This is a genomic window from Mycobacterium sp. C31M, assembly GCF_053345865.1.
The window spans coordinates 56,704-112,583 of the sequence record NZ_JBKFAX010000018.1; the positions used below are offsets into that span (position 1 = coordinate 56,704).

A 55,880-nucleotide genomic window follows, 5' to 3' on the forward strand; every position below is an offset into this window, starting at 1 on the left:
CTGCCCTGGGACAAGCACATCGCCGCGGGCACCGAGATTCAACTAGACCTGCTCGGCAAGACCTTCCAGCGGCGGATCCTGGAACTCGCCGCCGCACTGTCCGACGACTTCGACCGGCTCGAACGGCGTTGACCACGACGGCAGCTCCGGCCGGGGCGAGCAGTACCTCATCGGCGACCCCGGGCCGGCCGTCCACCACCCGGGTCACCATCCTGACCGGCCGCCGGATGACCGATCTGGTGCTGCCGGCATCGGCGCCTATCGAGACCTACATCGACGAAACCGTTTCGGTGCTGTCCGAGCTGCTCGATGACTCGCCGGCAGATGTGTTGGCGGGCTTCGATTTCAAGGCGCAGGGGGTATGGGCGTTCGCTCGTCCCGGTGCGCCGCCGATGACGGCGGGCGAATCACTCGACGACGCGGGTGTCGTCGACGGCGCGCTGCTGACCCTGGTCTCGGTGAGCCGGACCGAACGGTATCGCCCGCTGGTCGAGGACGTGATCGACGCCATCGCGGTGCTCGACGAATCCCCGGAGTTCGACCGCACGGCGCTGAACCGGTTCGTCGGCCTGGCGATCCCGTTGGTCTCGACGATCGCGACCGGGGTCGCCCTGGTGGCCTGGACGCAGTCGGGCAAGCACTGGTGGTGGGCGATCGCGCTGGCCGTGCTGGGGCTCGGGCTGTTGACCGGTGGGCTGGTGTCCCGCTCGCGCTACGGCAACCTCGACATGTCCGAAAGCCTGCTGGTGGCTGCACTTCCGGTGTTGGCCGGTGCGGCGGCGCTGGCTGTCCCGCTACCCCGTGAGGCCGATGGCCTCGGTGCGCCGCAGGTGGCCGGGGCGGCCGCCGTCGCCTTGCTGTACACCCTGGCGACCCGTGGCGGTCCGCGAAAGCGGGCCAGCGTGGCGGCCTTCGGTGCGGTGCTGACGATCGCGATCACCGGGGCAGCCATCGCCTTCGGATACGGCGGACAGGAGTGGGTGCCCGCCGGTGCCATCGCCTTCGGTCTGATCGTGGTGACCAACGCGGCCAAGCTGACCGTGGCGGTAGCGCGTATCGCGTTGCCGCCCATTCCCGCGCCCGGCGAGGCCGTCGCCAATGACGAACTGCTCGATCCCGTTTCGCGACCGGATATTGCTGATGAGGAGACACCAACCTGGCAGGCGATCATCGCCTCGGTGCCGGACTCCGCGGCGCGGCTCACCGAACGCAGCGAGCTCTCCAAACAGCTGCTGATCGGTTTCCTCACCGCCGGCGCGGCGATCCTGGCTACCGGTGCGATCACCGTGGTGGTGCAGGGGCACTTCTTCATCCACAGTATGATCGTGGCGGGACTGGTCACCGTCATCTGCGGATTCCGCTCGCGGCTGTACGCCGAACGGTGGTGTGCCTGGGCTCTGATGACGGTGACGGTCGCGGTGCCGACCGGCGTGACTGTGCGACTGTGCCTGTGGTACCCGGACAGCGCCTGGCTGGTGCTGGCGGTGTACCTGTTGATCGCCTTCGTCGCGCTGATCACGGTGGCCGCCACCGATAACGTCAACCGGCTCTCGCCGGTGACCAAGCGGATCTTCGAACTGCTCGACGGTGCCTCGATCGCCGCGGTGATCCCGCTGCTGTTGTGGATCGCCGGCGTCTATGACCTGCTCCGCAACCTGCGGTTCTAACCTCTGAGCGCTCGCTGCGCGCTGCGATATTTCGGTGTGTGGCGCAGAGTCCTACGCTGAAGCACATGAGCGCTCGACGTGAAGTGAACCAGCGCGATCTCGGCCTGCGCGCCAAGGAGATCTTGGACGCGGTCGAACGTGGTCAGGCCTTCACCGTGACTCGGGACGGGCGTGCGATCGGGCGAGCTGGTGCCGTTGCGGGGGAGGAGGCGATCCTCGTGCCGAATTCGCACGAGGATCGCAGTTGGCACCGTTGGTCGATATCAGCGCATTTCGGGCCGCACAGGACGAGGCATTCGACTGTGAGCGACCCATGTGGCCGCTGAGATAGACTGCGGCGCCCCGGTACCAGCTGAAGTGACTGCGCCGTGTCGCCGAACTAGCTCTCGGTAATCTCGGCCACCGCGTCGTTGAGCCGATCGCGGTCGGCGGCAACGGATTCGGCGGCAACCTCGGTGGCGTTGCGTAACGCCTCGTTGAGCCGTTCCTCCACCGTGTGGGCCCCGAGTCGCAGCACACCGTCGGCGAGGTAGACGTCGACCAGTCGTTGATGCCCGTTCAGCGTGACCTCGACCGTGTCTGATTCGTCGGAGGCGGTGAAGGACTCGTTGGCCATCTTGTGTAGCTGCGCGTCCATCAATTCCTGCAACCGACCGGCCTGGCGGAGCACCGCGGCCACCTCCGGATGCATCTCCTCGCTCACTTGGACTCCTTGTCCGGAGCGTCTTTACGGCGCCGGTTCCCGATCACGGGTTCGGTGTACGGCCGGTCCTCGGTATAGAGCTCTTCGTCGGGGGCGAACCGGGGGTCGCGGCGTTTCTGCTGACCCTGTTGAGCGCCACCGCCGTGCCCCATGCCGCCCATTCCGCCGCCCATACCCATTCCGCCGCCCATGGCCGAAGCCGGAATGGCGCCGGCGTTGCCGCCGGCACGCGCGCCGCCCCCGGGCGCGGGGGCGACCGTCTCGGCACCGACGCTGGGCTGCAACGGCATCGACGGCACTCCGCCGCCACCGCCACCTCCCGAACCCCCACCCGAGCCACCACCACCGACCCCGGCCGGTGACACACCGGGATCGTCCAGCCCGAGATCGTCGAGACCGCCGGGCATTCCACCGTCGGGCATACCGGGCAGCCCGCCGCCGGGAAGGCCACCGCCCGAGGGGGATCCGCCGGACTTTCCGCCCCCGGCGGGTGAGCCGCCGCCGGCCGGAGAGCCGCCGCCGGAAGGTGCGCCGCTGCCGGAGGGTGAGCCGCCGGTGGGTGCGCCGGACTGTTGGCCGCTCTGCGGCGCAGCCGTTTGGGGTGACATCGTGGGCTGGGCTTCACCGGGTGCGCCGCCACCGCCACCGCTCCCGGGATCGCTCCCGGTGGTCGGCGTCGGAGGCTGCGGCGGAGGAGGTTCTACCTCACCCTCGGTCTTCTTGTTCTTACCGCGGTCCCAACCGGTTTCCAACGCCTTCCGGATGGGCGGTGTCGGTGGTTTGACCGGCGTGATGGCTGCCGCCGCGGCGTACTCGGCAAGCACCTCTTCGGATTTCGCCTGCAGCTTCTGGTACTCGGCCAGCAGCAGTGCCATCTGGTTGGCATCGGTGGCCATGCTCATCTGTGCCTCGATGGCCTTGACCTCGGCGACCGTCGGGTGCGATGCGACGGCCATGCGGTGGATGCGAGCGAGTTCCTTCGCGTGGTCCGACATCTCGACTGCGGACCGGGCCATCTCCTGCAGCCAGTCCTTGTGCTGCCGCAGTGCAGTACCGGCAGCTTCGGCGGCGGAACCGTCCCAGTCGACACCGGCGAGGTTGAATTCGTCGGCGCGCGCGGCCAGTTGGCCGGCGTAGCTGCCCCAGTTCGAGGCGAAGGTGTCGAGCGTGGCCGCCTGGTCGGGTTGCGCGATCTGCTCGGCGGCAGTGCCCACGTCCAGGTACCCGGGCGGCGCCGGGCACGCGGCTATCGGCATCCGGGGAGCCGATGTCGGTACATCCATCGGCGGCACCGGCATCTCGGCGATATCGCGGACGGTGCCGTCGATGGCCTCGGCTCCGGCGGCATCGGTCTTCTCGTAGAGCGCGGCCGCCCCCGTCATCGTCATCGACAGCAGCTTGGCTTCTTCCTGCCCGGCCTCGATGAACGCCTTCATGCCTTCACCCTCGGCGCTGACCTGTGCGACGGCGACGCCCGCCAATCCGAGACCACACGGCGGCCGGGGGTTCCCCGGCGTGGCAGGGAGCGGTACGTCCAGTGTGGCCGCCTTGCTGCGCAGGTCTGCCGGTTCGACTCTCATCGGCGGTGTCACGAGACCCCCTCCAATGCCATCTGGTAGCGACTCTCCTCGCGCGGGTTGATCAGCCGGATCGGAAGCTGACTGTGCCGCGGTGTCTCGATGAAATTGCTGCGCAGCACAACTCGACCGACACCCTGGTGCGGACCGAGATAGGTCGTCGAATTGGGCCAGGACACCTTGGCGACCTGCCCGACGCGCCCGTTGACGAATCCGGCGAACTCGCCGAACTGGGGGCCCAGTGTCACCACCCCGCCGGCGGCGGCGGACCGGATGACGAACTGGGTGAACAGACGGGCATCACCGAGGTTGATGCTGACGTCCACATCGTCGAACGGCATGTACACCGGGTAGCGGTCGGCGGTCTCACCGATCAGCACGCCTGCCGAACCGATGGGCAGCTCGTAATGCCGATCGGTCACCGGGCTCTCCCCCAGCAGTGCAGCCCGCTGCCCGCCGAACAGGCAGGAAAAGCCGCGCGGTGTCGAAGGATTCGCCAAGGTGGTCAGTAGCACGGTCGCCGTCGGCGGCTGCCCGGGCCGGATGCGTACCCGGGTGATGGTGTGATCGGCGCGGGCCGACCACCAGACATCGGGGCCCCCCGGTGCCACATAGGCGACGGTGAAGCTGCTGCGGCCCTTGATGGTCGACCAGGATTCGCGCTCGAAGCTGATCTCGGTGGCCCGGTCGAAATCGTCGAAGCTGCGGCTGCAGCGTGCGTCGATGCCGTTGCCGGCCAACTGATCTGCGATGCGGGTGGCCGAGGACACCAGGTACCGGGCCAGGCCGGACACCCCGGTGTCGCGACGCAGCGCGGGCCGGCGGGTCGACTCGGGATCGGCGCGCAGAACGATCCAGGTGCGCCGGTTGGCCGGTACCGGATACGGGCCGACCACCTGGTCGTAGAGAGCCACCAGGTTGGCGGGTGCGGTCTTACCGACCCGATAACCGGCGGACACCACATCGGCTTCCAGTTCCGGGCAATGTGCCTCGATCAATTTCTCGACGAAGCGGGTGTCGACGATATCGTCGGTGAACGCCTCACCGTCGACCAGCACGGTCGGGGTGAACGGGCGCGGGATGAGCTCGATCAGCGCGATGAGGTGGTCATCCTGCCACCGCACCGCCACGTGGTCGCCGGGTTGTACGGTGGCGCCGACGGCGGGTTCGGATGGGGCGGGCGGTGGGGTCGCCAGCCGGCGCCGCCAGGAGAACAGTGCCGCGATCCAGCCGGTGAACCGGCGGCCGCGCACCGTGAGTGTGGTGGCGATGGCCAGCAGCACGCTCAGTGTGATGCCCAGCCACAGCAGGTCCAGCGTGCCGAACACTCCGATGAGGGCGGGGATCAACACCGCGCTCAGGAGCAGATGCCCGGTGGTGAACCGGAACCCGAACTGGCCCAGGAATTCCTTCATCGGCGCCTCACTGCACGCCGGGCGATCGCGCCGATACCGAGCACCAGGGCCAGGCCGACCCCGGTCAGCACGACGATGGTGATCGGTCCGCGGTCCGGCGGCACCACCACCACGGGAGGGGGCAACTGTTTGACGCGGTACGGCGCGGCCTCTGGCCCCGGCGGTACATCCCAGGTCAGCGCGGCAACCGGATCGATGACACCGGCGCCGACGTAGTTGTCGACACCGCCACCGGGATGTCGGGCCGTCGCGGTGATCCGGTGCATGAGCTGCGCGGCGGTCAGCTCGGGGAAACGTTGTTTGAGCAATGCGGCCAGCCCCGAGACATACGCGGCGGCAAAGGATGTCCCGGCGATCGGGATAGGCCCGTCGGCACCGGACAGGGCGTTCGCCGGGTTGCCGTCATAACCCAGCGCCGTGATGTTCTCGGCCGGCGCGGCGGCGTCCACCCATGGTCCCGACATCGAGAAGGTGCTGGGCTGGCCCGTCTGCCCGATACCGCCGACGGTCAGCACCAGGGGCGAGTACCAGGCCGGTGACACGATGGTCTGCACCTGCCGCCAGCCGCGCGGATCGTCGGGCTCGTCGGCCTCCGGCGGCGGGTTCTGGGTGCAGTCTTGGCCGGTATTGCCCGCGGCGACGATGACGACGGCGCCCTTGATGTTGACTGCGAAGTTGATCGCAGCCCCGACTGTGGCTTCGTCAATGGGGCGGGTCGCCTTGTAACAGGCTGCCTCGCTGATGTTGATGACCTGGGCGCCCAGGTTGGCGGCGTGCACGATGGAACGGGCCAGGCTGCGCAGTGAGCCCGCCGTCTGCGTGGTGTTCGGGTTGTTCGGGTCCTGCCGGGCACCGACCGGCTGGAAGTTGTCCGACGTCTGCCGCAGCGACAGGATTCGGGCCTCGGGCGCCACGCCGACGAACGAATCGGTGGGCGCCGGGCGGCCGGCGATGATGGCGGCGGTCAGCGTGCCGTGCGAGTCGCAGTCCGACATCCCGTTGCCGGCCTTGTCGACGAAGTCGCCACCGGGCTCGGCCGGGACCCGCGGCGAGCCGTTCACACCGGTGTCGATGACCGCCACAGTTATGCCCGCGCCGGTTGCGAATTTCTGCGCGTCGGCCAGCCGCAGGTAGTCACTCGCCCACGGACGATCGGTGAAATTCGAGTTCGGGAAGACGATCGGCGCCGAGCACTGGCGACGTTGCTCGGTGGGCTGATCGGGGCCCGTCTCGTCCGGTGGAACAGCGGCCGCGTCGATGACCGGTGGTTCGATGGCTGCGGCCGGCGGAGCCGTCAGCAGTACCAGTGCCAGCGTGCCCAGCAGCGCACCGATGCGTCGCACGGTCTGTTCACTCCCCTTTGCAATCCCCGGTTGCCGGATGTGCTGGCACATCCCGCAGCAAAGCGAAGGCCGCCGTTCGGCGACGCATCGTGTCACGTCAGCCTAGGTCGGCCTTCGTCAGAGCAAGTTTACGGGGGTGTAGGCGGGGTGCGTTCCGCTTTCTTGCGGCCGCCTCAGGCGTCGAGATCCTGGGTCACCAGATCGGCGATGGTGGCCAATACCTCGGCGTTCTCGGAGGTGACCGTCACCTGGGCGCCGTTGCCCGCACCCAGGGTCATGATCATCAGTGCCGAGCCGGCATCCACGGGTTCGCCACCGTCGAGCGACAGGGTCACCTCGGCCCCGGAGTTCACGACGGCCTCGGCGATGATCGCGGCGGGGCGGGCGTGCAGGCCGATGGCGGAGCCGACGGTGACGGTCTTCTCGGGCATGTGTGCTTCTCCTTCTTGTGGGTTACTTGCGGATGGGTATTGCGTTCAGGCGGCGACGGTTTGCCGGGGCTTGATGAACTGTTTGGCGGCGATCACCGCGACGGCCGCCGCGATGGTGCCGACCACCAGGGCGACCAGGAACCAGAGCAGGTTGCCGATCGCGAAGAACACGAAGATGCCGCCGTGCGGGGCACGCAGGGTGACGTCGAATGCCATGACCAACGCGCCGGTGATGGCACCGCCGAACATCATCGACGGGATGACCCGCAGCGGGTCGGCCGCCGCGAATGGGATGGCACCCTCGGAGATGAACGCGGCGCCCAGCAGCCAGGCCGCGCGGCCGTTCTCCTTCTCCGGCTCACTGAACAGGCCGGGCCGGACGGTGGTGGCCAGCGCCATGGCCAGCGGCGGGACCATACCGGCCGCCATCACGGTCGCCATCACCTCGAAGGAGGCCGTGGTCGCGGCAGCCAGGCCGGCGGTGGCGAAGGCATAGGCCGCCTTGTTGACCGGTCCGCCGAGGTCGAAGCACATCATCAGGCCCAGGATGATGCCGAGCAGGATGGCCGAGGTGCCGGTCAGACCGTTGAGCCAGTCGGTGAGGCCGGTGTTGACCCAGGCGAGGGGCCGTCCGATCAGGAAGAACATGATCAGACCGACCGTCAGCGAGGCGATCAGCGGGATGATCACGACCGGCATCAGACCGCGCAGCCAGCGGGGCACATCGATGCTGCTGATCCACAATGCGGTGAAACCGGCGATGACGCCACCGACGATGCCACCGATGAAGCCGCCGCCCACGAAGACCGCCAGCGCGCCCGCGGTGAAACCCGGTGCGATACCCGGACGGTCGGCAATGGCGAAGGAGATGTAGCCGGCCAGCGCCGGTACCAGGAATCCGAATGCCAGCCCACCCAGGGTGAACAGGATGGCGCCCAGGTACTGCATCAAGCCGCCGTCGGGCAGGTTGGTCAGCGAGTTGTTCAGGGCGATGTCGTTGGCGACATCGGAGATCTCGTAACCGCCGAAGAGGAACCCCAACGCGATCAGCAGACCACCGGCCGCGACGAACGGGATCATGTAGCTCACACCGGTGAGCAGGATCTGCCGGGTCCGGGTGCCCCAACCGACATTCGAGGAGCCCTCGGCCTCTTCGGCGGGACCGCTGCCCTCGACCCGGGCGGCGCGCGGATTATCTGCCGCAGCAACGGCTTCGGCGATCATGGTGTCGGGTTCGTTGATGGCCCGTTTCACACCAGAGGCGATCACCGGCTTACCGGCGAAGCGACCGCGGTCCTTGACGCCCACGTCGGTGGCGAAGATGACGGCGTCGGCGGCGGCGATGGTGGCCGCCGGCAGTGGGGTGCTGCCGGAGGACCCCTGTGTCTCCACGATCAGGTCGACATCGGCGCGCTCGGCGGCCAGCTTGAGCGCGTCGGCCGCCATGTAGGTGTGCGCAATTCCGGTGGGGCAGGCGGTGATCGCGACGAGGCTCTTCTTGCCCACCGGCGCGGCCGGTACCGGTGCCGGGGTCGCCGGCGTTGCAGGCGCCGGGTTGACCACCCCGTCGACCAGGCCGACCAGTTCACCGGCGGTGCCTGCGGCGCGCAGTTGCTCGACGAAGTCCTTGCGGACCAGGGCGCGGGCCAGGCTGGACAGCAGTTTGAGGTGATCGGAACCGCCGGCTTCCGGTGCGGAGATGAGGAATACCAGATCGGCGGGTCCGTCCGGGGCGCCGAAATCGACGGCCGGAGACAGTCGGGCGAAGCCGATGGTCGGGGTCTCGACGTAGGGGGAGCGGCAGTGTGGGATCGCGATACCGCCGGGCAGGCCGGTGGCCGACTGGGCCTCCCGCGCCATGGCGGCGGCGATCAGGCCGTCGGTGTCGGTGGTGCGTCCCGCGCCGGCGAGCAGGCCCGCGAGGCGACCGATGACGGTCTCCTTGTCGGTGCCGGCGTCGGCGTCGAGCAACACCAGATCGGTGGTGATGACCGGGGAGGTACTGGACATGGTGGAACTTTCTCCTGGGTTCAGTGGACGGCCGAGACAGCCCGTACCGGAACGGAATCTAGGTCGATCTGGTCGGGCCCGGGAAGTGCGGAGCCGGGGAGTGCGGCGGCCGCGCTGCCATAGGCGACGGCCATCCGCAGCCGGTCGGCCGGGTCGGCCCCGGCCTGTTCGGCCCGCACGTAGCCGGCCAGCGACGAATCGCCGGCTCCGACCGTGCTGCGCGGTGTGATGGGCGGTGAGGTGGCCAGCCAACTGCCGGACGGGTCGACCAGCACCGCACCGGCCGCACCCAGGGTGACCAGGATGGTGCGGGCGCCGCGGTCGACGAGCTGCCGTGCGGCGGCCACAACCGGGCCCGGGTCGCCCTGGGCAGCAGCATCTTCCAGCTCTGCACCGGAGGCTCCGGTGAGGCCGGCGAGCTCCTCGGCGTTGGGTTTGATGACGTCGGGGGCGGTGACGTCGAACGCGGCGGCCAGCGCCGACAGCGGTGCATCGGACGTGTCGACGGCGACCCGGCAGTGCAGTGCGGCCAGCTGCGCCACGATCTCGGCATACCAGCCGGCCGGTACCCCCGGTGGCAGCGAACCGGACAACACCACCCACGACGCGGTCCGGGCGGCGTCGACGACAGCGGCGGTCAGTGCCTGTAGCGCAGCAGCGTCGAGCTCGGCACCGGGTGCGTTGAGTTTCGTTGTGGTGCCGTCATTCTCGGTCACCGTCAGATTGGTCCGCACTGCGCTCGGCACGGGCACATTGGCGAACCGCACCTCGCTGGCGCGCAGTGCGGCCAGGATCGGATCGTCATCGGCGGCCGGCAGGACTGCGACCACCTCCAGACCGGCCATTCCGAGGGCACGCGCGACGTTGACTCCCTTGCCGCCGGGTTCGTCGGTGACCGACGTGATCCGGTGCACGGCCCCGCGGGTGAGGGTCCCGGGCAGGGCCAGTGTGCGGTCGATGCTGGGGTTGGGGGTGACCGTGACGATCATGCGGTGGCTCCTGCGCAGACGATTTCGATGCCGAGGCCGGTGAGCTCGGCGCGGATGTCGGGGTCGAGTTCGGTATCGGTGATGAGGACGTCGACGCTGGACAGCGGGGCGAAGCTGTGCAGGTCCTCGCGGCCCACCTTGGACGAATCCGAGGCCACCACAACGTAGTTGGCGCACCGCACCATCGCCCGCTTGATGGCGGCCTCCTCGGAGTCTGGAGTGGACAAGCCGTGTCGGGCGGTGATGCCGTTGGTCCCGATGAAGGCGATGTCGACACGCAGCTGGTCGAGGGTCTGCAGTGCCTGCTCGCCGACACACGCCTGGGTGAGGCCGCGCACCCGGCCACCCAGCAGTTGCAGAGACACCGACCGGACGGTGGACAGTCGGTTGGCCACCGGGATCGAGTTGGTCACCACGACGAGCTCGCGGTCGGTCGGGATGACCGCCGCGATGCGGCTGGTGGTGGTGCCCGCATCGAGAAGCACGCTGCCGCCGCCGACCGGGAAGAACTCGGTGGCCGCCGCGGCAATGGCGTCCTTGTGTGAGGCGCGGGTGGCCTCGCGCTCGTCGACATCCTGCTCGACCAGATGCAGCGCCCGGGCCGGGACCGCGCCACCGTGGACGCGACGCAGCAGGCCCGCCTTGTGCAGGACGGCCAGGTCCCGGCGGACGGTCTCGGTGGTGACGTCGTAGGCGGCGGCCAGTTCGGCGACCGAGGCACGTCCCTGCTGGATCACCAGAGCGGCGATCGCATGCTGACGTTCCTCGGCGTACATGGGTCTCCGTCCGCCGGCGCCGGCCTGTGCTGAAATGTTGATATGTGTGGTTTTACGCTTGGTTCTGTTGACTTGTCAATGCTTTCTTGTAATCTGAATCACATGAGCACTTCTCCAGTGACCGATTCGCAGGTTCTGACAGGCGTTCCGGTGGTGGCCGGAGTCGCCTATGCGCCGGTGATCCGGCCCGGCGCCCGGCCCACCGCCGCCGATGTGTCCGCCGCCGATGTGGCCGAGGCGGACCGGCCTGCCGAGGTCGACCGTCTGAAGGACGCCGCGGCCACCGTCGCGGGCCGGCTGCGTGACCGCGCCGCCCACGCCACCGGCGTCGCCTCCGAGGTGTTGGCGACGACGGCGGCCCTGGCCCAGGACCGGGCCTGGCTGCTCGACGCCGAGAAGCGCATCGGGGCGGGCGCTCCTGCCCATCACGCGGCGGGCGCCGCCATCGGCAAGATCGCCGATGCGTTGGCCAAGGCCGGTGACCTGATGGCCGAGCGGGTCACCGATCTGCGCGATGTGCGCGATCGGGTGCTTGCCCAGTTGGCCGGTCTGCCCGAACCGGGCGTACCGGTCCCGGATGTGCCCTCGGTGCTGTGCGCCGAAGACCTCGCACCCGCCGATACCGCCGGGCTGGATCCGACTCTGGTGGTCGCGCTGGCCACCACCCTGGGCGGGCCCACCAGCCATACCGCGATCATCGCCCGCCAGTTGGGCATTCCGTGTGTGGTGGCCGTCGACGGCCTCGACGCGGTACCCGTCGGTGTCGCGGTGATGGTCGACGGCGCGCGCGGCACCGTGACCGTCGCCCCGGACGCCGCCGAGGCGCAGCGCGCGGTGGAGACCTCGCGCGCCGAGGCGCAGCGGGTCGCCCAGTGGAAGGGTCCGGGTGCGACCGCCGACGGGCATGCGGTGGCGGTGCTCGCCAACGTCCAGGACGGTGCAGCGGCGCAGTCGGCGCGCCAGACCCCGGCCGAGGGCGTCGGGCTGTTCCGCACCGAATTGTGTTTCCTGAACCGCGATACCGAGCCCTCGGTCGACGAACAGGCCCGGATCTACGGTGAGGTGCTGACAGCCTTCGACGGCCACAAGGTCGTCATCCGCACCCTCGACGCCGGGTCGGACAAGCCGCTGAAGTTCGCCGGCCACCCCGACGAGGCCAACCCGGCGCTCGGGGTACGCGGCGTCCGCATCTCGTTCGGTAACCCCGGTTTGATGACCCGCCAGCTGGAGTCGATCGCCGCGGCCGCCGCCGCCACCGGCAACAGCCCGTGGGTGATGGCGCCGATGATCGCGACCCCGGATGAGGCGAAAACCTTTGCCGAGGAGGCGCGTTCGTTCGGGCTGACGCCGGGCGTGATGATCGAGATCCCGGCCGCCGCGCTACTGGCCGGGCACATCCTGGAGCATGTCGACTTCCTGTCGATCGGTACCAACGATCTGGCGCAGTACACGATGGCCGCCGATCGGATGTCGGCCGAACTGGCCACGCTGACCGATCCGTGGCAGCCCGGCGTCCTGGCGCTGGTCGATATGACGGCCCGTGCTGGAGCGGCCGCGGGCAAGCCCGTAGGCGTATGTGGTGAGGCCGCTGCCGATCCGCTGTTGGCATGTGTGTTGGTCGGTATGGGTATCAGCTCGCTGTCGGCCGCGGCGACCGCGGTCCCGGGGGTGGGAGCGGCGCTGGCCGGCGTGCCGTTGGAGCAGTGCCGCGCCGCCGCCCGGGCCGTGCTGGCGACATCGAGTGCCGCCGACGCACGGGCAGCGGCGTTCGCAGCACTGAGCTGAGACGGGCTCGCCGCGAGCGTGCGTGGGGTTACACGACTCGCGGCGAGCAGGACGGGGTTACGACCGGGTGGCTAGTACCAGGCCTTTCGGCCTCCCACCGGGCGTCCGACCGCGCCGAGGATCCACAGCACGACACCGACGACTGCCAGGATGCCGCCGATCGTGTAGAGGATCGACAGGCCGGTGAAGTAGCCGATGATCAACAAGATGACGCCGAGCACAATCATGGTGAGTTCCATCCGTCGTAGGGCAGAAGCACTGACGCACGGGGGAATTGCCATAAAGGTAAAATCCCAAACCTGCCTCAGGTGCCCTTTACGTTGAGCACCTGCCGCAGGGTGTGTTCGACCTCCACCAGGTCGGCGGCATCCAGCATCACTTGATCGATGTTCTTGTAGGCATCCGGGATCTCGTCGACCCACTGTGGCCCGTGCCGATATTCGATGCCCGTCATCCGGGCGGCCAGATCCTCGGCGGTGAACCGCCGGCGTGCCTCGGTACGCGAGAATCGTCGCCCGGCACCGTGTGGGGCCGAACACAGGCTGGCCGGATTTCCCTTGCCGCGCACGATGTAGGACCTTGTGCCCATGCTGCCGGGAATGATCCCGCGCACGTCCGTGTGCGCGTCGATGGCACCCTTGCGGGTCAGCCAGACCATCCGGCCGCCGTGTTCCTCGAGCTGGGTGTAATTGTGGTGGGTGTTCACCCGTTCCACCTCGATACCGGCCGCATCGTCGTCTTCACCCATCCAGTGAGCCAACGCCTGTCGGAACCGGTCCATCATCTCGGCGCGGTTGTACAACGCAAAACGCTGCGCCCACTTGAGATCTCGCAGGTACGCATCGAACTCCGGGGTGCCTGCCGTCAAGTAGGCCAGGTCCCGGTTGGGCAGCTCTACGCCGTCGGCGGCGCACAGTTTCTGCGCCGTCTTGATATGGCGCTGGGCGATCTTGTTGCCGACGCCACGTGATCCCGAGTGCAGGAACATCCACACCCGATCGGACTCGTCGAGGCACAGTTCGATGAAGTGGTTGCCGCCGCCGAGCGAGCCCAACTGCCGCGGCCAGTTCGGTGAGTGCGACAGGCCGACACCGGGATCGCCGACTCGACGGCCCGCCGCAGCACGCTCAGGTGGCCGCCGGCGATATCGGCGGCCGTGTACACCGTGCGTGCGGCGATCATGCCGCAGCCGATGTCGACCCCGACCGCGGCCGGGATGACGGCATCGACCGTCGGGATGACGGTGCCCACCGCCGAGCCCTTGCCGAAGTGGGCGTCCGGCATCAGCGCCACATGCGGGTGCACGAACGGCATCGCGGCGGTCTGCTCCGCCTGCGCGACGGTGTTGTCGTCGATCAGCGAGGCGAAGCTCAGCAGCTTGTCGCCGCTGGTCTTCTCGATGGTCATGTCTGGAATTGTCGCGACGCTGTCGAGCGGTTTACGTTTCGGAAGGCAGCGGAATGAATCGGACCGCGGTCCGGTTAAATGAGGCATGCCTGCCATCACAGCCGACACCCTGACCCTGACCCGCATCGCCGGGCCCCATCCCGCCGACACCGACCGGCCGGTCCGGTCCATCACCACCGGTCCTCGCGGATACGAGGGCGAGGGCTTCCCCGTCGTTCGTGCCTTCGCCGGCGTCAGCACCGCCGATCTGGACCCGTTCATCCACATGGACCAGATGGGCGAGATCGAATACCAGCCGGGCGAGCCGCGCGGTACCGACTGGCATCCGCATCGCGGCTTCGAGACGGTGACCTACATGCTGGATGGTCGCTTTGCACACCAGGATTCGCATGGTGGCGGCGGACTGATCACCGACGGTGCCACCCAGTGGATGACCGCCGGTGCGGGCATCCTGCACATCGAGACCCCGCCTGCCGAACTGGTCGAGAGCGGCGGCGTCTTCCACGGCGTGCAGCTGTGGGTGAACCTGCCCCGCAAGGACAAGTTCGCCGCGCCGCGGTACCAGTCCATCGAGGGCGGCGCGGTCGAACTGCTGTCCTCCGGGGACGGTGGCGCGCTGGTCCGGGTGATCGCCGGGGACGTCGACGGCCACTCCGGCCCCGGCGCAACGCACACGCCGATCACGTTGGCGCACACGACCATTGAACCCGGGGCCCGGCTGAATCTGCCGTGGGACCGGTCGTTCAACGCGCTCGTCTACGTGCTGTCCGGGCGCGGCGCGGTCGGACCGGTGGGACATCCGATCCAGCAGGGTCAACTCGCCGTCCTCGGCCCGGGCGACCGGATTGGCATCGCCGCCGACGCCGGACAGGACGGAAACCGCCCGGCGCTGGAGGTGCTGCTGCTCGGCGGTCGGCCGATCCGTGAACCGGTGGTCCAGTACGGACCGTTCGTGATGAACTCCAAGTCCGAGGTGCTGCAGGCGTTGGAGGACTTCAACGCCGGCCGATTCGGATCGCTGCCGCCCAACGCACTGATGCCGCATCGCGCCCGTTGATCGTTTGCTGAAACTGCACGATCACGTCGACTCGCAACGGTTCGGTGGTAGTCGGGGCGGTGACGTGTGGCACAATTTCACTGTGCCGCATATAGCCAGCAGGGGTCCGGGTCGTCCGCCGGCCGCCAAGGCCGCCGAGACCCGCGAACGGATCCTGCAGGCCGCGCGTGAGGTGTTCAGCGAATTGGGTTATGACGCAGCGACTTTCCAGGCGATCGCTGTCCGCTCCGACCTCACGCGGCCGGCCATCAACCACTACTTCTCGAACAAGCGCGTGCTGTACCGGGAGGTCGTCGAGCACACCAACTCGGTGGTGGTACAAGCCGGTATGGAGCGCGCCCGGTCGGAGACCACGCTGCTGCGACGGCTCTCGGCGTTCTTCTCGATCGCCGTCCAGGCGGACACGAAGGACCGTTCGGTGGCCGCGTTCCTGGTGACCTCCGTACTGGAGGCGCAACGGCATCCGGAACTCAGTCAGGACGAGCACGATTCGCTCATCGCATCGCGCACCTTCGTGCGGTGGGCGGTCGATCAGGCCATCGAAGCGGGTGAACTGACCACCGACACCGACGTCGACACCTTGGTGGAGATGCTGGTCGCGGTGATGTGGGGGATGGGGTTCTACGCCGGCTATGTCGGCACGCATGACCAGTTGGAGGCGGTCATCGCCCAGTTGGAACTGCTGCTGGCTAACAAGTTGTGGAAGCCCGCGTCGTAACTGGGACTCCGGCCGCGGTTCATCGGCGGATAGGTGAGCTAACTAGTCGGTAGCATGGCTGCATGAGCTCACTGCGTTCCCATGACGACACCTGGGACATCGCCACCAGCGTCGGTACCACCGCGGTCATGGTGGCCGCCGCCCGGGCCGCCGAGACCGCGGCCGCCGACCCGCTGATCTCCGATCCCTACGCCCGCATCCTGGTCGACGGTGCCGGCGGCGGTCCGTGGAGCGTCATGCTCGACGATGAGTTCGTCGCCCGCGCCACCGAGATCGACCCCGAGGCGGCACTGATCTTCACCCACATGGGCAACTACCAGGCGGTCCGCACCCGGTTCTTCGACGACTACTTCGCCGCGGCCACCGCGGCGGGGATCCGGCAGATGGTCATCCTGGCCTCCGGTCTGGACTCGCGTGCCTACCGGTTGGACTGGCCGGCCGACACCACGGTCTTCGAGATCGACCAGCCGAAGGTGCTCGAATACAAGCAGGCCGAACTGACCGAACACGGTGTGCAGCCGACCGCGATCCGCCGCGAGGTGGCCATCGACCTGCGGCAGGACTGGCCGGCGGCGCTGCGTGCGGCCGGTTTCGACGACACCGCGCCCACGGCCTGGCTCGCCGAAGGCCTGTTGATGTACCTGCCCGGTGACGCGCAGGACCGGTTGTTCGAGCAGATCACCGCGCTCAGCGCGCCCGGCAGCCGGATCGCCGCCGAGACCGCGCCGGTCCAGGCCGAGGAGCGGCGTGCCCAGATGAAGGAGCGTTTCGACGCCATCCGGGAGAAGTTCGGTCTCGACGACAGCATCGATGTCGGGGAACTGATGTACAACGACCCGGCGCGGGCCGATCTGGCCGACTGGCTGGCCGGTCACGGTTGGGACAGCACCGGCCTGAAATCCGCCGATGAGATGCGCAGACTCGACCGCTGGGCGCTGCCGGACAGCCCGGATGCGCCCGACGATGACGCCTTCTCGCAGTTCGTGACCGCCACCCGGCAGTAATTCGGGCCTTACGGCGCGACCAACCAACTGGTTAGGATCAAACTTCGTCTCCTCAGGAAGGACGATCCGATGACCACGCATGCCGATGCGCCCATGTCAGCCGCCGTCACCGACATCCCGGCGGTCGTCGCCGGTCTGCGCGCCACCTATGCCACCGGCCGCACCCGCGACCTCGAATGGCGCCGCCGGCAGCTGCGCGCGCTGGAGAGTCTGCTCGTCGACAACGAGGACGCCATTGCCGCGGCCCTGAAGTCCGATCTGGGCCGCCAACCCTTCGAGGCGTGGTTGGCCGATGTGGCCAGCACGGCGTCCGAGGCGGCCGACGCCGCCAAGAACGTCGGGAGGTGGGCCAAGCGCCGGTACCGGTTGCTCGAACTCGCGCAGTTGCCCGGCATGGGCTGGGTCGAGTACGAGCCCTTCGGCACCGTGCTGGTCATCGGTGCGTGGAACTTCCCGTTCGCCCTGACCCTCGGCCCGGCCGTGGGTGCGTTGGCCGCGGGCAACACGGTCCTGCTCAAGCCCTCCGAGCTGGCGCCGGCCTCGTCGGCGTTGATGGCCGAGCTCGTGCCCAAGTACCTGGATCCGGAGGCCGTTGCCGTCATCGAGGGTGACGGAGCGGTCAGTCAGCAGCTCATCGACCAGGGCTTCGACAAGATCTGCTTCACCGGTGGCACCGAGATAGGCCGCAAGGTGTATCAGGCCGCCGCCGCGCATCTGACCCCGGTGACCTTGGAGCTGGGAGGTAAGAGTCCGGTGATCGTGGCGGCCGACGCCGATATCGACGTCGCCGCCGAGCGCATCGCCTGGACCAAGCTGATCAACTCCGGTCAGACCTGCATCGCGCCGGACTATGTGCTCGCCGACACTTCGATCCGTGACGAGCTGGTGGCCAAGGTCAAGGCCGCGGTGCAGCGGTTCGAGGCGCAGGCCACCGGCGGCAAGCGGATCGTGAACCGCCGCCACTTCGATCGGCTGGCCTCCGCCGTCGCTGCCACCGAGGGCGAGGTCGTGATCGGCGGCGGCTCGGATCCGTCGGCACTGGAGCTGGATGCCACCGTCGTGCTCGACCCGTCGCTGACCGAACCGCTGATGACCGACGAGATCTTCGGCCCCGTCCTTCCCATCGTCACGGTCCAGAACCTCGACGAGGCAATCGAATTCGTCAACGCCCGGCCCAAGCCGCTGGCTGCCTACCTGTTCACCAAGGCCAAGGCTGTCCGCGAGCGGGTCATCCGGGAGGTGCCCTCCGGCGGCATGGTGGTCAACCACCTGATCTTCCACTTCGCCACCACCCGACTGCCGTTCGGCGGGGTCGGGCCGTCCGGTATCGGCGCTTACCACGGCCGCTACGGGTTCGAGGAGTTCAGCCACCGAAAGTCGGTGCTCACCAAGCCGACTCGGCCCGATCTGGGCAAGCTCATCTACCCGCCGTACACCGACAAGGCGTGGAAGCTGGCGCGCAAACTGTTCTGAGCGGGCGCTTGGACGGACCCGAGTGGCTGGCGCTGCGGCACCCGCCGTATACAGATGTGTAAGCACAGGCCGATGTTGACCTTAGGAGAGGAATCCCATGCCCGGAGTACAGGATCGTGTTGTCGTTGTCACCGGAGCCGGTGGCGGGCTCGGTCGTGAGTACGCCCTGACGCTGGCCCGCGAGGGTGCCAGCGTCGTGGTCAACGACCTCGGCGGTGCCCGCGACGGCACCGGCGCCGGGCACAACATGGCCGATCAGGTCGTCGACGAGATCAAGGCCGCCGGCGGCCGTGCAGTGGCGAACTACGACAGCGTCGCCGAGTCCGAGGGCGCCGAGAACATCATCAAGACCGCCATCGACGAGTTCGGCAAGGTCGACGGCGTGGTCAGCAACGCGGGCATCCTACGCGACGGCACCTTCCACAAGATGACCTACGAAGCCTGGGACGCCGTGCTCAAGGTGCACCTCTACGGCGGGTACAACGTCATCCGCGCGGCCTGGCCGCACTTCCGCGACCAGAGCTTCGGCCGGGTCGTGGTGGCCACCTCCACCAGCGGTCTGTTCGGCAACTTCGGCCAGGCCAACTACGGTGCCGCCAAGCTCGGCCTGGTCGGCCTGATCAACACGCTGGCCCAGGAGGGCGCCAAGTACAACATCAAGACCAACGCCGTGGCCCCCATCGCGGCGACCCGGATGACCCAGGACATCCTGCCCCCGGAGGTCTTCGAGAAGCTCACCCCCGAGTACGTCGCGCCGGTGGTGGCCTACCTGATGACCGAGGAACTGCCGGATACCGACTCGGTGTTCATCGTCGGCGGCGGCAAGGTGCAGCGCACCGCGCTGTTCCAGAACGACGGCATCACCTTCACCGACGTTCCCTCGGTCGACGACATCGCCGCCAAGTGGGGCGAGATCACCGATCTGTCGGCAGCCCAGCAGGCCAGCTTCAAGCTCGGATGAAAGCGCTTGTCGCCCAGACCCTGACGGGCCCGGCGGGCCTGGTCTACACCGATGTTAACGATATAGCCGAGCCTGCCGGTAATGCGGTCGTCGTCGACGTCGGTGCGGCCGGGGTGTGTTTCCCTGACCTGCTGCTGACCAAGGGTGAGTATCAGCTGCGGCTGGAGCCGCCGTTCATCCCCGGCCTGGAGGTGGCCGGCACCGTGCGGTCCGCGCCGGCCGACTCGGGTTTCGCTGTGGGTCAGCGGGTTTCCGGGTTCACCATGATCGGCGGCTACGCCGAACAGGTTGCGGTGGCGACGGATTCGCTGCTGCCCACGCCCGATGGCATCGACGACGGGTCGGCGGTGTGCCTCCTGGGCAACTACACCACCATGTATTTCGCCCTGCACCGGCGCGGTGCGCTGCGTGCCGGTGAGACGGTGCTGGTGCTCGGCTCGGCCGGCGGCATCGGGGTGGCCAGCATCCAGATCGCAAAGGCCCTCGGCGCCAAGGTGATTGCCATGGTGCATCGGCCTGACGCGATGGACTTCGTGTCCGGGCTCGGTGCCGATGTGGTGCTGCCGCTCGCCGACGGCTGGCGCCAAGCCGTGCAGGAGGCCACCGGTGGCCGCGGAGTCGACATGGTCGTGGACCCGGTCGGCGGCGATCCGTTCGACGACGCCATCCGGGTGCTGGCGCCCGAGGGTCGGCTGCTGGTCATCGGATTCGCCGCCGGCGGCATCCCCAGCGTCAAGGTCAACCGGTTGCTGCTGCGCAATGTCAGCGTCGTCGGCGTGGGTTGGGGTGAGTTCGCCCGGGTGACACCGGGTGCCGGTGCCGAGATGGCGGCGGGTCTGGCCGAATTGGTCGGGGCGGGCCTGCGTCCGCCGCCGCCGGTGCGCTACCCGCTCGCCGAGGGCGCCGCGGCGCTGCAGGCCCTGGCCGACGGCAAGATTCACGGAAAGCTCGTCCTGGAGCCGTAGTGGACGGCCCCCGCGCACTGGCCTTCGACGTGTTCGGCACGGTGGTGGACTGGCGGTCCAGCATCATCGCCGATCTGCAGTCCTTCGGCAACCGCTCTGGGCTGCAACGGGATTGGGTGTCGTTCGCCGATGCGTGGCGAGCCGGCTATGCCCCGGCCATGGATAGGGTCCGCCGCGGCGAGCTGCCCTGGACCCGCATTGACGATCTGCACCGCGAGATCCTGGTCGGTCTGCTCGGCGAGGTCCCGTGCGACGAGCGGGATATCGACGAGCTGAACCGGGCCTGGCACCGGCTGATGCCCTGGCCGGATTCGGTCGCCGGACTTCACCGGCTCAAACAGCGCTTCGTGATCACCACGCTGTCCAACGGCAACGTATCGCTACTGACGAACATGGCCAAGAATGCCGGATTGCCCTGGGATTGTGTCATCTCCGCCGAGCTGTTCGGCCACTACAAACCCGACCCGCAGGCCTATCTGGGCTGTGCGCGCCTGCTCGACGTCGCCCCGCATGAGCTGATGCTGGTGGCGACCCACCCCAGCGATCTGCGGGCCGCGCGGGTGTGTGGGCTGCGCACCGGGTATGTGGTGCGACCGCTGGAACACGGTCCGGGTCATCCGCTCCCGCACACCGATGACGGCGAGTTCGACGTCGTCGCGCAGGATTTCATCGACCTGGCCCGACAGCTGGGCGCATAGACCGTAGATTTGCATCGTGAGCACCTTGGGCATCGTCCTGGTCGCGCTGGCCATCGCGGTCGGGCTGGCCGGCATCATCGTGCCGATCCTGCCCGGCGGTCTCCTGGTCATCGCGGCGATCGGGGTATGGGCCTACGTCGAGGCGTCGACGACGTCGTGGGTGACGTTCGGCATCGCGGCGGCGCTGTTCGTGGCGGCCGAGTTGATCAAGTACACCTGGCCGGTGGCGCGGATGCGCCGTGCCGACGTGCGCACCTCGGTGCTGGTGATCGGGGCGATCGCCGGTGTCGTCGGCTTCTTTGTCATCCCTGTCATCGGACTGCTGATCGGATTCGTGGCGGGGGTGTTCGCCGCCGAACTGTCGCTGCGCCGCGATCCGACCCGGGCCTGGGTGTCGACGGTGCACGCGCTCAAGGGGGTCGCGCTGTCGGTCGGTGTGGAGTTGACCGGGGCGCTGCTGGCGACCGTCACATGGGTGATCGGGGTGCTGGTCAGTTAGTCAGCTGAGCCCGCAACCGCGCCCGTTCGTCGTCACGCACCCCGGACGCCTGGAGGAATCCAGTGGGCGAACCGTAGATCTCGTCGACCTTGCGCCAGGCGGCGTCGAGGTACTCCTCGCGGACACCCAGCACGGCATCGGTCAGTCGGGCCTCGGCGAAGGTCAGCACCTCCGGAGTCTCACCCGCCTTGGCCTTGACCGACTCCATGATGCTCATCCGTAGCGGGTCGATCGCGTCATTGCTGCGCAGGAAGTCCGTCACGATCGCCTCGCGGGACACCCCTACGGCCTCCAGCACCGTGGCCACCGTGAAGCCGGTCCGGTCCTTGCCCGCGAAGCAGTGCGCGATCACGGGCCGGCCGTCGGCCAGCAGCGAGATGACCTGACGCACCGCGACCTGAGCCCCGGTCAGCGCCGGGAACTCCTCGTACACCTCGGTCATGTACCGGCGGGCGGACTCGGTGACGTCCTCACCATCGGGCGATTCCGACATGACCCGCTGAAAGGTCGCCTCGTGCGGGGCATCCTGCGCGGAGTCGTCCTCGAAGTGGAATGGCAAGTGGTGCAATGCCACCCCGGCGGGCACCTGCCCGGGCCCGCGGCGCTCAAGCTCCCGCCGGGACCGCAGATCGGCGACATCGTTGATGCCGAGGCTGAGCAGCGCCGCGCCACCCTCATCGGTGAGACGGCTCAGTTCGCTGGACCTGAACAGCAGCCCGGGCCGGATGCCGGTGGATTCGGCGACATCACGAAAGTTCCAGGCTCCAGTCAGTTCCACGTTCTCTACTGTGTCACAGCCGCAGCGAAGGCCGATTTCTCCCTGCCCAGTTCGGCGCGGGCGATGGTGCGCATGTGCACCTCGTCGGGCCCGTCGAACAGGCGCATCGCGCGGTGCCAGCCGTAGAGCCGGGCCAGCGGGAAGTCATCTGACACCCCGGCCCCGCCGTGCACCTGGATGGCGCGGTCGATGACATCGCAGGCGATCTGCGGGGCGACGGACTTGATCTGGGAGACCAAGACGTGGGCGGCCTTGTTGCCCTCCTTGTCGATGGTCCAGGCGGCTTTCTCACACAGCAGCCGTGCCTGGTCGATCTGGTTGCGGGACTTGGCGATCTGCTCACGCACCACACCCTGCTCGGCCAACGGCTTACCGAACGCGATGCGGGTCTGCACCCGGTCGATCATCAACGCCAACGCGCGCTCGGCGGCGCCAAGGGCGCGCATGCAGTGATGGATCCGACCCGGGCCGAGGCGGGCCTGAGCGATCGCGAAGCCCGAGCCCTCCTCGTGTAGCAGGTTCTCCGCGGGCACCCGGACGTTGTCGAACACGATCTCGCAGTGCCCGTGCTGGTCCTGCCACCCGAACACCGGCAGCGAGCGCTGGATGTCCACGCCGAGGGTGTCGGCGGGCACCAGGATCATCGACTGCTGGGCATGACTGGCGGCGTCGGGATTGGTGCGGCCCATCACGATGAGCAGCTTGCAGCGCGGATCAGCCGCTCCGGTGATCCACCACTTACGGCCGTTGATGACGTAGTCGCCGCCGTCACGCAGCATGGTGGTCTCGATATTGCGGGCATCGCTGGAGGCCACCGCGGGCTCGGTCATCGCGAATGCGCTGCGGATCTCGCCGGCCAACAGCGGTTCGAGCCACTGCTTGCGCTGCGCCTCGGTGGCGAACAGATGCAGCGTTTCCATGTTCCCGGTGTCCGGGGCCGCGCAGTTGACCACCTCGGGGGCGATCTCCATGCTCCAGCCGGTCAGCTCGGCCAGGGAAGCGTAGTCCAGGTTGGTCAGACCGGATTCCGAGGGCAGGAACAGATTCCACAGTCCCGCGGCCTTCGCCTTGACCTTCAGCTCCTCGACCACCGGCGGCACCGTGTGATCCTTCGGGCCCTTCTCCTCGCGATAGGCGTGGTAGGTCTCCTCGGCCGGGAACACGTTCTGGACCATGAAGTCGGAGAGACGCTTGTGGTAATCAGCGGCTTTGGCCGACATCGCGAAGTCCATGGCCGCCACGATATGCCACTAGGTTAGATAAGTGGAAGCCCGGGCGGGTCGGGGACTATCACGACGGCCGGATGCGTCAGTATCAGTCATGAGCCAGCCACGTCCGCCGCTGCCACCGTTCACCCGCGAGACCGCCGCGGTCAAGGTGCAGGCCGCCGAGGACGCCTGGAACACCCGCGACCCGCACCGGGTGAGCTTGGCCTACACGCCCGGTTCGGTATGGCGTAACCGTGACCAGCATGTGGTCGGTCGCGATCAGATCGTCGAGTTCTTGACCGCCAAATGGGAGCGGGAGCAGGATTATGTGCTGCGCAAGGGGCTGTGGTCGTTCGCCGATGATCGGATCGCGGTGCGATTCCAATACGAGTGGCATGACGCCGCCGGGCAGTGGTTCCGCAGTTACGGCAACGAGCTGTGGGAGTTCGACGCGGACGGTCTGATGGCACGCCGTGAGGCGAGCATCAACGATGTCGCTATCGAGGAGGCGCAGCGGCGGTTCTTCGGCCCCCGGACCGAGGCCGATCGCGGCAGGGATTTCCCAGTGTGGTGAGCGCCAGGCCGCCGGCCAGTACCGCCAGTGCGATGACGAGACCGGCCACCGCCGTCCACCCCGCGGCGTCGAATGCGACCCCGCCGAACCAGCCGACGGCACTGGACCCGGCGTAGTAGAACAGGTTGTAGAGCGCGGACGACTGGGCCTTGTTGGGGCCGGCACTCGCCCCGACCCACCCGGAGGCGATGGCATGCGCGCCGAAGAAACCGGCCGTGGTGATCAGCAATCCGAGCAGCACCACCACGATCTGCGCGCTCGCGGTCAACACGGTGCCGATGATCATGGTGGTGATCGAGGCCAGCAGCACCGGTTTGCGGCCGAACCGGCCGGCCTCGGCACCGGCCCGCGCCGAAGCCCAGGTGCCGGCGAGATAAGCCAGAAAGACCAGGCTGACCGCGGTCTGCGGTAGGTCGAAGGGCGCGGCGGCCAACCGGAAGCCCAGGAAGTTGTAGATCGCCACGAAACCCCCCATCAGCAGGAAACCCTGGCTGTAGAGCACCACCTGACGGGGTGAACGCAGGTTCTCCAGCAGCCGCCGACCCAGGCCGCTGATCCGGGTGGGTCGGAACCCGCGGGCCGGTGGGGCCAGCTTGACGAAGGCGAAGGCGGACAGCCCGCACAGCACCGCGACGGTCACCACACCGACGCGCCAGCCGGCGAACTCGGCGACCGGGCCGGTGACCAGTCGACCCGTCAGACCGCCGATTGTGCTGCCCGCCACATAACTTCCCGCTGCGTATGCTGCGTGCCCGGCGTCGATCTCCTCAGACAGGTAGGCGATCGCGATGGCGGGAACACCGCCCAGCATCAGCCCCTCCAGGAGGCGTCCGGCCAACAACAGTTCCGATGACGGGGCCAAGGGAACCAGCAAGCCCAGAAACGTTGCGGCCGTGATGGATAACGTCATCGCCTGGACCCGGCCGATCCGGTCGGCCAGGGCTGCCCAGGGGATGACGCCGATCGCCAGGCCGACGGTGGCCGCGGACACCAGCAGTGCCGCGTGCGCGGCGCCGGTGCCCAGATCGTCGGCGATCATCGGCAACACGGCCTGCGGGGAATACAGCTGGGCGAATGTCGCGACACCGCCGAAGAACAACGCGGCCAGCAGGCGGCGGTAGTCGGTCGAGCCACGCGAATGTCCCTGCCAATCGGCGGGATTCAGGGGCGTGGTCACTCGGTCGAGATTATGACTACCCTAAAGATGTGTCCAATGCATGGAACTAGGTGAGCTCATGCAGATTCTGCATGATGAAATCGGCCAGCCGGGCAGCCGCCGGTGGCAGCTCACGATCTGGATGCCAGGTGAGACCGAGCTGACGTTTGGCGGTCGGCTCGCTCAGTGGAATGTAGGACACACCGGTGTCGGCCCGATCGGCATGCGGCACCGGCACCACGGCCACACCGAAACCTGCGGCCACCAGGCCCTCGACCGTGGGGATCTCCATGGCCTCGAAGACCACCGCAGGGTTGATGCCGGCCTCGACGCACAGCTCATCGGTCAATTGGCGCAGCCCGAAACCGGACCGCAGCCCGACGAACGGCTCGTCGCCCGCATCCGCGAGCCGAAGGCGGCTGCGGTGGGCGAAGCGATGATCGCGCGGAACCGCCAGGCAGAGGCGTTCGACGTAAAGCACCCGCCACGGGTAACCCGCGGGCCGGGGTGAGGTGATCGCGAGGTCCATGTGCCCGCTGGCGATGCGATCGAGGATGTCGACGGTCGCGCCCTGGAACAGTTCGAACTGCACTTGCGGAACCTCGGCCCGGAACCGGCGCAGCAGGTCGGGGACGAATCCGCCGGCTTGCGAGTGCAGGAAGGCCAGCCGCACGGTGCCGGTGTCCGGGTCGCGCAGTGCGGCGATCCGTTCGGTGGCCCTGGCGATCTCGTCGATGCTGCGCCGAGCGTGTTCGAGCAGGATGGCGCCGTAGCTGTTGAGCTGCAGACGGCGGTTGACGCGGTCGAACAGCGGTGCGCCGACGCGGGCTTCCAACCGGCTCAGGGCCCGCGACAGGGTCGGCTGAATGATGCCAAGCTCGGCTGCGGCGTCGGTGACGTGTTCTGTCTCGGCCAGGACGACGAACCAGTGCAGCTCGTCGAGGTCCATGCGCCGAGTCTAAGTGGGCTGCCGTGCCGAATCTGAGCTTGATGGCGACATTCAGCGCGTGGATTTCGCCATCAACTTCAGGCTGGTGGTTACTCGGTCAGTCCGCGTGCGATGACCAACTTTTGAATCTGGTTGGTGCCTTCGAATATCTGCGTGATCTTCGCCTCGCGCATGTACCGCTCGACCCGGAAGTCGCGGGTGTAGCCGGCGCCACCGAGTACCTGCACCGCATCGGTGGTGACCTTCATGGCGGCATCGGTGGCCACCAGCTTGGCCACCGATGCCTGGCTGGAATACGGCAGTCCCAGGTCGCGCCGGCGTGCGGCATCCAGATAGGTGGCCCGCGCGCTGACCACGGCGGCGGCCATATCGGCCAACACGAAACCGAGCCCCTGGTGGTCGATGATCTTGCGGCCGAATGTCGTTCGCTCATTTGCGTATCGCACCGCCTCGTCGAGTGCGGCCTGCGCGATACCCACCGCGACCGCGGCGATGCCGAGCCGGCCGGAATCCAGCGCCGAGAAGGCGATCGACAGGCCCTGTCCCTCAGCGCCGATCAGCCGGTCGGCGTCGATGCGGGCGTTGTCGTAGAACGCCGCGGTGGTCGGCACCGCATGCAGACCCATCTTCTCCTCGGGCTTACCGAAGCTCAACCCGTCCAGACCGCCGGGCACCAGGAAGCAACTGATTCCCTTTGACCCTTCACCGGTACGCGCGAAAAGCGTGTAGAAATCCGCGACCCCGCCGTGGGTGATCCAGGCCTTGGATCCGTTGAGCAGGTAGCCGTCCCCGTCACGGACCGCGGCGCAGCGCAGCGCCGCGGCATCGGATCCGGCTTGGGGCTCGGACAGGCTGTAGGCCCCGATCTGCTCGCCGGAGAGCATGTCGGGTAGCCAGCGTGCCTTCTGCTCGTCGGTGCCGAACGCCAACAGCGGGTGCGACGAGAGGCTGTGCACGCTGACCGCGACGGCGACCGCGGCCCAGCGGGCGGCGAGTTCCTCGAGCACCTGCAGGTACACCTCGAACGGCTGTCCGCCGCCACCCCATTCCTCGGACTGCGGCAGGCTCAGAAGCCCCGCCGCACCCAACTTCGCGAAGACGCCCTCGGGGTAGGTCTCGGTTTTCTCGTGCTGATCGACGATCGGATCGAGCACCTTGTCGGCGACGTCACGGGCCAGCGCGATGAGCTCACGAGACTCTTCGGTGGGCAGGAGGCGGTCGACGGCCATGACAATCGCCTTTCAAAGTAGTACTGGGGACTCATTCAGAGTACTAGAAAATAGTACTGTGGCGTCCTCTGGAGTACCATCAGGTCATGTCGCAACCGCCCGGCGAGGGTTTCGGGACGCGTCGGCGCACTCGGATCTTCGACGATCTACTGGCACTATTCCTGGCCGAGGGATTCAGCCACCTGACCCTCGACGAGATCGCCGGCCGGCTGCATTGTTCGAAATCGACGCTCTACACGCTGGCCACCAGCAAGGACGAACTGGTGCGCCGGGTGACGGTGCATTTCTTCAAGAACGCCACGGGCGAGGTCGAAGCGGCGCTGGCGCGCACCGAGTCCGCACCCGAGAGCGTCGCGGCGTATCTGGCCGCCGTCGGCGAGGCACTGGGGGTTGCGTCCGACGTCTTCATGGCGGACCTGAACGTGTTCGCGCCGGCGCGCGAGGTCTACGAGGCCAACACCCGCGCGGCGGCCTTGCGGGTGCGCCGGCTGATCGAGCAGGGTGTCGAGGACGGCGTCTTCCGCGACGTGCACGCCTCGTTCGCCGCCGATCTGATCGCCGCGATGATGGTGCGCATCCAACAGCGCGGTGTCCGCGAGGCGACGGGCCTGAGCGACGCGGCCGCCTACGGCGAGCTGGCCACCCTGCTGACCTTCGGGCTGCGGGCCTAATCGCGCGCCGACACGACCAGCGCCGCGACCACCAGCGTTATGCCGAGCACCTCGGTCAGCGTCGGCCGCTGCAGCAGGACCACCGCGCCGACAACCGCGGCGGTAACCGGCAGCAACGCCAACAGCAGCGCGAACCGGGCGCGCCCGATCCGGGTGAGCACCACCTGATCGAGGGCATAGGGCAGCGCGGTGGACAGGATGCCGACTCCGAGGCCGAGTAACCAGGTGTGCGCCGAGGCGAACACCGCCGGATCGGCGATCAGCTGTCCGGCCAGCAGTGGCGCGGCGAGGAGTCCGGCGGCCGCCGCCATGCCGACGGCCAGTGAGTCCAGGCCCGCGCCGGCGTCGGCGACCCGCTTACCCAGCAGGATGTACCCGGCCCACATCGCAGCGGCCAACAGGGCGAACCCGATACCGACCGGATCGATATCCGGCGCCACCCCGGCCAGCAGCACCACCCCGGCCGCGACCAGGGCCACCGCCAACAGGTCCCGTGCGCGTCGCGATCCCGCCGCCGCGACGGCGACCGGACCGAGGAACTCGATGGCCACGGCGGTACCGAGCGGTATCCGTGCGATCGACTCGAAGAACGCGACGTTCATCGCCACGGTGACCACGCCGAACGCGGCCGCCACCGCGATACCGCGTCGCGTCCATGTGACCCGCCACGGTCGCCGCCACAGCACCAGCACCAAACCAGCTACGGCACAACGCAACCAGGCCACCGAGGTGGGATCGGTCGTGTCGAACAGGAAGACGCCCAGCGCGGCACCCAGATACTGCGAGATCGCGCCGGCGATGAAGAACATCGGCACCGACCACATCGGAACGCTGGACCTCGCACGCACGCCGAGACCCTATGCGTAAAAACGACGAGGCGGTCGCCCCGGGTGACCCGGTGGCGACCGCCTCGGAGGTCCGGCAGGGTTATAGGGCGGCGTTGATGGCGTCGACGCGGTCTTTGGCGTCGCCGAACAGCATCTGGGTGTTCTCCCGGAAGAACAGCGGGTTCTGCACACCCGCGTAGCCCGAGGCCATAGAGCGCTTGAACACGATGACATTGTCTGCGTTCCACACCGTGAGCACCGGCATGCCGGCGATCGGTGAGCCCGGGTCTTCGGAGGCGGCCGGGTTGACGGTGTCGTTGGCGCCGATGACGAGCACGACGGTGGTGCCGTCGAAATCGTCGTTGATCTCGTCCATTTCGAGCACGATGTCGTATGGCACCTTGGCCTCGGCGAGCAGCACGTTCATGTGCCCGGGCAGCCGTCCGGCGACGGGGTGGATACCGAAGCGCACCTCGACGCCACGTTCGCGCAGTTTGCGGGTCAGGTCGGCGACCCCGTACTGGGCCTGGGCCACGGCCATGCCGTAGCCCGGGGTGATGATCACCGAGGAGGCCGAGCCGAGCAGTTCGGCCGCGGCGTCGGCGGTGATCTCGCGGTGCTCGCCGTAGTCGACGGAATCCTTGCCCGAGGCTGCTTCCATACCGAAACCGCCGGCGATGACGGAGATGAACGAGCGGTTCATCGCCTTGCACATGATGTAGGACAGGAACGCACCGGAGGAGCCGACCAAAGCTCCGGTGATGATCAGCAGGTCATTTCCGAGCAGGAAGCCCGACGCGGCCGCGGCCCAACCGGAGTAGCTGTTGAGCATCGACACCACCACCGGCATATCGCCACCGCCGATGGAGGCGACCAGATGCCAGCCCAGCAGCAGCGCCAGCACGGTGACCACGATCAGCAGCCACAGCGCCGGGGTGATGACGAACCATACGGTCAGCGCGATGAAGACGACCAGGGCACCGACGTTGAGGAAGTTCTTGCCGGGCAGCATCATCGGCGAACTCTTCATCCGCGCCGAGAGCTTGAGGTTGGCCACGATCGATCCGGTGAAGGTGACCGCGCCGATGAACACACCGATGAACACCTCGGCGGAGTGGATACCGAGCATGCCCTCGGCGGCCATCGCCAGGGTGTCCGCGCCGTCGGGGTGGGCCTCGATGTGCAGGTAGCCGTTCCAGCCGACAAGCACCGCGGCCAGACCGACGAAGCTGTGCAGCAACGCGATCAGTTCAGGCATGCCGGTCATCTCGACGACCTTGGCGCGCCACAGGCCGATCGCCGCACCGACGGCCATCGCGGCGACCAGCAGTCCCAGGCCCAGTGGTTCGATCTCGCGGCCGATGGCCAGCACCACGGTCGCGATCAGCGCGACCGCCATCCCGGCGATGCCGAAGGTGTTACCGGCGCGCGAGGTTTCGTGTTTGGACAGGCCGGCCAGCGCGAGGATGAACAGCAGCGCCGCGACCACATACGCAGCGGTCGCCGCGGTTTCCAGTGAAAGCATGAAGGGATCCGTTCTCAGGAAGTGGACCAGAAAAGGGGAGTCGGGTGCGTCAGCTGCGCGAGAACATCGCGAGCATGCGGCGGGTCACGGCGAAACCGCCGAAGACGTTGATGGAAGCCAACAGGATCGCCACGGTGGCCAGCACCGTGATCGCCAGATCGCCGGTGCCGATCTGCAGCAGCGCACCGACGACGATGATTCCCGAGATCGCGTTGGTCACCGACATCAGCGGCGTGTGCAACGCGTGGTGCACACCGCTGATCACGTAGTAGCCGATCACGATCGCCAGCGCGAACACCACCAGGTGCACCTGCAGTGCAGCCGGCGAGATCGCGATCAATGCGAACAGCGCGGCTGCGGCACCGAACGCGATGCCCAACCGGCGCTGGGTCGACATGGGTGGCTTGGGAGCCGGCTTCTCGACCGGGGCCGCCTTGGCGGCCGCGGGGGCGGCCGAGACCTGCACCGGCGGCGGCGGCCAGGTGGTCTCGCCGTCGCGCACCACCGTCACCGAACGCTGCACCACGTCATCCCAGTCGAGGGTGAGCTGGCCGTCCTTCTCGGGGGTGACCAGCTTGAGCAGGTTGACCAGATTGGTGCCATAGAGCTGGGACGCGGTGGCGGGCAGCCGACCGGCCAGATCGGTGTAGCCGATGATCGTCACACCGTTGTCGGTGAGGATCTCCTGGTCCTTCACGGTGCCCTCGACGTTGCCGCCGTTGGAGGCGGCCATGTCCACGATGACGCTGCCCGGCTTCATCGCGGCCACCATGTCGGCGGTGATGATGCGCGGTGCGGGCCGGCCCGGAATGAGCGCGGTGGTGATGATGATGTCGACGTCGCGGGCCAGCTCGGCGTACAACTCGGCTTCGCGGGCCTTGTAGTCGTCGCCCATTTCCTTGGCGTAGCCGGTGGCCGAGACCTCGCCGGCGTTCGGGTCGACCGAGACGTACTCCCCACCGAGCGACTTGACCTGGTCGGCGACCTCAGGGCGGGGGTCGGTGGCCTTGACGATCGCGCCCAGGGAACCGGCAGCGCCGATGGCGGCCAGCCCGGCGACTCCGGCGCCGACGACGAGGACCTTGGCCGGGGGCACCTTGCCCGCGGCGGTGACCTGGCCGGTGAAGAACCGGCCGAAGGCATGTGCGGCTTCGACGACGGCGCGGTAACCGGCGATGTTGGCCATCGAGGAGAGCACGTCCAGCGACTGGGCCCGCGAGATGCGCGGCACCGCGTCCATCGCCAGCACCGTGATGGGACGGGTCGACAGCTTCTCGACCAGTTCGGGCTTGAGTGCCGGGGAGATCAGTGAGACCAGCGTGGCGCCGTCCTTGATGGCGGCGATTTCGGTGTCATCAGGGGCGTTGACCTTGAGCACCACATCGGCACCCCAGGGGGAGCCGACCTCGGCGCCGGCCTCTACGTAGGCGGCGTCCGAAAAGCTGGAAGCTACGCCGGCGCCGGACTCGACGACAACGGAATAACCCAGTTTGATGATTTGCCCGACGGTCGCCGGCGTGGCCGCAACCCGCGTCTCACCCGCGTAAGTTTCGCGCGGAATCCCGATGATCATCGGAAGAGTCTCGCATCTGTCCTCGCACAATGCGCGTGCCCCTATGGCGGTGAGCGGTCTGCTTACCGCGCTCAACGTCGAGAAACGCACGAGATTCGGTTGAATCTCGTGCGCCAGGTCACATCTCGACGGGTGTCAATCAGGCGATGACCTGGTCGAAGTACAGCGGGCAGTAGGCCGACGACGCCTCGACGACGATGGTGGCGGCCTGGTGCGCGGACAGATCGCTGTTGCTCATGATCTCGACGCTGATGTCGGTTCCGTCGCGGCCGGCGGCCAGGTAGTCGCACACCAGCAGTGCGTCGTCGATGGCGTCGAAGTCGCTGGGGTAGGAGATGCCCTCGGCGTAGACGTTGGTGAGGTAGATGTCGTCGACGTTGGCGAGCGCCGGGGCGAGCGGAGCGACGGGAAAAGCTGATGCGGTCCCGGCGGTGGTCATGGCTGCCAGGCCCAGGGCGCCCGCGGCGACGGTGGCGGCGGCGAACTTGGCGGCGATCCTGGTGGTGTCGAACATTTCCTGCTCCCGAATGACTGTGGTCCGTTCTCGCTTCCTGCGAGCTGGGAACAGCATCGGGGGACGCGCTTGGCGGATTCTTGACGAACTCTTGAAGCCCGTTCACAACCAGTCGCGGCGCCGGAACATGATGTAAAGGATGGTCACCAGCACCACGATCAGGGCGGTACTGGTGAGGAATCCGACGGTGGTCTCGATACCCGGGTACCGCACGTTCTGCCCGTAGAAGCCGGTGATGGCGGTTGGCACCGCGATGATGGCCGCCCAACTGGTCAGCTTCTTCATCACGGTGTTCAGTCGGGCGTCCTGCAGCGAAAGGTTCGTCTCGAAAACCGTCGTCACCATGTCGCGCAACGATTCCGTCCACTCCGAGGCACGCAGCACGTGGTCGTAGAGATCGGCATAGAGCGGATCCAGTTCCGGCGAGGTTTTCGCGTCGAGGCGGCGGTGCTGGATGGCGCCGACCACCTCACGCATCGGCAGGACCACCCGGCGCAGCTCAACGAGTTCCTTACGCAAACGAAATGTTCTGCGCTGCAACCCCTTACGCGGACCTCGGTCATCGAACAGCTCGTCTTCGAGATCCTCGATTCCGTCATCGAGGGTCTGCACCGCGTCGAAGTGTCCGTCGACGACGACGTCGAGCAGGGCATGCACCAGAGCGCCGACCCCGTATTGCTGGCCGCCGAGTTCGTCGAAACGCTCCGAGACGGTACCGATGTCGAAATGTGTGCCGTTCTGCACGCTGCTCACCGATGGCAGGCGCACGGTGATCAGCCCGCGCGGTAACACGAATCCCGAGATGCGGTGCTTCACCAGCGTCGAGGCAAGGTCGTCCTCGACGGCGTCACCGAGGACGTCGACGGCGTACACGGCGAAGAAGGTGTGCGTGCGGTAGACCGTGGCCTTAGTGCGTTCCATCGGCGCGACGGCGTCCTCGACGGCCCAGATGTCGAGGTGCAGTTCGGCGGCGAGTGCGGCCAGTGCCTCGTGGTCGGGGTCGTAGATATCGGCCCATACCAGCTGATCCGCCGAGGCCAGACAGTCCGAGATCGCCTCGAAGGTGAACTGTTCATCGCACGGTTCGCCGCCCCGCCACAACCGGCCCTGCACTTTGGTCACCTCGCCATCAAACACCTGCCGGACCGGCTTTCAGGGAATGGACAGGAAAGCCCCACATAATCGGGCGCACACCCCGATAAAGGAGTGAGATGTCCGATATCGAAACCGTCGTGGTCATCATCGCGGCGCTGATTGCCGTGGCGGTGGTCGTGACCTTGATCGCCACCGCACCCAAGGGTCGGAACAGGCGCCGCTGACCCGACCCGGTCTCGGTTCCGCAGCGAACGCATATCGACATGGGATGACATATCCCGTTGGCGGTGTGGCGGTCCCACCATGGTCTCCATGTCCTCTTTGGAGTTGGTGATCGAACGCGGGCAGGCGCGTTGCCCCTACTGCGTGGCCACGGCCGAATACCGCTTCATCGAGCGGGAACGCAACCTCATCCGCTACGAGGTGCACTGCCACCGTTGCGACGGGCGCTACCGGGAAAAGCTCGGTGTCGCCGTGCCGAATCTGCCCGTGCCGGCCGAACCGTGGCTGCCCGCCGAGCAGGTGGCGGCCGTCCCGGTCGGCGAGCGGTTGCGCGCGGCCCTCGTTGCCGGCCGCGACCGGACCGTCGCACTGGCCGGGACTGCGGCCGTCGCGATCAAGGCGCTGGAGGCGCCGCCCTGGCTGACCGGTGTGCTTGCGCGCGCGCAACGCCCCTGAACACAACGCCCCTGAGTTTGGGCTCGGCGAGCGGTGGGAATGCCCGTAATTAGCGGGCGCGTCGATTAGGGCGGTGCCCATCACCCCAAGGAGCCGAGATGTCCGACAGCAATACCCTCTGGATCATCATCGCGGCGGTGGTCGCCGTCATCGCGGTGGTCGGCCTGGCGCTGCTCGCCCGCAACAAGCGTCTGCACAGCCAACGCGAGGAGGCGAACCGGCTGCGCACCGAACTCGATTCCGAACGTGAGCAGGTGGCCAAACGGCAGGCGCTGGCCGACGAGACCGATGCCCGGGCGCGGGCCGCTGCTGCCGAAGCGGAGGCCAAGGCCGCCGAGGCTCGCCGATTGGCCGACCGGGCGTCCTCGCATCAGGAGACCGTGGCGGCCCATCTCGATGATCTCGACGAGCGGCGCAAGCACATCGACCGCCTCGACCCGGACGTGAAGACCGGTAAGCGCGCCGATGCCGACCGCGCCGTCGACGATCTGCCCGACCGTCAGGTCATCGCCGAGGATCCGCGCCGCGCGCACCGCTGAGACCTGCGGTTTCGCGACCGCCACCCCGTATATCGGTACGCTCGGCGGGCATGACGGACGCTCCGCTGGACGGACTGCTGGCACGCGCGGGCGGCGTCCGCGGCCTCATCTATTCGGGTCTTCCGGTCAGCGTCTACGCGGTGACCGCGGCGGTTGCCGGACGGATCCCGGCGGTGACCGCCGCGGTGAGCATCGCCGCCCTCGTCCTGCTCTGGCAGCTGGTACGCCGGGAGTCGCTGCGCCCGGCGCTGTGGGGATTCGTCGGCGTCGCGGCCTGCGCCGGGTTGGCGTTGCTCACCGGTGAGGCCAAGGACTTCTATCTGCCCGGTATCTGGATCGCCTTCATCGTCGCGACCGTGCTGACCGCCTCGATCCTGATCCGGCGACCGCTGGTCGGAGTCGTGTGGGCCTGGGTCACCGGGCGCGACGGCTCGTGGCGCCGGACCCCGCGGGTGCGGTTGGCCTTCGATCTGGTCACCGCGGTGATGGCCACGGTGTCCTGGTCGCGGTTCCTGGTGCAGAACCACCTCTACGGCAGCGACCAGGACGAACTGCTCGCGGTGGCCCGGTTGGCCATGGGCTGGCCGCTGTTCCTGGTCACCTCGACAGCCCTGGTGCTGGCCATCAGATACGCGATCAAAGCACTGCCGCGTGCCGCCGCTTAAAACTCACCCCGATTCCAGACCTTCACCGAACACCCGCGTCCCGGTAGCAATACGCGGGTGAACAAGACGCGGTCCGCCGACCCCTGCTGTTGCTGCTGAACTCGTCCGTTCAGTCCCTTACCAGCAACAGAAAGTCGGCAACCGTGTCTGTCTTCGTCGATATCGTGCCCGACGAGCCGCCCGTCGAGTCGCCCCGCTCGGCCGCCCCTCGGCAACGGCTACGTGGCCTGGCCACCAAGGCCGGCCTGCCGCTGTTGTCGGTGCTGGTCTTCTTCGCCGTCTGGCAGGCCGTCGCCTCTGCCGGCATCTGGAACCAGACCTTCGTGCCGTACCCCAGCACCGTGTGGCGGGCCTTCATCGATGTCTCCACCACACATGACGGCGCCCGCGGCTACGCCGGTTACCTGCTCTACGAGCACCTGTACATGACGCTGCGCCGGGTGCTGGCCGGTGTTGTCATCGGTGTGCTGCTCGGTGTGCTGCTGGGCCTGGTGATGGGTTCGGTCGGCTGGCTGCGCAGCGTGCTCGAGCCGTGGCTGACCTTCCTGCGGGCGCTGCCGCCGCTGGCCTACTTCTTCCTGCTGGTCATCTGGCTGGGCATCGATGAGGCCCCGAAGATCACCCTGCTGGCCTTGGCTGCACTGCCGCCGGCGGCCGTCGCCACCACCGCCGCCGTCGTCGCCGCCCCGGTCGGGCTGCAGGAGGCGGCCCGCGCACTGGGCGCCACCCGCGCCCAGGTGATCCGCGATGTGGTGGTGCCCTCGGCGCTGCCGGAGACCTTCACCGGGATCCGGCTCGCGGTCGGTATGGCGTACTCGTCGGTGGTCGCCGCCGAACTGTTCAACGGCATCCCCGGTATCGGCGGATTGGTCAAGGACGCAAGTAATTACAACAACACCCCAGTCGTGCTGGTCGGGATCTTCGCCATCGGGTTCTCGGGTCTGGTCATCGACGGATTGCTGCGGGCGCTGGAACGGCGCGCCGTCCCCTGGAGAGGAAAAATATGAAGTTCAAGTCGCTATTGGTCGCTGCGGCAAGCGTTCTCGCGTTGGCCGGCTGCGCCGTGGACAACTCCTCCGGGACCGGTGCCGACGGTGACAAGCCCACCTTGCGCATCGGCTACCAGACCTTCCCGAGCGGGGATCTGATCGTCAAGAACAACAAGTGGCTCGAAGAGGCGCTGCCGGAGTTCAACATCAAGTGGATCAAATTCGACTCCGGCGCCGACGTGAACACCGCCTTCATCGCCAAGGAACTCGATTTCGGTGCGCTGGGCTCCAGTCCCGTGGCCCGCGGTCTGTCCGAACCGCTGAACATCCCGTACAAGGTGGCCTTCGTGCTCGATGTGGCCGGTGACAACGAGGCGCTGGTGGTTCGCAACGAGGCGAATGTCAGCGATATCGCGGGCCTGCGGGGCAAGCGCATCGCCACCCCGTTCGCGTCCACCGCGCACTACAGTCTGCTGGCCGCGCTGTCGCAGAATGGGTTGTCGCCCAGCGACGTTCAGCTGATCGATCTGCAGCCGCAGGCCATCCTGGCGGCCTGGGACCGCGGTGACATCGACGCCGCGTACACCTGGCTGCCCACCCTGGATCAGCTGCGCACGACCGGCAAGGATCTGATCACCAGCCGGCAGCTGGCCTCCGACGGCAAGCCCACCCTGGATCTCGGGGTCGTCTCCGATGAGTTCGCCCAGGCGCACCCCGACGTCGTCGACACCTGGCGCGAGCAGGAAGCCCGCGCGCTCGACGTCATCGCCGACGACCCGGCGGCCGCGGCCAAGGCCATCGCCGCCGAGATCGGGCTGCCCGAATCCGATGTCGAGGGTCAGCTCAAGCAGGGGGTGTACCTGACGCCGGCCGAGGTGGCCTCGGCCGAATGGCTGGGCGCCGAGGGTGCCCCGGGCAATATCGCCACCAACCTGCAGAGCGCCTCGCAGTTCCTGGCTGAGCAGAAGCAGATCCCGGCTGCGGCCGATCTCAAGACCTTCCAGGACGCCATCTATACGAAGGGGCTGCCCGGTGTCATCACGGGAAGCTGACCCGGCCGGCGGCCTGCGGATCGCCAACGTCGCGCACCGCTATGGCCGCGGCGCCGACGAGGTGACCGCGCTGGGCCCGGTCGACCTCGATGTGGAGCCCGGTGCCTTCCTGGTGCTCGTCGGGGCGTCGGGCTGCGGTAAGAGCACCCTGCTGCGGCTGATCGCCGGTTTCGAATCGCCCAGCGAGGGCCAGGTGCAGGTCGGTGGGGCGGCACCCACACCCGGGGTCACCTCGGGTGTGGTGTTCCAGCAGCCGCGGCTGTTCCCGTGGCGCAGTGTCGGCGGGAACGTCGACCTGGCGCTCAAGTACGCGAAGGTGCCCCGTGAGCGTCGCGCCGAACGTCGTGATCAGTTGTTGGAGCGGGTCGGGCTGGAGGGCACGGCGCACCGCAAGATCTGGGAGATCAGCGGCGGCCAGCAGCAGCGGGTGGCGATCGCCCGGGCACTGGCGGCCGAGACTCCGCTGTTCCTGCTCGACGAGCCGTTCGCGGCGCTGGATGCGCTGACCCGGGAACGACTGCAGGACGATGTCCGGCAGGTGAGCGCCGAGTCGGGCCGCACCACGGTGTTCGTCACGCACAGTGCGGACGAGGCGGCGTTCCTGGGATCCCGGATCGTGGTGCTGACCCGGCGGCCCGGCAAGATCGCGCTGGACCTGTCCTCACAGCTGCCGCGGACCGGGGTCGAGGCCGATGACCTGCGTCGTTCCCCGGAGTTCCTGGCGCTCAAGAACGAGGTGGGTGAGGCGGTGAAGGCCGCCGCGGCCTGATCGGTTGGCCCGCGATTGACCGCAAACGGTCATCGATCACGGCGTGTCGGTGTACAGACACGGTCGCTCGCGGAAAGGAAAAGGCACCCGCCGCGGCGGGTGCCTTTTTCGTGGAACGTCTAGACCGGCGGGTAGGCGGGCGGCGGGTAGACACCGCGCAGGCCCCAGGCCAGCCAGCTGAAGAAGAACTCGCCCTCGTCGCTGATGTCGTAATCGGGATTAGGATCCATTGTCGCCTCCGCAGCAAGCCTGTTTCGCTGAAGTCTAATCCCTGTGGGTGATCTCAGGACAGCGAAACCTTCCCATTGCCTAGACTGGCCAACCAGTTGATTGGTTCCCGGACGCCGTCCGGTCTGCAGATAGATAGTGAGTAAGCCATGTCCACCGATTCCGCCACCACCGGCGCGTCCAACGGATCGTCGCGGCGCAACGAGCTGCTGGCCGTCGCCGCCAAGCTGTTCGCCGCCCGCGGCTACCACGGCACCCGGATGGACGACGTGGCCGACGCCGTCGGCCTGAACAAGGCGACCGTCTACCACTACTACGCCAGCAAGTCGCTGATCCTTTGGGACATCTACAAGCGCACCGCGGACTTCACCGTCGACGCGCTGCACGACGATCCGACCGCCACCGCGCGCGAGACCATCTATCACTTCACCCGACGCCTGCTGACCGGCATCGCCAATGACCTGGAGGCCGCCGCCGTCTACTTCCAGGAGGGCCCCTACATCTCGGAGTGGTTCACCGAGGAGCAGGTCACCTACATCCGCAAGGCCGAGGCCACCGTGTACGAGCACGTCCGCGACGTCATCGACCGCGGCATCGCCAGCGGCGAGTTCTACGACTGCGATTCGCATGTGCTGGCCCTGGGTTATATCGGTATGACGCTGGGCGCCTACCGCTGGTTGCGTCCGCACGGCCGGCGCACCGCCCAGGAGATCGCCGTGGAGTTCAGCACCGCCCTGCTGCGCGGGCTGATCCGCGATGAGGTGGTGCGCACCGAGGAGCCGCTCGGGGGAGCGCAGAAGTGACCGATCTGTTCGCACTCGACGGCAAGGTCGCCGTGGTGACCGGCGGAGGCCGCGGTATCGGCGTGATGATCGCCCGCGGACTGCTGCAGGCCGGCGCCGCCAAGGTCTACCTGTCCGCGCGCGAGGACGCCGTCCACGCGCTGTTCAACAATGCCGGGGCCAATTGGGGGAACCTTTCGACACCTTCCCCGAATCCGGGTTCGACCGGGTTTTCGACGTCAACGTCAAGGGCGTCTTCCTGCTGACCGGCGCACTGGTGCCGCTGCTGACCGCCGGTGCCACCAACGACGACCCGGCTCGGGGCGTCAACACCGGGCAGTGTGGACGGTTTCCACATTCCCGAACGCGGCCGCAACAACTTCTCATATGCGGCCAGCAAGGCCGCCGTGCACGCGCTCACCCAGCACCTGGCCGGAGAGCTCGCCCCACGCATGCTGGTCGATGCCATTGCGCCGGTGCTGCTTCCGTCCCGGATGACGAATGGGCATGTGACGAATGGGCATGTGTGAACTGCGTCGCACCTGGGTAACTGGGTGTACATGTGTTCACTAAATCTTCGTGACCTCACGCGTTGGAGCGCGGCGCCGGCCCGCGATGTCGCCACGGCGTCGCAGGGTGCCGGGGCGAAGATCAACATGGTCCGCGGGCTCGCGGCACGTGCCACCACCCCACTGCTGCCCGACGACTATCTCAAGCTGCTCAACCCGCTTTGGACGGCTCGCGAGTTGCGCGGCGAGATCGTCGAGGTCCGCAGGGAGACCGAGGATTCCGCCACCGTCACCATCAAGCCGGGCTGGGGTTTCACCGCCGACTACCAACCCGGCCAGTACGTGGGTATCGGACTGCGGGTCAACGGCCGCTGGCATTGGCGGTCCTACTCGCTGACCTCGGTCCCCGAACGCGACGGCAAGCTCATCTCCATCACCGTGAAGGCCACACCCGAGGGCTTCCTGTCGACCCACCTGGTCAACGGTGTGGAACCCGGAACGATTGTTCGCCTCGCGGCGCCCAAGGGGGACTTCGGATTGCCCGACCCGCCGCCGGTCAAGATGCTGCTGGTCACCGCGGGCAGTGGCATCACCCCAGTGATGGCGATGCTGCGCTCGATCGAACTTCGCGGACACACCTCGGATGTCGTGCACATCCACTCCGCACCCACCCGCGAGAACGTCATCTTCTCCGACGAACTGCACGACCTGCAGGACCGCCGGGCCGGGTACCGATTGCACCTCCAGTTGACCGATCGGATGGGACACCTCGATGTCGCCGATATCGGCGAACACGTCGCCGACTGGCAGGAGCGACCGACCTGGGCCTGTGGTCCACCGGCCATGCTCGACGAGATCGAACGGGTGTGGACCGCGGCCGGAGTCCCCGAAAATCAGCTGCACATGGAACGTTTTGTCATCGCCCGCACCGACAAGGGCGGCGAGGGCGGCACCGTCAACTTCGCCGTCTCGGACAAGACCGTCGAGGTGGACGGCGCCACCTCACTGCTGGAGGCCGGCGAGCAGGTGGGAATCCAGATGCCGTTCGGTTGCCGGATGGGCATCTGCCAAACCTGCGTGCTGCCACTGGAATCCGGTCACGTCCGGGATTTCCGCTCCGGCGAGGAGCACGGCGAGGGCGACCGCATTCAGACCTGCATCTCGGCGGTGTCCGGGAACTGCACCATCAACGTCTAGGAGGAACAGCCATGGCCATCACCGACATCAGGGCATACGCCCATCTGGCACCCGCCGACGTCGAGGAACTGGAGCGTGAGCTCGACGCCATCCGCACCGACATCGAGGAATCACGCGGTGAGTCCGACGCCCGTTACATCCGCCGCGCCATCCAGTTGCAGCGGGTGCTGGCCGTCGGCGGACGCGCGGCATTGTTCTTCAGCCGCAACAAGATCGCGTGGGCGGCGGGCACCGGCATGCTTGCCGCGGCCAAGATCATCGAGAACATGGAACTCGGACACAACATCACCCACGGGCAGTGGGACTGGATGAATGATCCGGAGATCCACTCCACCGAATGGGAGTGGGACACCACGTCGCCGACCGTGCACTGGAAGAAGTCGCACAACTACATTCACCACAAGTACACCAACGTCGTCGGCCTCGACGACGATATCGGCTACGGCATCATGCGACTGACCCGCGACGAGCCGTGGAAACGCTGGATGATCGGTAACTCGCTGTACAACTTCCTGCTGGGCACCCTCTTCGAATGGGGTGTCGCCCTGCACGGCATCGAAACCACCAAGTGGCGCAAGGGTGAGAAGACGATCGGCGAGATGCGCAAAGATCTGCGCATCATCGGCAAGAAGGTCAGCAAGCAGGTCGGCAAGGACTACATCATCTTCCCGGCGCTGTCGGGGCGGAACTGGAAGCACACCCTCGGCGCGAACGCGGTCGCCAACCTGATCCGCAACTACTGGGCCTACATGGTGATCTTCTGCGGCCACTTCCCGGACGGCGCAGAGAAATTCACCCGCGAGGAGTTCGAGCGTGAGACCCACGGCGAATGGTATCTGCGCCAGATGTTGGGCTCGGCCAACTTCCACGCCGGGCCGGTGATGGCCTTCATGAGCGGCAACCTGTGTTACCAGATCGAACACCACCTGTTCCCGGATCTGCCGAGCAACCGCTACGCCGAGATCGGGGTGCGGGTCCGCGCGCTGTGCGACAAATACGATCTGCCCTACACCACGGGTTCCCTTGTCCGGCAGTACAGTCAGTCGTTCTGGACCATCGCCAAGCTGGCCCTGCCGGATCGTTTCCTGACCGCGACCTCCGATGACGCCCCCGAGACCAACTCGGAACTGAAATTCCGGATCCGCGATGGCCTGCGAGAAACCTTCGGTATCGATCCGCGCACCGGTAAGCGGCGCGGGCTGCGTACCGCCTTGCGTGAACTCAAGCAAGCGGCGTGACGAACCGGCCCCACGCCAACATCACGAACATGGCCAGGAACACGATGTCCCCGGCCATGTAGGTCCATTCGCTGCGACGAAATCGGGTGGTGGCGGCGCCGGCCATGAACAGCGCCAGACCGCAGGCCGCCGGCGCCACCAGCGGTGGTACCAGAAGCCCCGCCGCGCCGGTCAATTTGATCACCGCGATGGCCCGCAGGTGCCCGTCACCGAAATCGTCGACCCAGTGCTGGTTGGGTGCCAGCGACCGATACCGGGCGCGCGGCATCAGCAGCAGGCTAGCTCCCCCGGCCAGATACGCCGTCGCGGCGGCACCGGCGACGATCCACAGCGTCGTGTTCATGGCAGTCTCCATTTCGTGGTTACCTCTCGGTGTCTTGACTCGTCATCTCTGTGACGGGTGCGGACGAGGAGAGGTAACCGATGACCGCGACGACGTTCGAGCTGCAGCGACCGCGACTGCTCGCGCTGGCCCATCGGATCCTGGGATCACGCACCGATGCCGAGGACGCCGTGCAGGAGGCCTGGCTGCGACTCGACCGCCAGGACACCGACACGATCGACAACGTGGCCGGCTGGCTCACCACCGTGGTCGGCAGGATCTGCATCGACATGCTGCGGGCGCGGGCCGCCGGCCCACAGGTCACGCTGACCCCGGACCTGCCGGAGCTCATCGTCACCGCAGACCCCGACACCCCCGAGGATGCGGCCGTGCTGGCGGATTCCGTCGGACTCGCCCTGCTGGTGGTGCTCGGATCGCTGACACCCGATGAACGGCTGGCGTTTGTGCTGCACGACATGTTCGCGGTGCCGTTCGCCGAGATCGGCCAGATCCTGGACCGCAGCGCCGATGCCGCCAAGATGCTGGCCAGCCGGGCCCGCCGCCGAGTGCGCGATGTGCCGATATCCGACCGGCCGCGGCGCCACGAGCAACGCGCGGTCGTCGATGCCTTCCTGACCGCAGCCCGCGACGGAGACTTCGACGCCCTGCTGCGCGTCCTGGATCCCGACCTCACCTGGCAGCGTCTCACCGCCCGCGGGATGACCGTCGGCACCGGGGCCGGACCCGTCGTCGACGCGATCCGGCGCGGTCAGGGGGCCCGGGTCACCGCCCAGCGGGTGGTGGTCAACGGCGAACCGGGAATCCTGGCCTGGGGCCCCACCGGCCGCCCGCTGTCGCTGATGGCCTGCACCGTCGACCACGGCCGGCTGGTCGGCATCCTGTCGATCGTCGACCCCACGCTGCTGGCTGGGGTCACACTGCCCGAGCCCCCGCCCGCCGACGTCTAGCCTGGCGTCATGAAGTCGACCATCCTGTCCCGGCGCGACCTGGATTTCCTGCTCTACGAATGGCTCAAGGTCGAAGAGCTGACCGCGCAGCCCCGGTTCGCCGAACACTCGCGGGAGACCTTCGACGGTGTGCTCGACCTGTGTGAACAGTTGGCGGAACGATACTTCGCCCCGCACAACAAGCTCAGCGATGCGCACGAACCGACCTTCGACGGCACCACCGTCACCGTGATCCCCGAGGTGAAGACCGCGATCGAGGCCTTCGCCAAGGCGGACCTGATGGGCATGAGCTTCGACGCCGAGCTCGGTGGTGCGCAGCTGCCGGTCACCGTCGCGCAGGCCGGGTTCGCCTGGATCTCGGCGGCCAACATCAGCACCTCCGGCTACCTGATGCTGACGATTGCCAACGCGAATCTCATTGCCGAGTTCGGTGATTCGGATCAGATCGAGGCGTACGTCAAACCGATGCTCGCGGGCCGATTCACCGGCACCATGGCGTTGTCGGAGACCCAGGCCGGTTCGTCGCTGGCCGACATCACCACCCGGGCCGAACCGCAGCCCGACGGCAATTACCGGGTGACCGGCACCAAGATGTGGATCTCCGGTGCCGAGCACGAACTCTCGGAGAACATCGTCAACCTGGTGCTGGCCAAGATCCCCGGCGGCCCGGCCGGGACCAAGGGCATCTCCTTGTTCATCGTGCCCAAGTTCACCGATGACGGTGTGCGCAACAAGGTCGCGATATCCGGCCTCAATCACAAGATGGGCCAGCGCGGTATCACCAACACGGTGCTCAACTTCGACGGTGCCACCGGCTACCTGGTCGGCGAACCGCACCGCGGGTTGACCTATATGTTCCGCATGATGAACGAGGCCCGCCTCGGGGTCGGCATGGGTGCGGTGGCACTGGGATACACCGGCTACCTGAAATCCCTGGACTATGCCCGCGAACGGCCGCAGGGCCGCCTCGTCAAAGACCCCACCACCCCGCAGGTGCCGATCATCGAGCATGCCGATGTGAAGCGGATGCTGTTGGCGCAGAAGTCCTATGTGGAAGGTGCGCTGGGGCTGGCGTTGTACTGTGCCCGGCTGACCGATCTGGGTGAGCATACGCTGCTGGACATCCTGACGCCGATCGCCAAGAGCTGGCCGTCGCAGTGGTGTCTGGAGGCCAACAACCTGGCCATCCAGGTGCTCGGCGGTTACGGCTACACCCGCGAGTACGACGTCGAGCAGCATTACCGGGACAACCGGCTCAACCCGATCCACGAGGGCACCCACGGCATTCAGAGCATGGACCTGCTCGGCCGCAAGGTCACCCAGAACGGTGGTGCCAGTCTGGCGGCCCTCACCGAGCGCATCGCGGCGACGGTGGCGGCCGCGGGTGACGGTGAGGCAGCTGTGCTGGCAGCGCAGCTCGACGCGTCCTGGCAACGTCTGCTCGAGGTGACTGGGGGTATGTTCGCCGGAGGGGACATCGCCGCCGCGATGGCCAACAGCGCCATCTATCTGGAGTGCTTCGGGCATATCGTGATCGCGTGGATCTGGCTGGAACAGTATCTGGCGACCTTTGCTGAATCGGGAGATTTCTACGAAGGTAAGCGGCAGGCCGCAGTGTTCTTCTTCCGTTATGAGTTGCCGAAAACGGCCGCGCAGCTGGATTTGCTGGACGGTCTGGATCGCACCACTCTCGACATGCAGAACAGCTGGTTTTGACATCCGTCAACAGTTAGTGCGATAGCTGGGAGGGGCGTACCATCCTGACGCAACCGTCAGAAACCGCTCTTTGATCCCTCAGGAAGTAGCTCCATGGCGATCGTAGCCACTCGTCTTCGTCCTCGTGTCGCGGTACTCGCGGCCACTGCGGCGCTCATCGCCACCGCCTGCGGCGGTGCACCGGCGCAATCCGCCACCGATACCGATACCGGCGGATGGCCGGCGGGCAACGTCGAGATGTTGGTCGGTTACGCCGCCGGTGGCTCCAGCGATGTGATCAGCCGGGCGGTGGCCCGCGGCCTCGGTGCCGTGTTGGACGCGCCGTTCCGGATCACCAACCGGGAAGGCGGCAATGGCGCGGTCGCCGCGGCCGAGCTCGCCGCCGCCCCGCCCGACGGCTCGCAGATCGCCATCCAGAACGCCTCGCTGTACGTCATCACCCCGCTGGCGGTGAACGCCGAGGACGCCCTGGACATCGCGGACTTCGATGTGGTGCACGGCATCTCGAGCGAGAACTATGTGCTGGTCGCCAACCCCGCCACCGACTTCCGGGCCATCGGGGACATGCGCGCGGCCAACCGGACGATCCGCTACGGCACCGCCGGAGTCGGCACCGGCGCACAGCTGTCGGCCGGACTGCTGATGAAGGGTGTCGGCGTGTCCTCGGAGGCGGTGCCCTACGACAGTGGCGCGCCGAACCTGGCCGCCGTGCTGGCCAACGAGGTGGACGTCGCCGTCATCCACGTCGGTGAGGCGATCGAGAACATTCGATCCGGAAAGCTGTTGCCGCTGGCGGTGTTCAGCCCCGAACGCATCAGCGTCCTGCCCGAGGTGCCGACGGCGCGCGAACACGGAATCGATGTCGTCGTCAGCCAGTACCGCTTCATGACCGTGCCGAAGGGCACACCGGCGCTGGTGACCGACAAACTCGCCGAGGGGATGAAGGCGACATTCGCCACCGAGGCGTACAAGAAGTTCAACGAGCAGAACAGCCTCACCCCGATGGAGGTCTCCGGCCAGCAGGTCGTGGCCATGCTCGCGGCGGACAAGCAGCGCTACGCCGAGATGGTCGCCACCGGCGGCATCGACCTGCACGACATCGGCTGAGGGGCCTAGTCGAATCGGATGATCTGCCGCACGGCATGACCGTCGGCCAGGGCGTCCATGCCGGCATTGATCTCGTCGAGCGTGATGGTCGAGGACACCAGGCGCTCCACCGGTAACCGGCCGGCCCGCCACAGATCCACGAAGGCCGGGATGTCGCGGGACGGCACCGCCGAACCCAGATAGCTGCCGATCAGTGAACGGCCCTCGGCCACCAACCCCAACGGCGACACCGAGATCCGGGCATCCGGCGCGGGGAGCCCGACGGTGATGGTGCGCCCACCCGGCGCCGTCAACCCGATCGCGGTCTCCAGTGCTGCCGGGTGCCCGACGGCCTCGATCACGATCTCGGCCTTGAAGTCCGCCTGCTCGGGTGTCACCGCCTCATGGGCGCCCAGCGACCGGGCCAGCGCCAGCTTGTCCGGCATCCGGTCGACGGCGATGACGCGGACACCGTCATAGGCCAGCGCGGTCAGCACCGCGGCCATCCCGACACCGCCGACCCCCACCACCGCGACGGTCTGCCCGGGCTTGGGCCGGCCGGCATTACGCACGGCACCGCCACCGGTCAGTACCGCACACCCGAGCAGCGAGGCGACCACCGCGGGAACGTCGGCGTCCACCGGCACCACCGAACGCCGGTCCACCACGGCGTGGCTCGCGAAACCGGAGACCCCGAGGTGGTGCAGGACCTGCTCATCGTGAAAGCCACCGAGACGCACGGCGCCACTGAGCAGGGTGCCCGCGCCGTTGGCGGCGCTACCAGGAATGCACGGCGCCAGACCGTCGGTAGCGCAGGCCGGACACTCTCCGCAGCGCGGCAGGAACGTCATGACCACCCGCTGACCGACGGTCAGATCCGAACTGCCGCCGACCTTCTCGACGATGCCCGCCGCCTCGTGGCCGAGCAGCATCGGCACCGGCCGCACCCGGTTGCCGTCGACCACCGACAGGTCCGAGTGACACAGGCCTGCGGCCTCGATACGCACCAGCAGCTCGCCGTCGCCGGGATCGGCGAGGTCGACCTCGGTGACGACCAGCGGACGGGAGGTCGCGTACGGGCGGGCCGCGCCGATGGTCTCCAGGACCGCACCACGGATCAACATGACTCCAGCCTGACATGCTTGCCGCCATGGAACTGTCGACCGCGGATTTCCCGCTGCATTGGCCGGTGCAGACCCGGTGGACCGACAACGACATGTTCGGCCACCTCAACAACGCGGTGTACTACCAACTGTTCGACACCGCGATCAACGCGTGGATCGGCGCCGGAACCCGGGTCGACGCGATGGCCGCACCGTGGCTGGGTGTGGTGGCCGAATCGAGCTGCCGGTACTTCGCCGAACTGAAGTTTCCTGCCGATCTGGTGGTCGGTCTGGCGGTGACCCGGCTGGGCAACTCGAGTGTCACCTACCGCACCGGGTTGTGGGCCGACGGCGGCCCGCTCGCCGCGGTCGGTTCGTGGGTGCACGTCTACGTCGACCGCGAGTCGCGTACGCCGGCGCCGATCCCGGAGGCACTACGGGCCCTGATGGCGGGCATCGTCGTCGACTGACACCGCACCGAATAAACTCGCCGGATGCCGATCGTCAGCAAGACCGTCGAGGTGTCCGCCCCCGCCGCCGCCATCATGGCGATCGTCGCGGACTTCGAGGCCTACCCGCAGTGGAACGAAGAGGTCACCGGCGCGTGGATCCTGGCCCGCTACGACGACGGACGGCCCAGTCAGCTGCGGCTGGACACCAGCATCCAGGGCATGGACGGCAGCTTCATCGAGGCGGTGTACTACCCCGCGGAGTTCCAGATCCAGACCGTCATGCAGCAGGGCACGCTGTTCTCCAAGCGCGAGCAGCTGTTCGCCATCGTCGACATGGGCCCGGTCAGCCTGCTGACCGTCGACATGGATGTCGAGGTGTCGATGCCGGGTGTGCCGTCGATGATGGTCAAGAAGGTCGCGGGGGACGCGTTGGAGCACCTTGCCGGCAATCTGAAGAAGCGGGCCGAGGAACTCGGCGCCTGACGCCGAGATCGACGTTTCGGCGCGATTCACTCGCACTTTCCGGCCCGTTTGTTCGTTTGGGCGGGTTGGGGGTCTAGGTCCACAGCCCCAGGTCGTCGAGCAGGCTGGTCAGCCGTCGCGCGCCGTCGTCGAACTGGCTGCGGGTCAGCGCCACCACCTCCGCGACGTTGCGTTCGCGCAGCGCGCCGACGAGCCGTCGGTGATTGGCCACCGCCTCCACCCCCCACTGCGGGTCCGAGGCGTAGATGTGCGGCGGTAGATAGCGCGCCGCGTTCAGCAGGAACCAGGCCAGCTTGATCCGGTTGGTGATGCGGTTGAACGCCCGGTGAAAGCGGAACTCTGCCAGCGCGATCGACTCCACGTCGCCGACCTGCACCGCGTCGGCCAGCATGTCGGTCAACCGGTCCAGCTCGTCGATATCGGCGTCGGTGACCCGCTGTGCGGCCGTGGCGGCCAGTTCGGCGGCGATGGTGCCCTGCAACCAGAAGATATCGGCGATGTCATCGCGGGTGAACGGTGACACCACATGCCCGCGATTGGGCTCCAGCTGCACCATGCCCTCGCCGCGCAGCGTGCGCAGCGCCTCGCGCACCGGGGTGATGCTGACCCCGAGCTGGGCGGCCGTCTCGTCGAGCCGGACGAAGGCGCCGGGCCGCAGCGTCCCGGACATGATCGCCACGCGCAGGTAGCCGGCCACCTCATCGGAGAGTTGCTCACGGCGGCGGGCCGGCCCCAGTTTGGCGGGTGCGTTCATGCGGGCGGGCGACATCCTTACTGGGCGGGGTTGTTCACGAGGGCGCTGTCGTCATAGTGTGACCCCGACGACACACGATTTGATCAAATATAAACCCTGATCGGTTTCGAACACCAAGCAAACGTGCCGGCACCCCTCGATCGAAAGAGTCTCGCCTTGACCGTCCAGACCGCCCCGTCCCGCACCGAACAGCCCTACCTGGCCCGGCAGCAGAACTGGACGAATCAACTGTCCCGGCACGCCCTGATGCAACCGGGCAAGACCGCGCTGCGTTTCCTCGGCCAGACCACCACCTGGGCCGAGCTCGATGCGCGGGTCGACGCGCTGGCCGGCGCCCTGCAGCGACGCGGTGTCGAGGCGGGGGACCGCGTCCTGATCCTGATGCTCAACCGTCCCGAGTTCATCGAGTCCTTCCTGGCGGCCAACCGGCTCGGGGCGATCGCGGTCCCGGTGAACTTCCGGATGACCCCACCCGAGATCGCCTTCCTGGTCAGCGACTGCGCGGCCCGCGTGGTCGTCACCGAGGCCGTGCTGGCGCCGGTGGCCACCGCGGCGCGCGACCTGGACCGGGCGAGCGAAGCGACGGGAAATGGAACCGCCACGCTGACCACCGTGATCGTCGCCGGCGGCGGCACCGAGGACGGGGTGCTGGGCTACGACGACCTGCTCGCCGAGCAGAACCCGACGCCGGCCCCGGTCGACATCCCCAACGACTCGCCCGCGCTGATCATGTACACCTCGGGCACCACCGGTCGGCCCAAGGGCGCGGTGCTCACCCACACCAACATCAGTGGGCAGGCGCAGACCTTCCTGTTCACCAACGGCGCCGACCTCAACCACGATGTCGGCTTCATCGGTGTCCCGCTGTTCCACATCGCGGGGATCGGCAACATGATCCCGGGGCTGCTGCTGGGCCGGCCGACCGTTGTCTACCCGCTCGGCGCCTTCGAACCGGGTGCGCTGCTCGACGTGTTGGAGGCCGAGTCGGTCACCGGCATCTTCCTGGTCCCCGCGCAGTGGCAGGCCGTCTGCGCCGCCCAGAAAGCCCAGCCGCGCAAGTTGGTGCTGCGCGTCTTGTCCTGGGGGGCGGCGCCGGCATCGGACACGTTGCTGAAGGACATGGCGCAGACCTTCCCGGGCGCCAACATCCTGGCCGCGTTCGGGCAGACCGAGATGTCGCCGGTCACCTGTATGTTGTTGGGCGAGGACGCAATTCGCAAGCTCGGCTCGGTCGGCAAGGTCATCCCGACGGTATCGGCGCGGATCGTCGACGAGGATATGAACGATGTCCCGATCGGCGACGTCGGCGAGATCGTGTACCGCGCGCCGACGCTGATGTCGGGCTACTGGAACAACCCGAAAGCCACCGCCGAATCGTTTGCCGGTGGCTGGTTCCACTCCGGCGATCTGGTGCGCCAGGACGACGAGGGTTACATCTGGGTCGTCGACCGTAAGAAGGACATGATCATCTCCGGCGGCGAGAACATCTACTGCGCCGAGGTGGAGAACGTTCTGGCTGCTCACCCGTCCATTGCCGAGGTCGCGGTGATCGGGCGCCCGCACGAGAAATGGGGCGAGGTGCCCGTCGCGGTCGTCGCCCTCGCGGCGGCCGGGTTGACGCTGGCCGAACTCGACGAGTTCCTCACCGAACGGTTGGCTCGGTACAAGCACCCGAAGGCGCTCGAAGTGGTCGACGCGCTGCCCCGGAACCCCTCTGGCAAAGTGCTCAAGACCGAGCTTCGAAGCATCTTCGGCGCCTGAGCGAACATTGACGCGGGCGAAAGTTTAACTGGGGCAACGGTTTCTTTCACAGATCCCGACGTGCCGCCGCCCGGACCGGATTTGCTGACAGTTGCGATATGAATAAATCAGATGCCACACCCCGCTGGTCACGGATCGGGTACAGTCCTGTGGTCCGAGTTACTACCCACCGGTAGGTAGGGCAGGATCACACGCAACGGAGACGGGGCTCCGGACCAGAAGAGGAGGGGGCGTGCGACAGCTGAGTCTGCTGCGCGAGGAACTCGTCTCGGAGGTGCGCCTGTGACTGCGGGCAACGGTCTGGTCGACTACGTCAAGGACCAACTGGACAAACCGCTGACAATGGTCGGCGGTTTCTTCAAGATGTGTGTCCTGACCGGAAAGGCACTGCTCACGCGGCCGTTCCAGTGGAAGGAATTCATCCTTCAGAGTTGGTTCCTGATCCGGGTGGCGTTCCTGCCCACGCTCGCCGTCTCCATTCCGCTGACCGTGCTCATCATCTTCACCCTCAACATCCTGCTCGCCGAGTTCGGCGCCGCCGACGTCTCCGGGGCGGGCGCGGCGCTCGGCGCGGTCACCCAGCTCGGCCCGCTGGTGACGGTGCTCGTGGTCGCCGGTGCGGGTTCGACCGCCATCTGCGCCGACCTGGGCGCACGCACCGTCCGCGAAGAGATCGACGCCATGGAAGTGCTCGGCATCGATCCCATCGAGCGACTGGTGGCGCCGCGCGTCGTCGCGGCCACGTTCGTCGCCTTCCTGCTCAATGGTGCGGTGATCACCATCGGTCTGGTCGGCGGCTACTTCTTCGGCGTCTACATCCAGAACGTCAACGCCGGCGCCTACGTGTCGACGCTGACACTGCTCACCGGTTTCCCCGAGGTCATGATCTCGGTCATCAAGGCCACCCTGTTCGGCCTCATCGCCGGGCTGGTCGGCTGCTACCGCGGACTCACCGTCGCCGGTGGTTCCAAGGGTGTGGGCACCGCGGTCAACGAGACGCTGGTGCTCTGCGTCGTCGCGCTGTTCGCCGTGAACGTGGTGCTGACCACCATCGGTGTCCGCTTCGGAACGGGAGGCTGAGATCAGTACAGCTGCAGTTCTGCGGACCCGGTTCCCGCGGGCCTTCGACCGCACCCGCGGTTATGCGGGCGCGCCGGGCCGGTTCCTGGACAGCATCGGCCACGTCGCCTGGTTCGTCGTGCAGGCCGTCGGGCATCTGCCGCACGCCTTCCGGTACTACCGCCGCGAATCGCTGCGGCTGGTCGCCGAGATCGGCATGGGCACCGGCGCGATGGCCGTCATCGGCGGCACCGTGGCGATCATCGGTTTCGTCACGCTGTCGGCCGGCTCGCTGATCGCCATCCAGGGTTTCGCCTCGCTGGGCAACATCGGCGTCGAGGCTTTCACCGGATTCTTCGCCGCCCTGGCCAACATTCGCGTCGTCGCACCGGTGGTAACCGGACAGGCGATGGCCGCCACCGTCGGGGCCGGCGCCACCGCCGAACTCGGCGCCATGCGCATCAGCGAGGAGATCGACGCCCTTGAGGTGATGGGCATCAAGTCCATTTCGTATCTGGTGTCCACCCGGCTGATGGCCGGCGCCATCGTGATCGTCCCGCTGTATGCGATGGCGATCCTGCTGTCGTTCCTGTCGGCACAGCTGGTGACCACCGTCTTCTACTCGCAGTCGGTGGGCACCTACGAGCACTACTTCCACACGTTCCTGCGCGTCGACGACGTGATGTGGTCCTTCCTGGAGGTGATCATCATGTCGATCATCATCATGTTGAACCACTGCTACTTCGGATACTTCGCCAGCGGAGGCGCGGTGGGTGTGGGTGAGGCGGTGGGTCGTTCGATGCGCACCTCGCTGATCGCGATCGTCTTGGTGGTCCTGTTGGCCTCGTTGGCGCTGTACGGCACCGACCCGAACTTCAACCTGACGGTGTAGCGATGGCTGCCGAGCTGAACAAGTCGAGGACCCCGCCGTACAAGCTGGCGGGTCTGGTGCTGCTGTTGATCATCGCGCTGATCCTGACCCTGACGTGGCTGCAGTTCCGTGGCTTCTTCGAGAAGCAGGTGCAGCTGACGGTGATGGCCGAACGGGCCGGCCTGGCGATGGACCCGGGCTCCAAGGTCACCTTCAACGGGGTGCCGATCGGGCGGCTGGCCGAGGCCGGTGTGGTCACCATCGGCGATGTGCCCCAAGCCAAGCTGACCCTCGACGTCGACCCGAAGTACCTGTCACTCATCCCGTCCAACGTGCAGGCCGAGCTGCGCGCGACGACAGTGTTCGGCAACAAGTACATCTCCTTCCTGTCCCCGGACGACCCGTCCGCCGAGCGGTTGAGCGGTGGCGCCACCATCCAGGCCACCGGAACCACCACCGAGTTCAACACCCTGTTCGAGACGATCATGAAGATCTCCGAACAGGTCGACCCGGTCAAGCTGAACCAGACCCTGACCGCGGCCGCACAGGCCCTCGACGGCCTCGGTGACAAGTTCGGTCAGTCGCTGGTGGACGGCAATGAGATTCTCGGCGAACTGAATCCGCGGATGCCGCAGATCCGCCGTGACATCACCGGGCTGGCCGATCTGGCCGATGTTTACGCCGACGCCTCGCCGGACCTGTGGGACGGGCTGACCAACGCGGTCACCACCGCCCAGACCCTCAACGCCGAGCAGGGCAATATCGACCAGGCGCTGATGGCGGCGGTCGGCTTCGGCAACACCGGCGCCGACATCTTCGAGCGTGGAGGCCCGTACCTGGTGCGCGGCGCGCAGGATCTGCTGCCGACCTCCAAGCTGCTCGACTATTACAGTCCGCAGCTGTTCTGCACCGTTCGCAACTACCACGACGCTGCCCCCAAACTGGCGGGCGCTCTTGGTGGTAACGGTTATTCGCTGCAGACGAAGTCCTCGGTGCTGGGTGCGGGAAACCCGTACGTGTTCCCGGACAACCTGCCGCGGGTGAACGCCCACGGCGGCCCGGGTGGGCGACCGGGCTGCTGGCAGCCGATCACTCGCGATCTGTGGCCGATGCCGTACCTGGTGATGGACACCGGTGCCAGCCTCGCGCCGTACAACCACTTCGAACTCGGCCAGCCGATCATGCAGGAGTATGTCTGGGGCCGCCAGGTGGGGGAGAACACGATCAACCCATGAGCGACTACGGAGCGAATCAACAACCGGCATGCGGGATCCGAGCCTGCGAGGAGGCCGCATGAGTATCAAAGGGACGCTCTTCAAGCTCGGCGCCATCTCGGCGGTGCTGCTCACCTTTACCGCCGTCATCTTCGTGGTGTTCGCCCAGCTCCGATTCGACCGCACCACCGGCTATTCGGCGATCTTCGAGAACGCCAGCGGCCTGAAGACCGGCCAGTTCGTCCGCGCCTACGGCGTCGAGGTCGGCAAGGTCGAGGGCGTCACGCTGATCGACGGCGGCGAGCGGGTCCGTGTCGACTTCGAGGTCGAGCGCAACCTGCAGCTGTTCTCCGAATCCACCGCCGCCATCCGGTATCTGGACCTGATCGGTAACCGCTACGTGGAACTGCGTCGCGGCGACAGCAACACCGTGTTGCCCGCCGGTGGCACCATCCCGGTGGAGCGCACCGAACCGGCCCTGGATCTCGACGCGCTCGTCGGAGGATTCCGTCCGCTGTTCAAATCGCTTGACTCGGACAAGGTCAACAACATCGCCACCTCGATCATCACGATCTTCCAGGGGCAGGGCGGCACCATCAACGACATCCTGGACCAGACCACCGAGCTGACTTCGGCTCTGGCGGATCGGGATCAGGCCATCGGGGAGGTCATCACCAACCTGAACACGGTGTTGGACACCACCGTCAAACACCAGAAGCAGCTCGACGAGACGCTGGTGAATTTCGAGGCGCTGATCACCGGGCTGAAGAACCGCGCCGACCCGATCGGTGAATCGGTGGCCGATATCAGCAATGCGGCCGGATCGCTGTCGGATCTGCTGGCCGACAACCGGCCGCTACTGCGCGACACCCTCGGTTACCTGGAGACCATCCAGCAGCCGCTGATCGATCAGCTCGATCAGGTCAACGACATCGTGCAGAAGATCCCGGCCTCGCTGAAGGTCATCGGCCGCGCCGGTGGCATCTACGGTGACTTCTTCAACTTCTACGCCTGCGATCTCTCGCTGCGGCTCAACGGACTTCAGCCGGGTGGGCCGGTCCGCACGGTACGGGTCACCTCGCAGCCGACGGGGAGGTGCACGCCCCAGTGAGAACCATCCAAGGTAGCGACCGCATCCGTAAGGGTGTGATGGGTGTGGTGACGGTCGCGCTCGTCATCGGCGTCGGCTCCAGCATCACCACCGTGCCGATGCTGTTCGCGGTGCCCGAGTACTACGCCCAGTTCAATGACACCGGCGGCCTGAACGTCGGCGACAAGGTCCGGGTCGCCGGCGTCGACGTCGGCACCGTGCAGAGCATGGAGATCAAGGGCGACCGTGTCGAGATCGGCTACACCCTGGGCGGTATGCAGATCGGCACCGAGAGTCGGGCCGCCATTCGCACCGATACGGTCTTGGGCCGCAAGAACATCGAGGTCGAACCGCGCGGTGACGAGCTGCTGAAGCCGCGCGGCTTCCTGCCGGTCGAACAGACCCAGACGCCGTATCAGATCTACGACGCGTTCCTCGACGTCACGCAGGGGACCGCGGGCTGGGACACCCAGGCCGTCAAGCAGTCCCTGAACGTGTTGTCCGAGACCGTCGACCAGACCTCACCGCATCTGAGCGCGGCACTCGAAGGGGTGCAGCGGTTCTCCGACACCCTCGGCCAGCGCGACGAGGAGCTCAAGCAGTTGCTGGCCAATGCCAACAAGATCGCCACCGTGCTCGGCGACCGCAGCGGTCAGGTGAACGCCCTGCTGGTCAACGCGCAGACCCTGCTGGCCGCGGTGAACGAGCGCAGCTACGCGGTCAACATGCTGTTGGAGCGGATCTCCAATGTGTCGCAGCAGGTTTCGGGTCTCATCGA

At 67.3% G+C, this 55,880-nt stretch carries 58 protein-coding genes and 1 pseudogene (2 of these 59 only partly in view); 35 read left to right on the top strand and 24 right to left on the bottom strand.

All coding sequences use genetic code 11. The features are described 5' to 3' along the window. On the top strand, positions 1–132 hold the 3' end of the coding sequence (locus ACLBYA_RS24770; protein ID WP_447712106.1) for a MinD/ParA family ATP-binding protein. 1,323 nt of this gene lie to the left of the window's left edge; the window shows 132 of its 1,455 coding nt (coding positions 1,324–1,455); its start codon lies off the left edge, out of view; the stop codon is at positions 130–132. Beyond that, positions 129–1,667 carry a type VII secretion integral membrane protein EccD gene (gene eccD, locus ACLBYA_RS24775; protein WP_447712107.1) on the top strand — a complete coding sequence of 513 codons (1,539 nt, stop codon included), beginning with the start codon at positions 129–131 and terminating at the stop codon, positions 1,665–1,667. Before ACLBYA_RS24770 ends, eccD begins: the two co-directional genes overlap by 4 nt. Positions 1,668–2,046: 379 nt before the next feature. Here eccD and ACLBYA_RS24780 read toward each other — a convergent pair whose 3' ends face one another. The 8 genes from ACLBYA_RS24780 to ACLBYA_RS24815 all read right to left on the bottom strand — a co-directional run bounded on the left by ACLBYA_RS24780 (position 2,047) and on the right by ACLBYA_RS24815 (position 10,911). Then, entirely contained in the window at positions 2,047–2,370 is a 324-nt protein-coding gene (locus ACLBYA_RS24780) for a YbaB/EbfC family nucleoid-associated protein (RefSeq protein ID WP_447712108.1), read from the bottom strand. Continuing rightward, positions 2,367–3,950, bottom strand: a complete 1,584-nt coding sequence (locus ACLBYA_RS24785) for a PPE domain-containing protein (RefSeq protein WP_447712109.1) — start codon at positions 3,948–3,950, stop codon at positions 2,367–2,369. Before ACLBYA_RS24785 ends, ACLBYA_RS24780 begins: the two co-directional genes overlap by 4 nt. 8 nt (positions 3,951–3,958) lie before the next feature. Beyond that, the gene (gene eccE, locus ACLBYA_RS24790) at positions 3,959–5,362 is read right to left on the bottom strand and encodes a type VII secretion protein EccE (RefSeq protein WP_447712110.1); all 1,404 of its coding nucleotides are present in this window, start codon (positions 5,360–5,362) and stop codon (positions 3,959–3,961) included. Further along, positions 5,359–6,705: a type VII secretion-associated serine protease mycosin gene (gene mycP / locus ACLBYA_RS24795; RefSeq protein ID WP_447712111.1), complete on the bottom strand. Its 1,347-nt coding sequence runs from the start codon at positions 6,703–6,705 to the stop codon at positions 5,359–5,361. The genes eccE and mycP overlap by 4 nt, the downstream gene beginning before the upstream one ends. A gap of 173 nt (positions 6,706–6,878) precedes the next feature. Then, positions 6,879–7,136, bottom strand: coding sequence for an HPr family phosphocarrier protein (locus ACLBYA_RS24800; protein ID WP_447712112.1), 258 nt, complete (start codon positions 7,134–7,136; stop codon positions 6,879–6,881). A 45-nt stretch (positions 7,137–7,181) separates the two neighbouring features. Beyond that, the gene (locus ACLBYA_RS24805) at positions 7,182–9,146 is read right to left on the bottom strand and encodes a PTS fructose transporter subunit IIABC (protein ID WP_447712113.1); all 1,965 of its coding nucleotides are present in this window, start codon (positions 9,144–9,146) and stop codon (positions 7,182–7,184) included. Between the two features lie 20 nt (positions 9,147–9,166). Further along, positions 9,167–10,135, bottom strand: a complete 969-nt coding sequence (gene pfkB, locus ACLBYA_RS24810) for a 1-phosphofructokinase (RefSeq protein ID WP_447712114.1) — start codon at positions 10,133–10,135, stop codon at positions 9,167–9,169. Continuing rightward, on the bottom strand, positions 10,132–10,911 hold the full coding sequence (locus tag ACLBYA_RS24815) for a DeoR/GlpR family DNA-binding transcription regulator (RefSeq protein ID WP_447712115.1): 780 nt from the start codon (positions 10,909–10,911) through the stop codon (positions 10,132–10,134). The genes pfkB and ACLBYA_RS24815 overlap by 4 nt, the downstream gene beginning before the upstream one ends. A gap of 42 nt (positions 10,912–10,953) precedes the next feature. Between ACLBYA_RS24815 and ACLBYA_RS24820 the strand changes: the two genes are divergently transcribed. After that, positions 10,954–12,696 (top strand): phosphoenolpyruvate--protein phosphotransferase, encoded by a 1,743-nt coding sequence (locus ACLBYA_RS24820; RefSeq protein WP_447712116.1) that lies wholly within the window; start codon positions 10,954–10,956, stop codon positions 12,694–12,696. A gap of 71 nt (positions 12,697–12,767) precedes the next feature. On the opposite strand, the gene ACLBYA_RS24825 is transcribed toward ACLBYA_RS24820, so the two are convergent. Then, complete coding sequence (locus ACLBYA_RS24825; RefSeq protein WP_447712177.1) at positions 12,768–12,935, bottom strand: hypothetical protein; 168 nt, start codon at positions 12,933–12,935, stop codon at positions 12,768–12,770. A gap of 65 nt (positions 12,936–13,000) precedes the next feature. Further along, positions 13,001–14,097: pseudogene (locus ACLBYA_RS24830) on the bottom strand (RtcB family protein). Between the two features lie 91 nt (positions 14,098–14,188). Here ACLBYA_RS24830 and ACLBYA_RS24835 point away from each other — a divergent pair. The 8 genes from ACLBYA_RS24835 to ACLBYA_RS24870 all read left to right on the top strand — a co-directional run bounded on the left by ACLBYA_RS24835 (position 14,189) and on the right by ACLBYA_RS24870 (position 21,478). Then, positions 14,189–15,160 (top strand): pirin family protein, encoded by a 972-nt coding sequence (locus ACLBYA_RS24835; RefSeq protein WP_447712117.1) that lies wholly within the window; start codon positions 14,189–14,191, stop codon positions 15,158–15,160. 82 nt (positions 15,161–15,242) lie between these two features. Further along, entirely contained in the window at positions 15,243–15,878 is a 636-nt protein-coding gene (locus tag ACLBYA_RS24840; RefSeq protein WP_447712118.1) for a TetR/AcrR family transcriptional regulator, read from the top strand. 62 nt (positions 15,879–15,940) lie between these two features. Further along, positions 15,941–16,882 (top strand): class I SAM-dependent methyltransferase, encoded by a 942-nt coding sequence (locus tag ACLBYA_RS24845; RefSeq protein WP_447712119.1) that lies wholly within the window; start codon positions 15,941–15,943, stop codon positions 16,880–16,882. A 69-nt stretch (positions 16,883–16,951) separates the two neighbouring features. Next, complete coding sequence (locus tag ACLBYA_RS24850; RefSeq protein ID WP_447712120.1) at positions 16,952–18,355, top strand: aldehyde dehydrogenase family protein; 1,404 nt, start codon at positions 16,952–16,954, stop codon at positions 18,353–18,355. A gap of 97 nt (positions 18,356–18,452) precedes the next feature. Further along, positions 18,453–19,316: an SDR family oxidoreductase gene (locus ACLBYA_RS24855; protein WP_447712121.1), complete on the top strand. Its 864-nt coding sequence runs from the start codon at positions 18,453–18,455 to the stop codon at positions 19,314–19,316. Continuing rightward, positions 19,313–20,281: an NADPH:quinone oxidoreductase family protein gene (locus ACLBYA_RS24860; RefSeq protein WP_447712122.1), complete on the top strand. Its 969-nt coding sequence runs from the start codon at positions 19,313–19,315 to the stop codon at positions 20,279–20,281. The genes ACLBYA_RS24855 and ACLBYA_RS24860 overlap by 4 nt, the downstream gene beginning before the upstream one ends. Beyond that, complete coding sequence (locus ACLBYA_RS24865) at positions 20,281–20,979, top strand: haloacid dehalogenase type II (protein ID WP_447712123.1); 699 nt, start codon at positions 20,281–20,283, stop codon at positions 20,977–20,979. The genes ACLBYA_RS24860 and ACLBYA_RS24865 overlap by 1 nt, the downstream gene beginning before the upstream one ends. A 16-nt stretch (positions 20,980–20,995) precedes the next feature. After that, complete coding sequence (locus ACLBYA_RS24870) at positions 20,996–21,478, top strand: DUF456 domain-containing protein (protein ID WP_447712124.1); 483 nt, start codon at positions 20,996–20,998, stop codon at positions 21,476–21,478. Here the strand turns inward: ACLBYA_RS24870 and ACLBYA_RS24875 are convergent. Continuing rightward, complete coding sequence (locus tag ACLBYA_RS24875; protein ID WP_447712125.1) at positions 21,471–22,256, bottom strand: tyrosine-protein phosphatase; 786 nt, start codon at positions 22,254–22,256, stop codon at positions 21,471–21,473. The two genes, ACLBYA_RS24870 and ACLBYA_RS24875, sit on opposite strands and share 8 nt — an antisense overlap. A gap of 5 nt (positions 22,257–22,261) precedes the next feature. Next, positions 22,262–23,476: an acyl-CoA dehydrogenase family protein gene (locus ACLBYA_RS24880; RefSeq protein WP_447712173.1), complete on the bottom strand. Its 1,215-nt coding sequence runs from the start codon at positions 23,474–23,476 to the stop codon at positions 22,262–22,264. Between the two features lie 100 nt (positions 23,477–23,576). On the opposite strand from ACLBYA_RS24880, the gene ACLBYA_RS24885 reads away from it, so the two are divergent. Further along, entirely contained in the window at positions 23,577–24,038 is a 462-nt protein-coding gene (locus tag ACLBYA_RS24885) for a nuclear transport factor 2 family protein (protein WP_447712126.1), read from the top strand. Here the strand turns inward: ACLBYA_RS24885 and ACLBYA_RS24890 are convergent. The 3 genes from ACLBYA_RS24890 to ACLBYA_RS24900 all read right to left on the bottom strand — a co-directional run bounded on the left by ACLBYA_RS24890 (position 23,962) and on the right by ACLBYA_RS24900 (position 27,372). Beyond that, positions 23,962–25,215, bottom strand: a complete 1,254-nt coding sequence (locus ACLBYA_RS24890) for an MFS transporter (protein ID WP_447712127.1) — start codon at positions 25,213–25,215, stop codon at positions 23,962–23,964. The two genes, ACLBYA_RS24885 and ACLBYA_RS24890, sit on opposite strands and share 77 nt — an antisense overlap. A gap of 46 nt (positions 25,216–25,261) precedes the next feature. Further along, positions 25,262–26,143 (bottom strand): LysR family transcriptional regulator, encoded by an 882-nt coding sequence (locus ACLBYA_RS24895; RefSeq protein ID WP_447712128.1) that lies wholly within the window; start codon positions 26,141–26,143, stop codon positions 25,262–25,264. Between the two features lie 89 nt (positions 26,144–26,232). Then, positions 26,233–27,372 carry an acyl-CoA dehydrogenase family protein gene (locus ACLBYA_RS24900; protein WP_447712129.1) on the bottom strand — a complete coding sequence of 380 codons (1,140 nt, stop codon included), beginning with the start codon at positions 27,370–27,372 and terminating at the stop codon, positions 26,233–26,235. Between the two features lie 86 nt (positions 27,373–27,458). Here ACLBYA_RS24900 and ACLBYA_RS24905 point away from each other — a divergent pair, with 86 nt between their 5' ends. Next, a complete protein-coding gene (locus ACLBYA_RS24905) occupies positions 27,459–28,043 on the top strand; it encodes a TetR/AcrR family transcriptional regulator (RefSeq protein WP_447712130.1) in 585 nt (194 codons plus the stop codon). On the opposite strand, the gene ACLBYA_RS24910 is transcribed toward ACLBYA_RS24905, so the two are convergent. The 5 genes from ACLBYA_RS24910 to ACLBYA_RS24930 all read right to left on the bottom strand — a co-directional run bounded on the left by ACLBYA_RS24910 (position 28,040) and on the right by ACLBYA_RS24930 (position 33,604). Beyond that, the gene (locus ACLBYA_RS24910) at positions 28,040–28,891 is read right to left on the bottom strand and encodes an EamA family transporter (RefSeq protein ID WP_447712131.1); all 852 of its coding nucleotides are present in this window, start codon (positions 28,889–28,891) and stop codon (positions 28,040–28,042) included. The two genes, ACLBYA_RS24905 and ACLBYA_RS24910, sit on opposite strands and share 4 nt — an antisense overlap. Before the next feature lie 79 nt (positions 28,892–28,970). Continuing rightward, positions 28,971–30,395, bottom strand: coding sequence for a Re/Si-specific NAD(P)(+) transhydrogenase subunit beta (gene pntB / locus ACLBYA_RS24915; protein WP_447712132.1), 1,425 nt, complete (start codon positions 30,393–30,395; stop codon positions 28,971–28,973). A gap of 49 nt (positions 30,396–30,444) precedes the next feature. Continuing rightward, a complete protein-coding gene (locus tag ACLBYA_RS24920; protein ID WP_447712133.1) occupies positions 30,445–31,968 on the bottom strand; it encodes a Re/Si-specific NAD(P)(+) transhydrogenase subunit alpha in 1,524 nt (507 codons plus the stop codon). Positions 31,969–32,107: 139 nt separating this feature from the next. Then, on the bottom strand, positions 32,108–32,482 hold the full coding sequence (locus tag ACLBYA_RS24925) for a DUF732 domain-containing protein (protein ID WP_447712134.1): 375 nt from the start codon (positions 32,480–32,482) through the stop codon (positions 32,108–32,110). A 102-nt stretch (positions 32,483–32,584) separates the two neighbouring features. Beyond that, on the bottom strand, positions 32,585–33,604 hold the full coding sequence (locus ACLBYA_RS24930; RefSeq protein ID WP_447712135.1) for a magnesium transporter CorA family protein: 1,020 nt from the start codon (positions 33,602–33,604) through the stop codon (positions 32,585–32,587). Positions 33,605–33,889: 285 nt separating this feature from the next. On the opposite strand from ACLBYA_RS24930, the gene ACLBYA_RS24935 reads away from it, so the two are divergent. The 6 genes from ACLBYA_RS24935 (at position 33,890) to ACLBYA_RS24960 (ending at position 38,269) form a co-directional block, all read left to right on the top strand. Next, positions 33,890–34,255 (top strand): hypothetical protein, encoded by a 366-nt coding sequence (locus tag ACLBYA_RS24935; RefSeq protein ID WP_447712136.1) that lies wholly within the window; start codon positions 33,890–33,892, stop codon positions 34,253–34,255. 98 nt (positions 34,256–34,353) lie between these two features. After that, positions 34,354–34,794, top strand: coding sequence for a hypothetical protein (locus ACLBYA_RS24940; RefSeq protein ID WP_447712137.1), 441 nt, complete (start codon positions 34,354–34,356; stop codon positions 34,792–34,794). Positions 34,795–34,844: 50 nt separating this feature from the next. Continuing rightward, on the top strand, positions 34,845–35,459 hold the full coding sequence (locus tag ACLBYA_RS24945) for a DUF3159 domain-containing protein (protein ID WP_447712138.1): 615 nt from the start codon (positions 34,845–34,847) through the stop codon (positions 35,457–35,459). A gap of 143 nt (positions 35,460–35,602) precedes the next feature. Continuing rightward, the gene (locus ACLBYA_RS24950; RefSeq protein ID WP_447712139.1) at positions 35,603–36,466 is read left to right on the top strand and encodes an ABC transporter permease; all 864 of its coding nucleotides are present in this window, start codon (positions 35,603–35,605) and stop codon (positions 36,464–36,466) included. Next, positions 36,463–37,500 (top strand): taurine ABC transporter substrate-binding protein, encoded by a 1,038-nt coding sequence (locus ACLBYA_RS24955; protein ID WP_447712140.1) that lies wholly within the window; start codon positions 36,463–36,465, stop codon positions 37,498–37,500. The genes ACLBYA_RS24950 and ACLBYA_RS24955 overlap by 4 nt, the downstream gene beginning before the upstream one ends. Beyond that, entirely contained in the window at positions 37,481–38,269 is a 789-nt protein-coding gene (locus tag ACLBYA_RS24960) for an ABC transporter ATP-binding protein (RefSeq protein WP_447712141.1), read from the top strand. Before ACLBYA_RS24955 ends, ACLBYA_RS24960 begins: the two co-directional genes overlap by 20 nt. Before the next feature lie 119 nt (positions 38,270–38,388). Here the strand turns inward: ACLBYA_RS24960 and ACLBYA_RS24965 are convergent, their stop codons facing one another. After that, positions 38,389–38,499, bottom strand: coding sequence for a hypothetical protein (locus ACLBYA_RS24965; protein ID WP_019514171.1), 111 nt, complete (start codon positions 38,497–38,499; stop codon positions 38,389–38,391). A gap of 147 nt (positions 38,500–38,646) precedes the next feature. Here ACLBYA_RS24965 and ACLBYA_RS24970 point away from each other — a divergent pair, with 147 nt between their 5' ends. From ACLBYA_RS24970 to ACLBYA_RS24990, 5 genes are read left to right on the top strand one after another with little or no spacing between them, the layout of a single operon-like run. Continuing rightward, a complete protein-coding gene (locus ACLBYA_RS24970; protein ID WP_447712142.1) occupies positions 38,647–39,300 on the top strand; it encodes a TetR/AcrR family transcriptional regulator in 654 nt (217 codons plus the stop codon). After that, positions 39,297–39,545: an SDR family NAD(P)-dependent oxidoreductase gene (locus tag ACLBYA_RS24975; protein WP_447712143.1), complete on the top strand. Its 249-nt coding sequence runs from the start codon at positions 39,297–39,299 to the stop codon at positions 39,543–39,545. Before ACLBYA_RS24970 ends, ACLBYA_RS24975 begins: the two co-directional genes overlap by 4 nt. 30 nt (positions 39,546–39,575) lie before the next feature. Further along, the gene (locus ACLBYA_RS24980; protein ID WP_447712144.1) at positions 39,576–39,809 is read left to right on the top strand and encodes an SDR family NAD(P)-dependent oxidoreductase; all 234 of its coding nucleotides are present in this window, start codon (positions 39,576–39,578) and stop codon (positions 39,807–39,809) included. 30 nt (positions 39,810–39,839) lie between these two features. Next, positions 39,840–40,985 carry a ferredoxin reductase gene (locus ACLBYA_RS24985; RefSeq protein WP_447712145.1) on the top strand — a complete coding sequence of 382 codons (1,146 nt, stop codon included), beginning with the start codon at positions 39,840–39,842 and terminating at the stop codon, positions 40,983–40,985. Between the two features lie 11 nt (positions 40,986–40,996). Then, positions 40,997–42,223, top strand: coding sequence for a fatty acid desaturase family protein (locus tag ACLBYA_RS24990; protein ID WP_447712146.1), 1,227 nt, complete (start codon positions 40,997–40,999; stop codon positions 42,221–42,223). Here ACLBYA_RS24990 and ACLBYA_RS24995 read toward each other — a convergent pair. Continuing rightward, complete coding sequence (locus tag ACLBYA_RS24995) at positions 42,207–42,566, bottom strand: DoxX family protein (RefSeq protein ID WP_447712147.1); 360 nt, start codon at positions 42,564–42,566, stop codon at positions 42,207–42,209. The genes ACLBYA_RS24990 and ACLBYA_RS24995 overlap by 17 nt on opposite strands. Positions 42,567–42,646: 80 nt before the next feature. Here ACLBYA_RS24995 and ACLBYA_RS25000 point away from each other — a divergent pair, with 80 nt between their 5' ends. The 3 genes from ACLBYA_RS25000 (at position 42,647) to ACLBYA_RS25010 (ending at position 46,336) form a co-directional block, all read left to right on the top strand. Continuing rightward, on the top strand, positions 42,647–43,513 hold the full coding sequence (locus ACLBYA_RS25000; protein ID WP_447712148.1) for a sigma-70 family RNA polymerase sigma factor: 867 nt from the start codon (positions 42,647–42,649) through the stop codon (positions 43,511–43,513). Positions 43,514–43,522: 9 nt separating this feature from the next. Continuing rightward, positions 43,523–45,229, top strand: a complete 1,707-nt coding sequence (locus tag ACLBYA_RS25005) for an acyl-CoA dehydrogenase (RefSeq protein ID WP_447712149.1) — start codon at positions 43,523–43,525, stop codon at positions 45,227–45,229. Between the two features lie 93 nt (positions 45,230–45,322). Beyond that, entirely contained in the window at positions 45,323–46,336 is a 1,014-nt protein-coding gene (locus ACLBYA_RS25010; protein WP_447712150.1) for a tripartite tricarboxylate transporter substrate binding protein, read from the top strand. Between the two features lie 5 nt (positions 46,337–46,341). Here the strand turns inward: ACLBYA_RS25010 and ACLBYA_RS25015 are convergent, their stop codons facing one another. Continuing rightward, positions 46,342–47,439: an alcohol dehydrogenase catalytic domain-containing protein gene (locus ACLBYA_RS25015; RefSeq protein WP_447712151.1), complete on the bottom strand. Its 1,098-nt coding sequence runs from the start codon at positions 47,437–47,439 to the stop codon at positions 46,342–46,344. Positions 47,440–47,465: 26 nt separating this feature from the next. On the opposite strand from ACLBYA_RS25015, the gene ACLBYA_RS25020 reads away from it, so the two are divergent. Together ACLBYA_RS25020 and ACLBYA_RS25025 are read left to right on the top strand one after the other, a co-directional pair. After that, positions 47,466–47,888: an acyl-CoA thioesterase gene (locus ACLBYA_RS25020; RefSeq protein WP_447712152.1), complete on the top strand. Its 423-nt coding sequence runs from the start codon at positions 47,466–47,468 to the stop codon at positions 47,886–47,888. Between the two features lie 24 nt (positions 47,889–47,912). Next, entirely contained in the window at positions 47,913–48,353 is a 441-nt protein-coding gene (locus ACLBYA_RS25025; RefSeq protein WP_447712153.1) for an SRPBCC family protein, read from the top strand. 73 nt (positions 48,354–48,426) lie between these two features. Here ACLBYA_RS25025 and ACLBYA_RS25030 read toward each other — a convergent pair whose 3' ends face one another. Beyond that, entirely contained in the window at positions 48,427–49,107 is a 681-nt protein-coding gene (locus ACLBYA_RS25030; protein ID WP_447712154.1) for a GntR family transcriptional regulator, read from the bottom strand. A gap of 156 nt (positions 49,108–49,263) precedes the next feature. Here ACLBYA_RS25030 and fadD5 point away from each other — a divergent pair, with 156 nt between their 5' ends. The 6 genes from fadD5 to ACLBYA_RS25060 all read left to right on the top strand — a co-directional run. After that, a complete protein-coding gene (fadD5, locus tag ACLBYA_RS25035) occupies positions 49,264–50,868 on the top strand; it encodes a fatty-acid--CoA ligase FadD5 (RefSeq protein ID WP_447712155.1) in 1,605 nt (534 codons plus the stop codon). Positions 50,869–51,210: 342 nt separating this feature from the next. Beyond that, on the top strand, positions 51,211–51,948 hold the full coding sequence (locus ACLBYA_RS25040) for an MlaE family ABC transporter permease (RefSeq protein WP_447712174.1): 738 nt from the start codon (positions 51,211–51,213) through the stop codon (positions 51,946–51,948). Between the two features lie 85 nt (positions 51,949–52,033). Beyond that, positions 52,034–52,819 (top strand): MlaE family ABC transporter permease, encoded by a 786-nt coding sequence (locus ACLBYA_RS25045; protein ID WP_447712175.1) that lies wholly within the window; start codon positions 52,034–52,036, stop codon positions 52,817–52,819. Between the two features lie 2 nt (positions 52,820–52,821). Further along, entirely contained in the window at positions 52,822–54,033 is a 1,212-nt protein-coding gene (locus ACLBYA_RS25050; protein ID WP_447712156.1) for an MCE family protein, read from the top strand. Positions 54,034–54,091: 58 nt separating this feature from the next. After that, positions 54,092–55,123 carry an MCE family protein gene (locus ACLBYA_RS25055; protein ID WP_447712157.1) on the top strand — a complete coding sequence of 344 codons (1,032 nt, stop codon included), beginning with the start codon at positions 54,092–54,094 and terminating at the stop codon, positions 55,121–55,123. Next, on the top strand, positions 55,120–55,880 hold the 5' portion of the coding sequence (locus tag ACLBYA_RS25060) for an MCE family protein (protein WP_447712158.1). It continues 829 nt past the right edge of the window; the window shows 761 of its 1,590 coding nt (coding positions 1–761); it begins with the start codon at positions 55,120–55,122; the stop codon falls past the right edge of the window. Before ACLBYA_RS25055 ends, ACLBYA_RS25060 begins: the two co-directional genes overlap by 4 nt.

Bases quoted from the DNA above. Each gene is read 5' to 3' on its own strand.
- ACLBYA_RS24785 (WP_447712109.1), bottom strand. From the start codon at position 3,950: ATGAGAGTCGAACCGGCAGACCTGCGCAGCAAGGCGGCCACACTGGAC.
- eccE (WP_447712110.1), bottom strand. From the start codon at position 5,362: ATGAAGGAATTCCTGGGCCAGTTCGGGTTCCGGTTCACCACCGGGCAT.
- ACLBYA_RS24800 (WP_447712112.1), bottom strand. From the start codon at position 7,136: ATGCCCGAGAAGACCGTCACCGTCGGCTCCGCCATCGGCCTGCACGCC.
- ACLBYA_RS24805 (WP_447712113.1), bottom strand. From the start codon at position 9,146: ATGTCCAGTACCTCCCCGGTCATCACCACCGATCTGGTGTTGCTCGAC.
- pfkB (WP_447712114.1), bottom strand. From the start codon at position 10,135: ATGATCGTCACGGTCACCCCCAACCCCAGCATCGACCGCACACTGGCC.
- ACLBYA_RS24815 (WP_447712115.1), bottom strand. From the start codon at position 10,911: ATGTACGCCGAGGAACGTCAGCATGCGATCGCCGCTCTGGTGATCCAG.
- ACLBYA_RS24820 (WP_447712116.1), top strand. From the start codon at position 10,954: ATGTGTGGTTTTACGCTTGGTTCTGTTGACTTGTCAATGCTTTCTTGT.
- ACLBYA_RS24825 (WP_447712177.1), bottom strand. From the start codon at position 12,935: ATGGAACTCACCATGATTGTGCTCGGCGTCATCTTGTTGATCATCGGC.
- ACLBYA_RS24835 (WP_447712117.1), top strand. From the start codon at position 14,189: ATGCCTGCCATCACAGCCGACACCCTGACCCTGACCCGCATCGCCGGG.
- ACLBYA_RS24845 (WP_447712119.1), top strand. From the start codon at position 15,941: ATGAGCTCACTGCGTTCCCATGACGACACCTGGGACATCGCCACCAGC.
- ACLBYA_RS24850 (WP_447712120.1), top strand. From the start codon at position 16,952: ATGACCACGCATGCCGATGCGCCCATGTCAGCCGCCGTCACCGACATC.
- ACLBYA_RS24855 (WP_447712121.1), top strand. From the start codon at position 18,453: ATGCCCGGAGTACAGGATCGTGTTGTCGTTGTCACCGGAGCCGGTGGC.
- ACLBYA_RS24860 (WP_447712122.1), top strand. From the start codon at position 19,313: ATGAAAGCGCTTGTCGCCCAGACCCTGACGGGCCCGGCGGGCCTGGTC.
- ACLBYA_RS24880 (WP_447712173.1), bottom strand. From the start codon at position 23,476: ATGTCGGCCAAAGCCGCTGATTACCACAAGCGTCTCTCCGACTTCATG.
- ACLBYA_RS24885 (WP_447712126.1), top strand. From the start codon at position 23,577: ATGAGCCAGCCACGTCCGCCGCTGCCACCGTTCACCCGCGAGACCGCC.
- ACLBYA_RS24895 (WP_447712128.1), bottom strand. From the start codon at position 26,143: ATGGACCTCGACGAGCTGCACTGGTTCGTCGTCCTGGCCGAGACAGAA.
- ACLBYA_RS24900 (WP_447712129.1), bottom strand. From the start codon at position 27,372: ATGGCCGTCGACCGCCTCCTGCCCACCGAAGAGTCTCGTGAGCTCATC.
- ACLBYA_RS24905 (WP_447712130.1), top strand. From the start codon at position 27,459: ATGTCGCAACCGCCCGGCGAGGGTTTCGGGACGCGTCGGCGCACTCGG.
- pntB (WP_447712132.1), bottom strand. From the start codon at position 30,395: ATGCTTTCACTGGAAACCGCGGCGACCGCTGCGTATGTGGTCGCGGCG.
- ACLBYA_RS24920 (WP_447712133.1), bottom strand. From the start codon at position 31,968: ATGATCATCGGGATTCCGCGCGAAACTTACGCGGGTGAGACGCGGGTT.
- ACLBYA_RS24925 (WP_447712134.1), bottom strand. From the start codon at position 32,482: ATGTTCGACACCACCAGGATCGCCGCCAAGTTCGCCGCCGCCACCGTC.
- ACLBYA_RS24935 (WP_447712136.1), top strand. From the start codon at position 33,890: ATGTCCTCTTTGGAGTTGGTGATCGAACGCGGGCAGGCGCGTTGCCCC.
- ACLBYA_RS24940 (WP_447712137.1), top strand. From the start codon at position 34,354: ATGTCCGACAGCAATACCCTCTGGATCATCATCGCGGCGGTGGTCGCC.
- ACLBYA_RS24945 (WP_447712138.1), top strand. From the start codon at position 34,845: ATGACGGACGCTCCGCTGGACGGACTGCTGGCACGCGCGGGCGGCGTC.
- ACLBYA_RS24955 (WP_447712140.1), top strand. From the start codon at position 36,463: ATGAAGTTCAAGTCGCTATTGGTCGCTGCGGCAAGCGTTCTCGCGTTG.
- ACLBYA_RS24965 (WP_019514171.1), bottom strand. From the start codon at position 38,499: ATGGATCCTAATCCCGATTACGACATCAGCGACGAGGGCGAGTTCTTC.
- ACLBYA_RS24970 (WP_447712142.1), top strand. From the start codon at position 38,647: ATGTCCACCGATTCCGCCACCACCGGCGCGTCCAACGGATCGTCGCGG.
- ACLBYA_RS24985 (WP_447712145.1), top strand. From the start codon at position 39,840: ATGTGTTCACTAAATCTTCGTGACCTCACGCGTTGGAGCGCGGCGCCG.
- ACLBYA_RS24990 (WP_447712146.1), top strand. From the start codon at position 40,997: ATGGCCATCACCGACATCAGGGCATACGCCCATCTGGCACCCGCCGAC.
- ACLBYA_RS24995 (WP_447712147.1), bottom strand. From the start codon at position 42,566: ATGAACACGACGCTGTGGATCGTCGCCGGTGCCGCCGCGACGGCGTAT.
- ACLBYA_RS25000 (WP_447712148.1), top strand. From the start codon at position 42,647: ATGACCGCGACGACGTTCGAGCTGCAGCGACCGCGACTGCTCGCGCTG.
- ACLBYA_RS25005 (WP_447712149.1), top strand. From the start codon at position 43,523: ATGAAGTCGACCATCCTGTCCCGGCGCGACCTGGATTTCCTGCTCTAC.
- ACLBYA_RS25010 (WP_447712150.1), top strand. From the start codon at position 45,323: ATGGCGATCGTAGCCACTCGTCTTCGTCCTCGTGTCGCGGTACTCGCG.
- ACLBYA_RS25015 (WP_447712151.1), bottom strand. From the start codon at position 47,439: ATGTTGATCCGTGGTGCGGTCCTGGAGACCATCGGCGCGGCCCGCCCG.
- ACLBYA_RS25020 (WP_447712152.1), top strand. From the start codon at position 47,466: ATGGAACTGTCGACCGCGGATTTCCCGCTGCATTGGCCGGTGCAGACC.
- ACLBYA_RS25025 (WP_447712153.1), top strand. From the start codon at position 47,913: ATGCCGATCGTCAGCAAGACCGTCGAGGTGTCCGCCCCCGCCGCCGCC.
- ACLBYA_RS25030 (WP_447712154.1), bottom strand. From the start codon at position 49,107: ATGAACGCACCCGCCAAACTGGGGCCGGCCCGCCGCCGTGAGCAACTC.
- ACLBYA_RS25040 (WP_447712174.1), top strand. From the start codon at position 51,211: ATGGTCGGCGGTTTCTTCAAGATGTGTGTCCTGACCGGAAAGGCACTG.
- ACLBYA_RS25050 (WP_447712156.1), top strand. From the start codon at position 52,822: ATGGCTGCCGAGCTGAACAAGTCGAGGACCCCGCCGTACAAGCTGGCG.
- ACLBYA_RS25055 (WP_447712157.1), top strand. From the start codon at position 54,092: ATGAGTATCAAAGGGACGCTCTTCAAGCTCGGCGCCATCTCGGCGGTG.